General features: G+C 72.9%; 52 protein-coding genes (1 of these 52 running past the window's edge). 29 read left to right on the forward strand and 23 right to left on the reverse strand.

What is annotated here, in order from left to right:
- Positions 1-226: 226 nt before the first annotated feature.
- From ABJI51_RS03370 to ABJI51_RS03400, 7 genes are all read right to left on the reverse strand, one after another.
- Complete coding sequence (locus ABJI51_RS03370) at positions 227-997, reverse strand: serine/threonine-protein kinase (RefSeq protein ID WP_348947426.1); 771 nt, start codon at positions 995-997, stop codon at positions 227-229.
- 77 nt (positions 998-1,074) lie between these two features.
- Positions 1,075-1,383: a hypothetical protein gene (locus ABJI51_RS03375; RefSeq protein WP_348947427.1), complete on the reverse strand. Its 309-nt coding sequence runs from the start codon at positions 1,381-1,383 to the stop codon at positions 1,075-1,077.
- Between the two features lie 264 nt (positions 1,384-1,647).
- Positions 1,648-2,727: a LacI family DNA-binding transcriptional regulator gene (locus ABJI51_RS03380; RefSeq protein WP_348947428.1), complete on the reverse strand. Its 1,080-nt coding sequence runs from the start codon at positions 2,725-2,727 to the stop codon at positions 1,648-1,650.
- A gap of 137 nt (positions 2,728-2,864) precedes the next feature.
- Positions 2,865-4,223: a serine/threonine-protein kinase gene (locus tag ABJI51_RS03385; protein WP_348947429.1), complete on the reverse strand. Its 1,359-nt coding sequence runs from the start codon at positions 4,221-4,223 to the stop codon at positions 2,865-2,867.
- A gap of 175 nt (positions 4,224-4,398) precedes the next feature.
- Complete coding sequence (locus ABJI51_RS03390; protein WP_348947430.1) at positions 4,399-5,781, reverse strand: protein kinase domain-containing protein; 1,383 nt, start codon at positions 5,779-5,781, stop codon at positions 4,399-4,401.
- A gap of 178 nt (positions 5,782-5,959) precedes the next feature.
- A complete protein-coding gene (locus ABJI51_RS03395; RefSeq protein ID WP_348947431.1) occupies positions 5,960-7,747 on the reverse strand; it encodes a DUF1996 domain-containing protein in 1,788 nt (595 codons plus the stop codon).
- A 304-nt stretch (positions 7,748-8,051) separates the two neighbouring features.
- Positions 8,052-8,504 (reverse strand): MarR family winged helix-turn-helix transcriptional regulator, encoded by a 453-nt coding sequence (locus ABJI51_RS03400; protein ID WP_348947432.1) that lies wholly within the window; start codon positions 8,502-8,504, stop codon positions 8,052-8,054.
- Positions 8,505-8,610: 106 nt separating this feature from the next.
- On the opposite strand from ABJI51_RS03400, the gene ABJI51_RS03405 reads away from it, so the two are divergent.
- From ABJI51_RS03405 to ABJI51_RS03415, 3 genes are all read left to right on the forward strand, one after another.
- A complete protein-coding gene (locus tag ABJI51_RS03405) occupies positions 8,611-10,017 on the forward strand; it encodes a carboxylesterase/lipase family protein (RefSeq protein ID WP_348947433.1) in 1,407 nt (468 codons plus the stop codon).
- A 187-nt stretch (positions 10,018-10,204) separates the two neighbouring features.
- Positions 10,205-10,492, forward strand: a complete 288-nt coding sequence (locus ABJI51_RS03410; RefSeq protein ID WP_348947434.1) for a hypothetical protein — start codon at positions 10,205-10,207, stop codon at positions 10,490-10,492.
- A gap of 52 nt (positions 10,493-10,544) precedes the next feature.
- The gene (locus tag ABJI51_RS03415; protein WP_348947435.1) at positions 10,545-10,847 is read left to right on the forward strand and encodes a hypothetical protein; all 303 of its coding nucleotides are present in this window, start codon (positions 10,545-10,547) and stop codon (positions 10,845-10,847) included.
- A gap of 45 nt (positions 10,848-10,892) precedes the next feature.
- Here ABJI51_RS03415 and ABJI51_RS03420 read toward each other — a convergent pair whose 3' ends face one another.
- From ABJI51_RS03420 to ABJI51_RS03430, 3 genes are all read right to left on the reverse strand, one after another.
- On the reverse strand, positions 10,893-11,804 hold the full coding sequence (locus ABJI51_RS03420; protein WP_348947436.1) for a hypothetical protein: 912 nt from the start codon (positions 11,802-11,804) through the stop codon (positions 10,893-10,895).
- Positions 11,804-12,352, reverse strand: a complete 549-nt coding sequence (locus ABJI51_RS03425) for a hypothetical protein (protein ID WP_348947437.1) — start codon at positions 12,350-12,352, stop codon at positions 11,804-11,806. Before ABJI51_RS03425 ends, ABJI51_RS03420 begins: the two co-directional genes overlap by 1 nt.
- 80 nt (positions 12,353-12,432) lie before the next feature.
- Entirely contained in the window at positions 12,433-13,737 is a 1,305-nt protein-coding gene (locus tag ABJI51_RS03430) for a hypothetical protein (RefSeq protein WP_348947438.1), read from the reverse strand.
- 95 nt (positions 13,738-13,832) lie between these two features.
- Here ABJI51_RS03430 and ABJI51_RS03435 point away from each other — a divergent pair, with 95 nt between their 5' ends.
- The 4 genes from ABJI51_RS03435 to ABJI51_RS03450 all read left to right on the forward strand — a co-directional run bounded on the left by ABJI51_RS03435 (position 13,833) and on the right by ABJI51_RS03450 (position 17,198).
- Positions 13,833-14,453, forward strand: a complete 621-nt coding sequence (locus tag ABJI51_RS03435; protein WP_348947439.1) for a class I SAM-dependent methyltransferase — start codon at positions 13,833-13,835, stop codon at positions 14,451-14,453.
- Between the two features lie 13 nt (positions 14,454-14,466).
- Complete coding sequence (locus tag ABJI51_RS03440) at positions 14,467-14,892, forward strand: DUF7878 domain-containing protein (RefSeq protein WP_348947440.1); 426 nt, start codon at positions 14,467-14,469, stop codon at positions 14,890-14,892.
- 244 nt (positions 14,893-15,136) lie between these two features.
- Positions 15,137-15,829, forward strand: a complete 693-nt coding sequence (locus ABJI51_RS03445; RefSeq protein ID WP_348947441.1) for a glycoside hydrolase family 12 protein — start codon at positions 15,137-15,139, stop codon at positions 15,827-15,829.
- A gap of 133 nt (positions 15,830-15,962) precedes the next feature.
- Positions 15,963-17,198 carry a GDSL-type esterase/lipase family protein gene (locus ABJI51_RS03450; RefSeq protein WP_348947442.1) on the forward strand — a complete coding sequence of 412 codons (1,236 nt, stop codon included), beginning with the start codon at positions 15,963-15,965 and terminating at the stop codon, positions 17,196-17,198.
- Between the two features lie 236 nt (positions 17,199-17,434).
- On the opposite strand, the gene ABJI51_RS03455 is transcribed toward ABJI51_RS03450, so the two are convergent.
- Positions 17,435-17,860: an Hsp20/alpha crystallin family protein gene (locus tag ABJI51_RS03455; protein ID WP_348947443.1), complete on the reverse strand. Its 426-nt coding sequence runs from the start codon at positions 17,858-17,860 to the stop codon at positions 17,435-17,437.
- 231 nt (positions 17,861-18,091) lie between these two features.
- Here ABJI51_RS03455 and ABJI51_RS03460 point away from each other — a divergent pair, with 231 nt between their 5' ends.
- The 3 genes from ABJI51_RS03460 to ABJI51_RS03470 are packed head-to-tail and all read left to right on the forward strand — an operon-like array spanning position 18,092 to position 20,006.
- Positions 18,092-18,517 (forward strand): STAS domain-containing protein, encoded by a 426-nt coding sequence (locus tag ABJI51_RS03460; protein WP_348947444.1) that lies wholly within the window; start codon positions 18,092-18,094, stop codon positions 18,515-18,517.
- Positions 18,507-18,767 (forward strand): J domain-containing protein, encoded by a 261-nt coding sequence (locus ABJI51_RS03465; RefSeq protein WP_348947445.1) that lies wholly within the window; start codon positions 18,507-18,509, stop codon positions 18,765-18,767. Before ABJI51_RS03460 ends, ABJI51_RS03465 begins: the two co-directional genes overlap by 11 nt.
- Before the next feature lie 60 nt (positions 18,768-18,827).
- The gene (locus tag ABJI51_RS03470; RefSeq protein ID WP_348947446.1) at positions 18,828-20,006 is read left to right on the forward strand and encodes an MFS transporter; all 1,179 of its coding nucleotides are present in this window, start codon (positions 18,828-18,830) and stop codon (positions 20,004-20,006) included.
- Positions 20,007-20,012: 6 nt separating this feature from the next.
- Here the strand turns inward: ABJI51_RS03470 and ABJI51_RS03475 are convergent, their stop codons facing one another.
- On the reverse strand, positions 20,013-21,512 hold the full coding sequence (locus ABJI51_RS03475; RefSeq protein ID WP_348947447.1) for an MFS transporter: 1,500 nt from the start codon (positions 21,510-21,512) through the stop codon (positions 20,013-20,015).
- 125 nt (positions 21,513-21,637) lie between these two features.
- Positions 21,638-22,864: an MFS transporter gene (locus tag ABJI51_RS03480; RefSeq protein ID WP_348947448.1), complete on the reverse strand. Its 1,227-nt coding sequence runs from the start codon at positions 22,862-22,864 to the stop codon at positions 21,638-21,640.
- Between the two features lie 180 nt (positions 22,865-23,044).
- Here ABJI51_RS03480 and ABJI51_RS03485 point away from each other — a divergent pair, with 180 nt between their 5' ends.
- Genes ABJI51_RS03485 through ABJI51_RS03500 form a run of 4 tightly spaced genes read left to right on the forward strand, consistent with a single transcriptional unit; the run spans position 23,045 to position 31,045 of the window.
- The gene (locus ABJI51_RS03485) at positions 23,045-24,670 is read left to right on the forward strand and encodes a CoA transferase (RefSeq protein WP_348947449.1); all 1,626 of its coding nucleotides are present in this window, start codon (positions 23,045-23,047) and stop codon (positions 24,668-24,670) included.
- Positions 24,667-28,374, forward strand: a complete 3,708-nt coding sequence (locus ABJI51_RS03490) for a type I polyketide synthase (RefSeq protein ID WP_348947450.1) — start codon at positions 24,667-24,669, stop codon at positions 28,372-28,374. The genes ABJI51_RS03485 and ABJI51_RS03490 overlap by 4 nt, the downstream gene beginning before the upstream one ends.
- A complete protein-coding gene (locus ABJI51_RS03495; protein ID WP_348947451.1) occupies positions 28,371-29,933 on the forward strand; it encodes a (2,3-dihydroxybenzoyl)adenylate synthase in 1,563 nt (520 codons plus the stop codon). Before ABJI51_RS03490 ends, ABJI51_RS03495 begins: the two co-directional genes overlap by 4 nt.
- A complete protein-coding gene (locus ABJI51_RS03500) occupies positions 29,930-31,045 on the forward strand; it encodes a glycosyltransferase (protein ID WP_348947452.1) in 1,116 nt (371 codons plus the stop codon). The genes ABJI51_RS03495 and ABJI51_RS03500 overlap by 4 nt, the downstream gene beginning before the upstream one ends.
- A gap of 96 nt (positions 31,046-31,141) precedes the next feature.
- On the opposite strand, the gene ABJI51_RS03505 is transcribed toward ABJI51_RS03500, so the two are convergent.
- Entirely contained in the window at positions 31,142-31,645 is a 504-nt protein-coding gene (locus ABJI51_RS03505) for a hypothetical protein (protein WP_348947453.1), read from the reverse strand.
- A 169-nt stretch (positions 31,646-31,814) separates the two neighbouring features.
- Between ABJI51_RS03505 and ABJI51_RS03510 the strand changes: the two genes are divergently transcribed.
- Positions 31,815-32,300 (forward strand): SgcJ/EcaC family oxidoreductase, encoded by a 486-nt coding sequence (locus ABJI51_RS03510; RefSeq protein ID WP_348947454.1) that lies wholly within the window; start codon positions 31,815-31,817, stop codon positions 32,298-32,300.
- Here ABJI51_RS03510 and ABJI51_RS03515 read toward each other — a convergent pair.
- Genes ABJI51_RS03515 through ABJI51_RS03525 form a run of 3 tightly spaced genes read right to left on the reverse strand, consistent with a single transcriptional unit; the run spans position 32,277 to position 34,821 of the window.
- The gene (locus tag ABJI51_RS03515) at positions 32,277-33,662 is read right to left on the reverse strand and encodes a HAMP domain-containing sensor histidine kinase (protein ID WP_348947455.1); all 1,386 of its coding nucleotides are present in this window, start codon (positions 33,660-33,662) and stop codon (positions 32,277-32,279) included. The genes ABJI51_RS03510 and ABJI51_RS03515 overlap by 24 nt on opposite strands.
- Complete coding sequence (locus tag ABJI51_RS03520) at positions 33,659-34,327, reverse strand: response regulator transcription factor (protein WP_348947456.1); 669 nt, start codon at positions 34,325-34,327, stop codon at positions 33,659-33,661. The genes ABJI51_RS03515 and ABJI51_RS03520 overlap by 4 nt, the downstream gene beginning before the upstream one ends.
- A gap of 17 nt (positions 34,328-34,344) precedes the next feature.
- Positions 34,345-34,821, reverse strand: coding sequence for a DinB family protein (locus ABJI51_RS03525; RefSeq protein WP_348947457.1), 477 nt, complete (start codon positions 34,819-34,821; stop codon positions 34,345-34,347).
- Positions 34,822-34,914: 93 nt separating this feature from the next.
- Here ABJI51_RS03525 and ABJI51_RS03530 point away from each other — a divergent pair, with 93 nt between their 5' ends.
- Complete coding sequence (locus tag ABJI51_RS03530) at positions 34,915-35,487, forward strand: helix-turn-helix domain-containing protein (RefSeq protein ID WP_348947458.1); 573 nt, start codon at positions 34,915-34,917, stop codon at positions 35,485-35,487.
- Here the strand turns inward: ABJI51_RS03530 and ABJI51_RS03535 are convergent.
- Both ABJI51_RS03535 and ABJI51_RS03540 read right to left on the reverse strand, forming a co-directional pair.
- Positions 35,432-36,967: an MFS transporter gene (locus ABJI51_RS03535; protein ID WP_348947459.1), complete on the reverse strand. Its 1,536-nt coding sequence runs from the start codon at positions 36,965-36,967 to the stop codon at positions 35,432-35,434. The genes ABJI51_RS03530 and ABJI51_RS03535 overlap by 56 nt on opposite strands.
- Entirely contained in the window at positions 36,964-37,572 is a 609-nt protein-coding gene (locus ABJI51_RS03540) for a class I SAM-dependent methyltransferase (protein WP_348947460.1), read from the reverse strand. Before ABJI51_RS03540 ends, ABJI51_RS03535 begins: the two co-directional genes overlap by 4 nt.
- A gap of 78 nt (positions 37,573-37,650) precedes the next feature.
- Here ABJI51_RS03540 and ABJI51_RS03545 point away from each other — a divergent pair, with 78 nt between their 5' ends.
- The 4 genes from ABJI51_RS03545 to ABJI51_RS03560 are packed head-to-tail and all read left to right on the forward strand — an operon-like array spanning position 37,651 to position 40,150.
- A complete protein-coding gene (locus tag ABJI51_RS03545) occupies positions 37,651-38,235 on the forward strand; it encodes a helix-turn-helix domain-containing protein (protein ID WP_431605558.1) in 585 nt (194 codons plus the stop codon).
- 42 nt (positions 38,236-38,277) lie between these two features.
- Complete coding sequence (locus tag ABJI51_RS03550) at positions 38,278-38,673, forward strand: nuclear transport factor 2 family protein (protein WP_348947462.1); 396 nt, start codon at positions 38,278-38,280, stop codon at positions 38,671-38,673.
- Positions 38,670-39,212 (forward strand): TetR/AcrR family transcriptional regulator, encoded by a 543-nt coding sequence (locus ABJI51_RS03555; protein WP_348947463.1) that lies wholly within the window; start codon positions 38,670-38,672, stop codon positions 39,210-39,212. The genes ABJI51_RS03550 and ABJI51_RS03555 overlap by 4 nt, the downstream gene beginning before the upstream one ends.
- Before the next feature lie 17 nt (positions 39,213-39,229).
- On the forward strand, positions 39,230-40,150 hold the full coding sequence (locus ABJI51_RS03560) for an alpha/beta fold hydrolase (protein ID WP_348947464.1): 921 nt from the start codon (positions 39,230-39,232) through the stop codon (positions 40,148-40,150).
- Positions 40,151-40,168: 18 nt separating this feature from the next.
- Here the strand turns inward: ABJI51_RS03560 and ABJI51_RS03565 are convergent, their stop codons facing one another.
- Positions 40,169-44,314 carry a cation-translocating P-type ATPase gene (locus tag ABJI51_RS03565; RefSeq protein WP_348947465.1) on the reverse strand — a complete coding sequence of 1,382 codons (4,146 nt, stop codon included), beginning with the start codon at positions 44,312-44,314 and terminating at the stop codon, positions 40,169-40,171.
- A 134-nt stretch (positions 44,315-44,448) separates the two neighbouring features.
- Between ABJI51_RS03565 and ABJI51_RS03570 the strand changes: the two genes are divergently transcribed.
- The 3 genes from ABJI51_RS03570 to ABJI51_RS03580 are packed head-to-tail and all read left to right on the forward strand — an operon-like array spanning position 44,449 to position 47,091.
- Complete coding sequence (locus ABJI51_RS03570) at positions 44,449-45,771, forward strand: lamin tail domain-containing protein (RefSeq protein ID WP_348947466.1); 1,323 nt, start codon at positions 44,449-44,451, stop codon at positions 45,769-45,771.
- Positions 45,772-45,793: 22 nt separating this feature from the next.
- Positions 45,794-46,195 carry a YkvA family protein gene (locus tag ABJI51_RS03575; protein ID WP_348947467.1) on the forward strand — a complete coding sequence of 134 codons (402 nt, stop codon included), beginning with the start codon at positions 45,794-45,796 and terminating at the stop codon, positions 46,193-46,195.
- Between the two features lie 41 nt (positions 46,196-46,236).
- Complete coding sequence (locus ABJI51_RS03580) at positions 46,237-47,091, forward strand: TIGR03619 family F420-dependent LLM class oxidoreductase (protein ID WP_348947468.1); 855 nt, start codon at positions 46,237-46,239, stop codon at positions 47,089-47,091.
- On the opposite strand, the gene ABJI51_RS03585 is transcribed toward ABJI51_RS03580, so the two are convergent.
- Complete coding sequence (locus ABJI51_RS03585) at positions 47,088-47,450, reverse strand: MerR family transcriptional regulator (RefSeq protein ID WP_348947469.1); 363 nt, start codon at positions 47,448-47,450, stop codon at positions 47,088-47,090. The two genes, ABJI51_RS03580 and ABJI51_RS03585, sit on opposite strands and share 4 nt — an antisense overlap.
- A gap of 58 nt (positions 47,451-47,508) precedes the next feature.
- Between ABJI51_RS03585 and ABJI51_RS03590 the strand changes: the two genes are divergently transcribed.
- From ABJI51_RS03590 to ABJI51_RS03600, 3 genes are read left to right on the forward strand one after another with little or no spacing between them, the layout of a single operon-like run.
- Complete coding sequence (locus ABJI51_RS03590; protein ID WP_348947470.1) at positions 47,509-48,306, forward strand: aminotransferase class IV family protein; 798 nt, start codon at positions 47,509-47,511, stop codon at positions 48,304-48,306.
- A gap of 18 nt (positions 48,307-48,324) precedes the next feature.
- Positions 48,325-49,725, forward strand: a complete 1,401-nt coding sequence (locus ABJI51_RS03595; RefSeq protein WP_348947471.1) for a glycoside hydrolase family 43 protein — start codon at positions 48,325-48,327, stop codon at positions 49,723-49,725.
- 34 nt (positions 49,726-49,759) lie between these two features.
- A complete protein-coding gene (locus tag ABJI51_RS03600; protein ID WP_348947472.1) occupies positions 49,760-50,989 on the forward strand; it encodes an HNH endonuclease signature motif containing protein in 1,230 nt (409 codons plus the stop codon).
- A gap of 733 nt (positions 50,990-51,722) precedes the next feature.
- Here ABJI51_RS03600 and ABJI51_RS03605 read toward each other — a convergent pair.
- The gene (locus ABJI51_RS03605) at positions 51,723-53,342 is read right to left on the reverse strand and encodes a thiamine pyrophosphate-binding protein (protein ID WP_348947473.1); all 1,620 of its coding nucleotides are present in this window, start codon (positions 53,340-53,342) and stop codon (positions 51,723-51,725) included.
- Complete coding sequence (locus tag ABJI51_RS03610) at positions 53,339-54,112, reverse strand: cyclase family protein (protein WP_348947474.1); 774 nt, start codon at positions 54,110-54,112, stop codon at positions 53,339-53,341. The genes ABJI51_RS03605 and ABJI51_RS03610 overlap by 4 nt, the downstream gene beginning before the upstream one ends.
- Before the next feature lie 128 nt (positions 54,113-54,240).
- Here ABJI51_RS03610 and ABJI51_RS03615 point away from each other — a divergent pair, with 128 nt between their 5' ends.
- The 3 genes in view from ABJI51_RS03615 to ABJI51_RS03625 are tightly spaced (at most 9 nt apart) and all read left to right on the forward strand, a layout consistent with a single transcriptional unit that may run on beyond the window.
- Positions 54,241-54,636: a GntR family transcriptional regulator gene (locus ABJI51_RS03615; RefSeq protein ID WP_348947475.1), complete on the forward strand. Its 396-nt coding sequence runs from the start codon at positions 54,241-54,243 to the stop codon at positions 54,634-54,636.
- A gap of 9 nt (positions 54,637-54,645) precedes the next feature.
- Positions 54,646-55,530 carry an ABC transporter ATP-binding protein gene (locus tag ABJI51_RS03620; RefSeq protein WP_348947476.1) on the forward strand — a complete coding sequence of 295 codons (885 nt, stop codon included), beginning with the start codon at positions 54,646-54,648 and terminating at the stop codon, positions 55,528-55,530.
- Positions 55,527-56,139: the 5' portion of an ABC transporter permease gene (locus ABJI51_RS03625; protein ID WP_348947477.1), read on the forward strand. It continues 362 nt past the right edge of the window; 613 of the gene's 975 nt are visible here — the first part of the coding sequence; the start codon lies at positions 55,527-55,529; its stop codon lies beyond the right edge, outside the window. Before ABJI51_RS03620 ends, ABJI51_RS03625 begins: the two co-directional genes overlap by 4 nt.

Genomic DNA, 56,139 nt, shown 5'->3' on the forward strand with positions numbered 1-56,139 from the left:
GGGGGGGGTGGGGGTTGTTTATTCACAACGGGGTATACAACTTTGTCCCACCCCCCCCACAAGCCGCGGCAGACCACCCGACCCGAGACCCGCCGGTTCGCCCTCGGTGGATCCAGGTCTGGTGCAGCGAACGGACTTTTCGTCTCACCGGATGCGAGGAAAGTCCCTTGCAGACCGCCCCCTCGCCACCACCGGACGACTTCGATACGGACCCTGAGGCCCGGCGTCACCGCGGCCGTCGCCGCCGCGTGACGGCCGTGCCCAGCGCGACGGCCAGCACGGTGGCGGCCGCCAGAATCCTTGTGCGGCCACGGGTTTCCCGTCCGGAAGTCGCCGTCGCGGCGAACAGCCGTGCCGCTTCGGCCATCGTCGGCCGGGCGGCCGGTTCCGGCCGCAGCAGTGCCTGTACCACGTCGAGAACCGGCCCGGACGTCCGCGGCGGAACGGCGCTGCCCGGCGGCCGTCCTTCGAGCGCGCGATAAAGCGTTTCCCCGAGGGAAAAGACGTCCGCCGCGGCGGAGGCCGTCCCGCTGCCGAGCCCGAAGCCGTCGATCTTCGCCGTCCCGGCCTCGGTGACCAGCACCCGTTCCGGGCCGATCCCGCGGTGCAGGACACCGACGGCGTGCGCGGCGGCGACCGCCGAAGCGAGCTGGGCGCCGAGCGCCGCGACCCGCTCGGCCGGGAGGGTCCCCTCCCGGCCGAGCAGGTCCGCGAGCGTCCGGGCGGCCAGGAACTCCGTCACCACGTACGGCGTGCCGTCGTGCTCGAAGACGTCGTGCACGACGAGCGCATGCGGATGCCGGACGCGGATCGCGCCACGGGCGTCCCGGATCACCTTGGCCCGTGCGCGATCGGAGTGGGCGGGATCGAAGGGACACGACGGCGGCAGCCGCCGGACGGCGACGTCCCGGCCGAGCAGCTCGTCCCGCGCCCGCCAGACGGTGCCGCCGGGCCCGTGGCCGACGGTGCCGAGCACCCGGTACCGCTTCGCTGCCATGGTCCCCTCCGCCTTCGTCGTCCCCTACCCGGGAACACGGCTGCGGCGGGGAATCGGTTCGGTTGCCGTGCGGTGGCTCAGAACCGGGTCCGGACGTTCGCCAGGTCGATGACCGACATCTGGTCGCCCGCTTCGAGCAGGTAGGTGCCGTCGGCGTCGACGAACCCGCCCATGGCGGCGCTTTTGACCAGCGCGGCGTAGACGTGGTACCAGTGCCAGGCCGTCTTGGCGTCGGTCGCCCGCTGGGCGGCGGTGAGCAGGGCCAGCGCGGCGGCCTCCTCGCAGGACGTCGGCGTCTGCGCGGTGGTCACCTCCAGCACCGGCAGCAGTTCCCCACCGGCCGGCGCGTACTTTTCCGCGGCAGCCTCGATTGCGTTGACCATCATGTTTCTCACCTTGTTCATCCGGAAAAAGCCGCTACGCGCGGCAAGCCGAGAACAGTCTTCGGCTGAGCCGAGATTAACCCGCGCCGTCCGTGCCGCACATCCGCCGAGGTGAGGGTTCGGTATACGCCGATCCTGGAACCGGCACGAGGAAACCGCGGAGCCGCAGCCAGCCGCCGGTCCGCGCTCGTGAGTGAGAAACAGCGTTAGAACACTGTTTCTCACTCACGACAAGCCGCGGCAGACCACCCAACCCGGCTTGGAGCGTCAACCGGCCTGAGACGCTGGGGCCAGTCCGTTGGCCGGGGCCGGTCCGGTGCTTTCTCCCGGCGTGAGGCGGGGGATCACCACTTCCGGCTCGGCCGCCGCCGTGCCGTCGAGCTGGCGGACCGCCCGCTCGACCGCGCGGGCGCCCAGCCTGCGGGCCGGGACCAGCACCGCCGTCGGCCGGATCCGCTGGTGGTCCGCCACCGTCGACGAGCACACCGCCACGACCGAAATGTCCTCCGGTACCCGCATTCCGCGGTCGGCCACCGCCGCCAGGACGTGGGGGAGGGCGATCTCGTCGTGGACGACCAGCGCGGTCGGCCCGTCGTCGGCGAGGAGGTCGTCCAGGCAGCGGGCGGCCTCCTCCGGCGCGCAGGGCCGCGACACCGTCCGCACGCCGCGGCGGGTGGCCGTCGTGCCGAAGCCCGCCGTGAAGTCCTCCAGGTATCGCCGGCGGTGGCTCGGCAGCGCCGCCGCCGGTTCCAGGTGGGCGACCGACCGGTGGCCGAGGTCGGCGAGGTGGGTGGCACAGTCCTTTCCGGACGGCATGAAGTCGAGCGTCAGCGCGGCCAGCCCGTGACGGCGGCCCGGCGCGCCCACCAGGACCGCGGGACGCCCTGACGCGAGCAGGACGGGCACGCGCGGGTCGCCGTCGCCGGCGTCCAGCACGATCACCGCGTCGGCCAGCGCCGCCGACGTCACCCGGTGCAGGGCCGCCGTGCCGTCGTCGTCGGTGACCAGCAGCAGGTCGAAGCCCAGCCGCCGGGCCGCGCCCGCGGCCGCGGAGAAGAACTCCAGCTCCACGCCGACGTGCTGCTCGTCACGCAGGGGCATCGCGACCGCCAGCACGCCGGCCCTGGCCGGGGCCGGGGCGGGCGAACCGGTGCGGCGGCGGTAGCCGAGGGCGCGGATGGTCTCCTCGACCCGCCGCCGCGTCGCCGGGGAGATCGTCCGCTTGCCGGTGATCACATAGGACACCGTGCTCGCCGAGACCCCGGCCGCGTTCGCCACGTCGGTGATCGTCACCACGCCACGGCCTGCTGCGCCCGGCTCGTCCGCCACGTCGCGGGAATTCGTCATTGTCCGGCGCTTTCTCGGGCCATTGTCCGGTCCGTTGTCCGATGAGGCGTTAGCGTTAACACGAAAGAGTGAAGGCGACCCTAATGGCGCCCAACGGCACTGGTCAAGCCACCTCCGTCGGCTTCCGGGCACGGTCATTACCCGGGGCGACAGTCGGTCACCGGCATCCCGTGGTTGCCCCCGCGGGCCAGCGCCACGAAACCGAACGTCGTCGTCTCGCCCGGCCGCAGCACCCCGTTCCACTCGGCACTCGCGATCGCCGATGTGGGCCCGGTTCGCAGCAGCCTGCCGTTCCACAGGTCGTCGATGCTCGTCCCGGCCGGGGTCGGCCAGCTGACCGTCCACCCGGCGAGGTCGGACCGCCCGCTGTTGCGCACCGTCACCAGGCCCTGGAACCCGCCGTTCCACGACTTCACGACCTGGTAGCGCGCGGCGCACACCCCGGGCCCCGCCGTGGAGGTGGTCGTCGACGGCGCCGAGGCGAGCTGGGCCGGCGCGCTCGAGGGCTCCCGGTGCGGCGGCAGCGACGTCGCCGCGACGATCCCGGCCGCGGTGAGCACCAGCACGGCTCCGGCGAGCACCGCGCGGGTCCGCCGCGGTCTTGCCGGCGCGGGCTCGGCGACCGCGGGCACCGGCGGCGGGGACGGCGGCAGCGCGCCCCCGGTGGCCCGGCGGGTGAACAGCCGCGCCGCCTCGGCCATCGTCGGCCGGGCGGCCGGGTCGCGGGCGAGGAGCCGCAGCACGACGTCGGTGACCGGGCCGGTGGTGCGCGGCGGGACGATCTCGCCCTGTACGACGCGCTTGAGCAGGGCCAGCTGGTTGTCGTCGGTGCCGAACGGCGGCCGCCCTTCCAGCGCGGTGTAGAGCGTCGCGCCGAGCGAATAGACGTCGGCGGGGAAGCCGGCCTCCGCGCCGTCCGCGACCTCCGGGGCGAGGTAGGCCGGCGTGCCGACGACCAGCCCGCCGCCGGTGACAGTCCCTTCGCCATGAGCGTGGGCCACGCCGAAGTCGGTGATCTTCGCCGCCCCGTCGGCGTCGACGAGGACGTTGTTGGGGCTGATGTCGCGGTGCAGGATGCCCTCGGCGTGCGCCGCGGCCAGCGCCGAGGCGAGCTGGCCGCCCAGCTCGGCCACGTACTCCGGCACCAGCGGGCCCTCGTCGAGCAGGACCTCGGTCAGCGTCTGGGACGGCAGGTACTCCATCGCGATGTAGGACGCCGATTCGTGCTCGACGACGTCGTAGATCACCACGGCGTGCGGGTGGCGCAGGCGGGCGGCGACGCGGGCCTCCCGGACGGTCCGCTCCCGCGTGCGCTCCGCGGACCCGGCGGCGTCCGGGACCAGCTGCTTGATCGCGACCACGCGGTCGAGCCGGTCGTCCTGTGCCCGCCACACGGTCCCCATCGCGCCGTGACCCGCCCGGCCGAGCACGCGGTAGCGGCCGGCGATCACTGCCCCTTCGTACACGGGCGCGCTCCCCTCTGCAGATGCCGTCATCAGGGAACACGGCCGGTTCCGGCACACCGTTCGGTAATCGGCCCCGAATTCACTCACCCGGGTGGTATCGGAAATCGCCTTCGACGATTTCGTTCCGGATCACGGAAATCTATTCGGGGCGCTACGGAGAAAGAGTCGATCCGGTTGTGTCGAAACGGTAACGGTATTGCCGGGGTCAGTTCGGGTGGCAGCTGACGACCGGGACGGCGGGCCGTCCGGCGGTGAGGTCCTCGGTCAGCCCGAACGACGCCGAGGCGTCCGGTTCGAGCAGGGCGTTCCACCCCGCGTCGGTGACGGTCACCGTCGAGCCGCTGCGGCTGACGCTGCCGTTCCAGAGGTCCCGGATGACCGTCCCGCCGGGGAGCACCCAGGTCACCGTCCACCCCGCCAGCCGGGTCGGACGGTCGTTGTGGACGGTCACTTCGGCCTGGGCGCCGCCGGGCCAGGAGTTCGTCACCTGGTAGCGCGCGCTGCACCCGCCCTCCGGCGGCGGCTGCGCGGTGACGCGCGCGGGCCGCGGCGCCGGTTCCGGCGCCGGGGTGGACACGGGTGCGGGTGCCGTCGTGGTGGCGTGGACGGTGTGGTCGGCGGTCACCGTCGTCGGCGCGGGCCGGTCCACGGGCACCGCGGTGCTCGCCGGTTCGCCGGTGAGGGCGACGCCGGCCGCGACGCTCGCGGACGTCAGGCACACCGCGGCGCCGGTCACCGCGGCCCGGCGCAGCCAGGGACGCCGCGGCGCCGCGGACGGCGGCCTGCCCACCGCGTGCAGCAGCTCCACGACCTCCGGCATCGACGGGCGCGCGGCGGGATCGCGTTCGAGCATCCGCATCAGCACGCCGGTGAGCGGCCCGCCGTGCGGAGGGGGGACCAGCTGGTTCTCGGTGATCCGCCGCAGCAGCGTGATCGGGTCGTCGCTGGTGCCGAACGGCGGCGTGCCCTCCAGAGCGGTGTAGAGCGTGGCGCCGAGGGAGTAGACGTCCGACGGCAGCCCGGCTTCGCCGCCGCGGGCGACCTCCGGGGCCACGTACGGGAGCGTGCCGACGACGACGCCGTCTTCGGCGGCGAGGTGCTCGCCGAGCGCGCGCGAGACCCCGAAGTCGGTGATCCGGGCGGTGCCGTCGGCGGAGACGAGCACGTTGTTCGGCGTGACGTCGCGGTGCAGGATCCAGTCGCCGTGCGCGGCGGCCAGCGCCGCGCCGATCTGCCGCCCGATCCGGACGACGTCGCATCGCGGCAGCGGCCCGCGCTCGAGGAGCAGGTCGGTCAGCGACCGCGCGGGCACGTACTCCATGACCAGGTACATCGAACCGGCGTCTTCGAGCACGTCGTACACCGCGACGGCGTGCGGGTGCCGCAGCCGGGACGCCAGCCGCGCTTCCCGGATCGCGCGGTCGCAGGGCACCGCCGGGTCGAGCCCCGGCTCGTGCAGGAACTGCTTGACCGCCACCACGCGGTCCAGGCGCTCGTCCCTGGCCCGCCACACCACGCTCATCGCGCCGCGTCCGGCCCGGTCCAGGAGCCGGTACCGCCCGGACACGAGCTGCTCCTCGAAAGCCACCCCTACCCCTGTGCCGATCGGCGAAACTGGCGCAAACGAGGGACTTTCTAGCAGAAAACCGGCGGCCGCGGGGAGATTCGACGATTTCTCCGCGCACCGTCGCTCATTCACCGACTGTGCACTCGACCGGCAATGCCGGGAGAGCGGGGTCGCTCTCCCGGCACGGCCGTGGCGTTGCTCAGGCGTTGCACTTCTTGTTGCGGTTGATGCAGTTGACCACCTGGTTCATGATGCTCTGGGACATGACGTTGGCGAAGTCGTCGTGGTCCGACAGCGGGTTGTGCTTCTCGGACGGGAACGAGTCCACTTTGTACTGTTTCTTGACCTGGATGTCGTGCGGGATGTCGTAGACCAGGCTGATCCGCAGCTGTGGCACCGCCTTGAAGCCCGCCGCGCACCGGCCGTTCGCGTCGGGGAACACGATGTGCGTGCGGTGGTTGGCGCTGTCGGTGTTCTTCCCGTCCCAGCAGCTGGGGAAGGTGTGGATCCGCTCGACCTTGCTGCCTTCGGGGCAGATCGGGTACTTGTCGGTGAGCCGGTTCTCGAAGCCGGTGCAGGTCCACGCCGCGCGGGTGTTCTTGGTCCCGTTGATCGACGGCTTGGCGTCACCGGTGAGGGCACGCAGGAACTTCGGCATCGCGACGACCGGGCCCGCCGGGCTGCCGCGGAAGGTGATGTCGACCTTCGCCGGGCGCTGGATCACCCCGTCGTTGTCGGGCAGCTCGTTGTTCGCGTCCGGGCCGGGCAGCGGCGGCGCGGCGGTGGCCCCGCCGTTGTTCTGCCCGTTGCCGCCATTGCCCGCCTGCGCGCCGAGCGTGCACGCGGCGAGGGCGTCGAGGCCCTGCGGCTTGGCGGCGGTGCGGCCGATGGCGATGGCCATGCGGTCGATGGTGGCGACGCGCTTGTCCTTGAGCGGGCCGAGGATGGCGTTCTGCACGAAGTTCGGGCCGCCCTGGCCCTGGCTGGTGGCGAGCCGGTTGTTCGCCTCCTGGATCTGCGTGTTGAGCAGCTGGAGGTTGCGGTCCACTTCGGCCTTGGCCGAGGCCGGGACGGCGGGCAGCTTGCTCGCGACGTCCGGGCAGGTGATCTGCTGCGCCGCGCCTGCCGGGGCGCCGCCGCCGTTGCTCACGCCGCTGCCGCCGCTGCCTGCCTGCTCCTTGAGCGTGCAGCCCGCCGCGAGGGCGCCGAGGCCCTGTGGCTTGGCGGCGGTGCGGCCGATGGCGATCGCGATCCGGTCGATGGTGGCGACGCGCTTGTCCTTGAGCGGGCCGAGGATGGCGTTCTGCACGAAGTTGGGGCCGCCCTGGCCGCGGGTGGCGACCAGCCGCTTGTTGGCCTCGTCGATCTGCGTGTCGAGCAGGTCGAGATTGCGGTTGACCTCGGCCATCGCCGAGTCGGGGACGTCGGGCAGCTTGCTCGCGACGTCCGGGCAGGTGATCACCGGGGAGGCGCCGGCCTGCGCGGCCTGGTCGCGGTCGCCGTCGGGGGACTTGGCGGGCGGGTTCTTCTGCTCCTCGTCACCGGTGTCGATGCGCACCACGGGCCAGAAGTAGGCGGACTTGTCGCCGTTCTTGCAGGTCGTGCCCGCGGCTTCGAGGCTCTTGTTGTTCGAGTCCGCGTTGGACGAGAGGTTGCCGACGTAGTCGTGCAGGTGCTGGGCGCCGTTGCGGACCCCGGGCTGGGCGACGAAGTTGTCGGGGTTGAAGTGGCCGTTCTCGTTGCGGCCGCAGTCGACGGTGAAGGTGCCGGTGGACGCGCCGCGGGCGTTCGCGGGATCGGCGTTGTTCGGCTTGACCTTGAGGATGTCGATGTAGAGGCCCGGGTCGGCCTCGTCGGCACTGGCCCGGTCGGACGCGCCGAAGGTGGTCGCCACCGCGATCCCGCCCGCGGCGACGGCCAGTGCCATGACGCCGGTGACGATCTTGGTGCGTCGGGAGATGCGGTGCCTTCCCGTGTTTCCAGGCATGAAGTGACTCCGAAGGTTCAAGGGAAAGAGGACTCCAGGGCGCGGGTCATCCACTGACCCGACATCAGTGGAGGCGGCGTGCACTGGAGGAACTGCTCGGTGTTAGCGGTAACAATGCCCGATCGTCCCGCCGTCGGTCAATTCTTCCGGTGGATCAATGTGGCGCGGGCATGAAGTAATCAAAGCTTGTGGGAGCCGCGATGTCCAGTGTCCGGGACAGTGGCGAAATAGTTCGGAAATGTGGTGAACCGAAGTGAACCGGGATCCGTGTACCCCGGTGAAGCGCGATTTGTGCGCGGGTCGCTCAGCCGGTCGGAAGCCCGGCTCCGGCGTCCTCCACGGCCTGCCGGAGGACGGCGAGCGCGGACGCCAGCCGCTCGAGGGCGTCCGGGGTCAGCGGCGTGGCCAGCCAGGTGCGCAGGCCGTCCTGGAACGTGGCCTGTGCGGTGTCGAACAGGCGGCGGCCTTCGGCGGTGAGGCCGATCAGCGAGGAGCGGCGGTTCTCCGGGTTGGGGCGGCGGACGGCCCAGCCCGCGGCTTCGAGGCGGTCGACGGCCTTGCTGGTGGCGCCGACGGTGATGGCGATGTCCTGGGCGATGTCCTGCACGCGGCAGGCGTCGCGGCCGCCGATGACCCGGAGGAACTCCAGCTGGCCGAGCGTGATGCCGTGCTCGGCGCGCAACCGCTGGTCGAGGGCGTTGAACAGCCGCGTCTCGTACCGGACGAGGTCGGCGAACACCGGCGTGAGGTCGGTCACGGCTTGCTCCAGGCTCTTCCCGAGAAGGTTATTCCCAGGAATATAGTCGGCGGGTCAACGCGGCAACGCATCGTAACGACAGCGCCCGGCCCAGGAAGGCACTCCCATGACCGACCCCCTGCTCGTCGACACCACCTCCGGCACCGTGCGCGGCCGCGCGCTGCCCGGCGGGGGCCGGTGCTTCGCCGGCATCCCGTTCGCCGCGCCGCCGGTGGGTGAGCTGCGCTTCCGCCCGCCGCGCCCGCCCGAGCCGTGGCCCGGCGTCCGGGACGCGGGCCGCTTCCCGGCGGCGCCCGCCCAGGGCGTCTCGGCACTGATGGGGGCGGAGAACACCCGGTCGGACTTCCCCGGCTTCCCGACGGCGAGTCTCGGCGAGACGGCCGAGGACTGCCTGTACCTGAACGTCTGGACACCCGGCGACGGCCCGCGCCCGGTGATCGTGTGGATCTACGGCGGCGGCTTCGAGGCCGGCTCGGCGTCCCCGCCCTACACCGACGGTGCCGCCCTCGCGCGCGGGACCGGCGCGGTAGTCGTCGCGGCCAACTACCGCCTCGGTGCGCTCGGCTACCTGCACCTGGCCGGCTTCGGCGCGGACTGGGCCGGGTCGGCCAACCTGGGGCTCCAGGACCAGGCCGCCGCCCTGCGCTGGGTGCGCGACAACATCGCCGCGTTCGGCGGCGACCCGGGCAACGTCACGGTGGCGGGCCAGTCCGCGGGCGCGTTCTCGGTCGGCGCGCTCCTGGCGACCCCGGCGGCGGCCGGGACGTTCCACAAGGCAATCCTCCAGAGCGGCACCACGTCCCGCAGTTTCTCCACCGCGACCGCCACGGCGATGGCCGAAGACCTGCTCACCGCACTCGGCCTCGACGATCCCGACGGCCTGCGCACGGTCCCGGTGGACCGCATCCTGGCCGCCCAGGTCGACGTGGTCGACGGCGACATCGGCCGCCGCAACCTCCCGGGCGGCCGCGCGTGGGGCGCGGTCGTCGACGGCGAGGTGCTCCCGGCCGCGCCCGATTCGGTGGCGGTCCCGGAGATCCCGTTGCTCATCGGCGTCAACCGCGACGAGGTCCGGTTGTTCCAGGTACTCGGCGGCGACCGCTTCCGGCTCGCCGAAGACGAGCTGCGGGCGGAGATGGGCGCCGAACTGTTCGCGGCATACCGCGCCCGCGAGCACGACCCGGCGGCGGCGCGCGGCGCATTCCTGACCGACGTGCTCTACCGGATCCCGGCGGCCCGCCTGGCCCGCGAGCACGTCGAGGCGGGCGGCCGGGCGTACCACTACGTGTTCTGCGACGAGCCGTGCGGCCCCCAGCTCGGCGCGTTCCACGGCGCGGAGCTGCTGCACGTGTTCGACAAGCTGGCCCTCGTGGGCGCGGACACCCCGGAGCGGCTGGCGGTCCGCGACGCGCTGGTGGGGGCATGGTCGGCCTTCGCGGCCACGGGCGACCCGGGCTGGCCGGTGTACTCCGCGGAAGGCAGTTCGCGCGTGTTCGGCGGTTCGGCGGTGTAGGGCATTGCGCGGAACCGGCTTCGTCACCTCGCGGGCGGAAGATTGTGAACCGGCGGATTGCCTTGCCGGGCGAGGATTTTCATGATTGCCGGGCCGCTGTACGAATGCTGGGCGCGGCGCGTCCCATCCCGAGATCATGGCCCCAGCGGAGTCGATCAAGCCATGGTCCTTCGCAAGGAGATCCGAAATGACCGAAGTGCAGAGCGCGGGGCCGTCGGCCGCCCGGACGTGGGCGGCCCGGACGGTGGGTGCCGGGCTGATCGCCGCGACGGCAGCGATCGGCGGTGCGGCCGCGGCGGACGCGGCCGTGCTGCCCGATCCCGTCGCGCAGGTCGTCACGCACGGCAAGAACGCGGCGGCGGCGACGGCCGCGTGCACGGCGAAGACCCACGGCCAGGCTCCGGTCGTCTTCTACCTGCTCCACATCCCGTTCACGGACCTCTACCTGTGGTCCTGCCACCCCAACCCCCGCTGACGCCGGCTGCTCGAACAGCCGCTCGACTCGTTCACACGCAAGGAGATCCGAAATGACCGAAGCGCAGCGCAGGGGCCTGTCGGCCGCCCGGACGTGGGTGGCCCGGACGGTGGGTGCCGGGCTGATCGCCGCGACGGCAGCGATCGGGAGCGCCGCCACGGCCGACGCGGCCCCGGCGTCCGTGGTGCCCGACCCGATCGCGAGCGTCGTCACGCATGGCAACGACGCGAACGCGGCCATGGCCGCGTGCCAGGCGAAGACCCATGGCAAGACCCGGTTCGTCGTCCACCTGATCCGCATCCCGTTCACGGACCGGCACTGGTGGGCTTGCCACCCGGCTCTGACGCCGGCCTGATCTACGCACGACAGCAAGCCCCGGGAAGGGAACTCACCACGTGGCCTAGCAGGTCCGGTCGCGGACGGTGCCGTTCGGCGCGAACTCCAGCCGGATGTCGGCGGAGGTGGGCAGGAGAACCGCCACGCCGTCGCCGCGGTTCCATTCCCGGGGCAGCAGCATCGACGTGCCGTTGGACTGGAGGACGAGCACGAGACCGTCGTACCGGTAGCGGTACCGGGCGTCGGCGGCGCACGCGGTCATCCGCACGCCCCGGGCCCGCAGGCCGAGATCCTTGCTGCTGAACAGCGCGGTGTCGGCCATCGACGGCAGCGCGACCTCGTACTCGTAGGCCCGCAGCTCGCCGACCGCGGCGGAGTAGTCCGTCACCGACCAGAACGCGCCGACGGTGACGAGGACGAACGTGAACGTCCACTGCACCACGGCCGCGGCCGGGGAACTGCGGCGCCCGGTGCGGACGTGGTGCAGCCGGTCGGCCAGAGGGAACAGCACGAACCCCACGGCGATGCACAGCCCCGGCAGCCCGGGGAAGCGGTACAGCAGCGAGGGGACCAGGAGGCCGGTCAGGCCGAGGCCAACCAGGACGATGCCGGCCACCACCAGGACGGGCACGGCCCGGCGCAGCAGCGTCCGCCAGGTTCGCGGCGACAGCCGGGTCTCCAGCAGCCGGTAGGCCCACAAGGTGGCGAGCCCGGTCGCGGCGACCGCGGTGATCGGCACCGTCATCCCGTCACTGGCGCGGACGAGGTAGTCCGGCACCGACAGCCCGAGCACCGAGTAGTGCACCCCGAACCAGCGGCAGAACGCGTTCGCGTGCTGGGTGCCGAAGTAGAACAGCAGCGCGGTCAGCACGGTGGTCGGGGCCAGGATCGAGCTGAACACCTTCAACGCCCGCGACGGCGCGGAGGGCGCGGCCACCCCGGTCGCCCGTGGTCGTCCCGCGACGTGCCGGACCATCAGCCGGGACCGCACGGGTTGTTGACGACCCAGGTGATCGTCCCGCCTTCGTACAGCGGGTCCGGGACGATGTTGTGGTCCACCCAGCAGTCCTCGTCCGGATGCCCAAGACCGGGATCGATTTTGAACGCGTTGTGCAGGCAGACGTCCTTGTGCGGGCAGATCAGCGGGTAGAACTCGTCCACGTGGAAGTCGGTGAACGACGCCCCGGTCTGCTGTTCGATACTGCGCCGGTCGGCGGCGCTGAAAACCCAGCGATCCGGCGGTTTCGGCGGCGGTGGCACGGGCTTCGACGTCGGTTCCGGTGCCCGGGTGGTGCTGTTCTGCGTGACCGAGGATTTCGGTGTCGAATCCGGTGGCGAAGGAATCACGACGGGCGCGCTGGGTGTGGCGGTCATTGCCGTACTGGTGGGTGCCGGAGTGGTGGCGGGAAGTGCCGCGGACGTCGGGGAAACCGGCGCGGAGCTGGGCTCGGGCGCCCGGCCACACGCCACGACGGTCACCGACACGGCAACCAGTCCGGTCCACATCCGGAAGGGTCGGTCCATTCGAACCTCCTCTCCGGAAGGAGTCGCCGGGAGGCCGGGAAATACAACAAGATCGGCCGAGTCGATGAGGCTGCGCGACCTCAACCGAGGGGTTGCCACCCCGGTCCGCCCCGGGTTCCGACGCGGTGCAGGACCGTTCCGGTGGCGATGTCCACGATCTCGACCAGGTGCGCCGAGCGCTGGACCGCGACCCAGGGCAGCTCGTGGTGACGGACGACCGGACCGGCGGACTCCGCGACCGTGTGCCCGCCTTCCGGTGTCCGCGCCCGGATGGTGGCGCCTTCGCGGGTCAGCAGCGCCGGCCGGTCGCCGATCCGGTTCAGGCCCAGCACTTCCTCGGCCGGGGGGACCGTGATGAACGCGTCCGGGCTGGTCGCATGCCACGCTTTCCACGTGGATCCGCGGCGCCAGGTGCGCCGGTGCGGGGCGGCGTACCAGGAGCCGGCGCCGAGCAGGGAGTGGCCTGCGCCGTCGGTGTGGGTGTGGAAGTGCCAGCGACCCGCCTGGTGCACGACCGCGGTCGACCGCTCGAGCGTGATGTGGTCGCCGGCGGACCACTGCAGGTACCACCACACGCCCGCGCGGCGGAAGTAGACGCCGAATCGCCACATCTCGTCCATGTCGAGGTACAGCGGCGACAGGTCGTGCGCGGCCTCGTCGGCGACACTGAAGTCGATCGGCACGTGCAGCTTGCGCACGTCGAGGTCCTGGGTCCCCTCGATGTGCACGACCAGTTCCCGCTCGACCTCGATCATCGTGATCAGCGACTCGCAGAACGGGTCGGACACGTGGATCGCGGCAAGTACCGGGCCCGGCAGCCGGAACCTGGCCGGTGGCGTGCCGTACCGCCACAGCACCAGCTCGCACGGTCCCTCGCCGCGCGCGAGCAGCGAGGGGCCCGCGCTCGGGAAGACCGGGAACCGCAGCGGCGTGCCCCGCACCCCGGATTCCAGCAACCGCTGACAGTCCTGTTCGGACGGTGGGGAAACCTCGATCCGCGCGCCGTTCACCGTGACGCGCACGATCCCGTCGTCGCCGTCGGCCACGGTCACCGTGCGCTCGCGCGGCTGCTCCCCGCCGCCGTCGAACGTGGACCCGCGAGCAGGCTCGGTCCGCGAAATCAGCCACTCGGTGCCGGTGCCGCGCCCCTCGCAGGCGGTGACCGGCAGCGTCGCGACGCGCCCGGCCGTGCGCTCCAGCGCCACGATGACAGCCAGCCGCACCAGATCCACCCGCGCGGAAGAGTCCGGCAGGTCATCGAGCAGCACTTCGATCCGATGACGGCGTTCCTGCGGCGGCAGCAGCACGGCGACCGCGTCGACCAGCGCGTGGAACTCCGGCCCCGGATCGAGACCGGCAAGCACGGGCAAGCTCGTTCGCGTCATCGTTCCCCCAGGCGTCGTTGCCGGGATTCTCCCAGGCACGCAACCTTCCCCGGTGGTCGCCCGTCCTGGTGATCGGGTCGTCGAATGGGGGAGTCATGAAGGTCGATCGCAGCATGGGATGGGTCGCGCTCGGGGTGGCCGGGGCGGCCGCCGCCACGGTCTGGGGGACCGACAGTGCGCCGTATCCGGTCGCGCAGCGCTGGGTGCTGAACCTGCCGCTGCCCCTGCTCACACCGAAACGGCTGGAACGGATTCTCGCGCCCGGCGACGGGGAACGGATGCTGGAAATCGGTCCCGGCACGGGCCTGCAGTCCCTGCCCATCGCCCGGCGGCTGGGCCCCGGCGGACGGCTGGACATCGTCGACGTCCAGCAGCCGATGCTCGACCACGTCACCCGCCGGGCCGCCCGGCGCGGCATCGGGACGATCGTGCCGACCCTGGCGGACGCCCGCGAACTTCCGTTCCCCGACGCGAGTTTCGACGCGGCCTACCTGGTGACGGTGCTCGGCGAGATCCCCGGCGACCCGCGGCACGCACTGCGCGAGCTGCGCCGGGTGCTGAAGCCGGAAGGCCGGGTGGTGGTCGGGGAGTTCGCCGACCGCCACTACGTTCCGCTGCTGAAGCTCGCGTCCTGCGCGCACGACGCGGGCCTGCACCTCGTGCGGCATTCCGGTGTTCCGTTCGCCTACTATGCCGAGCTGCGCGTGTGCGGCTGATTATCCCCCCTGTGTGAACGAGGTACTCCAGATGCAGCTGTCGTATTCCGCGCTGACCGCGGCGGACTTGCTCGGCCGGTCGCGGACGGAGGTGTTCGTCAACGTGGAGGCCGACCTCGTGGTGCTGGACGGCGACCGGGAGGTGCTCCGGGAAGGCGCTTTTCCGGTGGTGGAACTCGCGTCGGCCCTGCGCCGCTGGAAGGCGCGGGGAGTGGCCGGACGCGGCGATTTCGAGTTCACCAGCCTGTCCCTGGAGAGCCGATGGCGGGTGCGGCTGGTCGAGGCCGACGGAGGGTGGCGGGTCGTCGACGACGACGGCTTCACCGGCGCGGTCCGTCCCGCCGGTGAGGTCGACGCGGCGATCGACGATTTCACGACCCGCCTGCGGGGTGACTGCACCCGGCTGCTGGGTTCCTGGATCGAGCAGTACTTGGACTGAGCGGCGTCGAAGCGCATCGAAGAACCGGAATCGTTCCGATGAGCCGTTTCGAAAGAATCGACAACGGGCCCGAGGTCGAAAATTTCGAATGGATCCGGCGGTGTGGGTGATTCGCTGACTACGTCTTGACCAGCGGGGATACGGCCTGCGATAGTCGTCCGCAGGTTCCTCAGTCGAAACGCTTCGAAAGGTCTGAATGCGTTTTCGGCGCCGGTTCCCGGTATTCCCGCGAAAGGATGCGATGATGCACAAAGCCGTGCGTTCCCTGCTGGTTTCGCTGACGGCCGCGGCGGTGATGGCGACGACCGCCACCGTCGCCGAGGCGGCCACCTGGTCCTCGTCGGACAAATGGGCGACGTGGTCGAACGGGGGTTACACCGTCCGTAACGACGTCTGGGGCAGCGGGGCGGGCCCGCAGACGATCTGGGCGAACTCCTACAGCAACTGGGGTGTGTGGGCCGACCACCCGAACACCGGCGGGATCAAGTCGTACCCGCACTCGGCGAAGAACGTCGGCCGGACGCTCAGCTCGCTGCGCCAGGTTTCCAGCAGCTTCAACGTGTCCCGGCCGGGCAGCGGCGCGTACGAGACCGCGTACGACATCTGGGCGAACAACAACGCCTACGAGATCATGCTGTGGGTCAACAAGCAGGGCGCGGTCGGCCCGCTGGGCACCAAGCAGACCACGGTGAGCGTCGGCGGCCACACCTGGGACGTCTACAAGGGATCGAACGGGTCGAACGCGGTGTTCTCGTTCCTGCGGACGTCGAACACCAACTCCGGCACGGTCGACATCCTCTCGATCATGAACTGGATCAAGGCCCGCGGCTGGTTCGGGGACGTGACGCTGGGCGAGGTCCAGTTCGGCTTCGAGATCACCTCGTCGTCGGGCGGCCTGAACTTCACTTCCAACAGCTATTCTGTGTCCGCTTCCTGAGCGGGCGGCGCCGTCGCGATCCCCGGTCGCGACGGAGCCCTCCGCCGTCGTGGATCGATTTCCCCCCCCCGGCGGGCGCGCGGGGGGCGTTCGCCCCAAACCCCGGGTCCGACGCCCCCGAGGAGGACGAGCGGTGCGCTTCCGCCGAACAGCCGGTGTCCTGGTCGCTTGCGGGCTGTTGCTCAGCCCGGCCACCGCGGACGCGACGACGTCCGGCGCCCTGCCCCACGCGGTCACGCTGACGGAGTCGGCCCTGCAGGGCGTGCACGGCACGGCGCCCGACGCCACGGTCCGCAACGTGCTCACCGTGACCGGCACCGGCACGGCGCTGCGGGTCCGCCTGAGCAATCCCTTCGGCGGCACGGCCATGACCGTGCGGTCGGTCTGGGTCGGGCTGCAGCCGTCGACGAACTCGCCGGCGCTGGTGCCGGGCTCGAACCGGCGTGCCACGTTCGGGTTCCAGCGCTCGGTCACGATCCCGCCGGGCGCGAGCGTGTGGAGCAACCCGCTGCCGCTGTCGGTGCGGCGCGGCGACCACGTCGCGGTGAGCGTGTACGCCCCGGGCGCGCCGGTCAACGACCACACGTTCCCGCCGCCGGAGACCGACACGCCGGGGTCGTTCGCCTCGGCCGGTCCGGGCGACACCGGCGCGGACGAGTCGGGCAGCGCGTTCGGCGCGTTCAAGCCGGGTGTGCTGTGGTGGGCGGACGCGATCAGCGCGGTCTCGCCTGCCCGCGGCACGATCGTGACACTGGGTGACTCGATCACCGACGGCTACAACGCGTTCGGGGGCGGCCCGCGCTGGACCGACGTCCTCGCGGCGCGGATCGAAACGCGGCCGCCGGGACGGCGCCTGACGGTGGCGAACGCGGGCATCAGCGGCAACACGGTGAGCGTCCAGCCGAACCCGTACGACCCGACGGGCCAGTGCTGCGGCCCGCCTGCCCCGCTCCGCCTCGACCGCGACGTGCTGTCCCTGCCGGGCGTGCGGTACGTGCTGCTGCTGGAGGGCACGAACGACCTCGGCGGCGGCGACAACGCCCCGCCTGCCCCGGCCGCCCAGGTGATCGCCGCGATGCGCACGATCGCGGGCCGCGTCCACGCGGCGGGCCACAAGATCGTGGGAGCCACGATCCTCCCGATGTGCAACGCGGCGGGCAGCGCGAAGGAACAGGCCCGCCTGGCGGTGAACGAGTGGATCCGCACGTCGGGAACGTTCGACGCAACCCTGGACTTCGACGCGGCCCTGCGCGACCCGGCCGACCCGACGGTGATCCGCGCCGGCTGGCGCAGCGACTGCTATCACCCGAACGCGCAGGGGGACCGGGTGCTGGGTGACTCGATCGACCTGCGGGTGTTCGGGCTCTGAAACAAGGAGTCCCGCTGTACTGAAGGGCACCTTCGTCTCATGTGACGCACTGAAGGGCACTTTCCTTGCATTTGACGTAAGGAAGGTGCCCTTCAGCACGCTTGAGCCGGACACCGGAGGAGGCGCGGCCGGGTGAGCTGAAAGGCGCTTTCGTCTCGCCTGGTGCAGCGAAAGGGACTTTCGTCGCGTCAGATGCCAGGAAAGTCCCTTTCGGCACGCGCCTCAGGGCGCCCGGCTCACGCGGTGATCGCCTGGCGGTCGCCCTGGCCTGCGGTGATCGCGATGCGGCGCGGCTTGGCCTGCTCGGTCACCGGGATGCGCAGCGTCAGCACGCCTGCCTCGTACGCGGCCTCGATGTGGTCGGTGTCGAGGTTGTCGCCGAGGAACAGGCGGCGGCTGAACGTCCCCGCCGGGCGCTCGCTGACCAGGACCTCGACCCCGTCGCCCGCGGGGGCGGTGCGCTGCGCCTGCACCGTCAGGACCTTGTCCTGCACGTCGACCTCGAGGGACTCGGGGCGCACGCCGGGCAGGTCGAGGTGCACTACGTAGTGGTCACCGTGGCGGTACGCGTCGAGCGGCATCGCCGCCGGCCGCGTCAGGCCCCCGAACAGCTGCTGGGTCAGGCGGTCCAGCGTCGAGAACGGATCCGTGCGGACGAGCATGGCGGTTGTCCTCCTTCCCATCGTGGTGTGCTGCCTTGACATCCGCTGAAACGGCCTGTGCCGCGACCCCGGTTCCCGCCGCCGGAAAAGTCGCTCGAATGGAGTATTGCCTAGGGAAACAAACCGTGCCGGAGGGCTGCGAGGGCGTACGGTGGGCAGCACGGTTCAGCCGAGAGCCGTCCGCCGTTTCCCTGCGCGGCCCTCGGCCGCCTTCGGTTCGAGGAGGCCCGTGTGCTCGACCAGCTCGTCGTTCCCCGCGTGGACGTTCCGCGTGCGCTGACCCTGCAGGTGACCGCGACGGCGGAGGCCACCGTCGTCACCGTGCGCGGCGACGTCGACCTGGCCGTGCTCGGCCGGCTTCGCAGGCGGCTGGGCGAGGAGCTCGACCTCGGGCCGCGGGCACTCGTGCTGGACCTCGCCGACGTCGGGTTCTGCGGGGCGGGCGGCCTCACCGAGCTGCTGGTCGCCGCGTCGGAGGCACACGTCAGCGGGGTGGCCTTCGCCATCGCCACCGAGCGGCGCGCGGTGCTGCGGCCGGTCCGGCTCCTGGGGCTGGAGCACGTGCTGCCGATCCACCGCAGCGTCGGGGCCGCCCTGGAGTGGCTCGCCGTGCTGCCGCGGCTGCGGGCGGGGGAGGGGCGGGGCCGTGACCGCTGACCCCTACGCCGTGCTCGGCGTGCCCGAGACCGCGACCGACCGTGAGATCACCGCCGCGTTCCGGCGGTTGGCGCGCGAGCTGCATCCGGACGCACCGGGCGGTGACCGCGACCGGTTCGCCGCGGTCGTGGCGGCCTACGAGCTGTTGCGGGAAAGGCGGCGGGCGACGCGCGGGGTGGCGGTGCCGGTGCGCCGACGGACGCCGGCAACAGAGCCGGATCTGCGTGCCGGGCCGGTAAGGCGGCACTGAACGACGTCCACAAAGGACGACATTGACTTCGAGCAAGGTCGAGGTTTTACCGTTCGTTCCATGAGCGAGACGACAGTCGCCGGGGTGCGCCGGCCGCCGAAGTCCCTGACGGCCACGCTGCTCGGCGTCAGCACCATGACCATCATGGCCAGTGCCACCATCACGCCGGCGCTGCCCGGGATGGAGCTGCACTTCGCCGGCGAGCCGCACGCGCAGCTGCTGGTCCGCCTGGTCCTCACCCTGCCGGGGCTGGCCATCATGGTCGCCGCGCCGCTGCTGGCCCGGCTCAGCGTCCGGACCGGCCGGGTCCCCGTGCTCGTCGCCTGCCTGCTGCTCTACACCGTCGGCGGCGGCTCCGGCCTCGTGCTCGACTCGCTGCCCGCGCTGCTCGCCGGGCGCGCCCTGCTCGGCGTCGGGATCGCCGGGCTCATGACGACGTCGACCGCGCTGCTCGCCGACCACCACCCGGTCGAGGACCACGGGCGGGTGCTGGGCCTGCAGGGCGCCGCGATGGGCTTCGGCGGCGTGGTCGCGCTGCTGCTCGGCGGGCTGCTGGCCGCCGTCGGCTGGCGGGGCCCGTTCGCCGTCTACCTGCTGGCGTTGCCGCTGCTGTTCCTGGTGCTGCGCTCTGTCCCGGAAGCACCCGAACAGCCGTCCGCCGCGCCAGGGGCGTCCGAGGCGACGCTGTGGCAGCCGCGGCTGCTCGGCCTGTATGCGGTGATGTTCCTCGGCGTTGTCGTGTTCTACACCGTGCCGACCCAGGCGCCGTTCTGGCTGGCGCAGGTCGGCGGCGCGGGCCCGGCCGTCGCCGGGGCGCTCATCGCCGCGGTCAACCTGGTGATGACCCTGGTGGGCCTGAACTTCCGGCGCCTGCGCGCCCGGTGGAGCTTCCCGGTGCTGGCGATCGGCATCTTCACTGCATTCGCCGCCGGGCTGGTCGTGCTCGGCGCCGCGGACGGCCTGGCCGTGGCCGCGCTCGGCATGGTGGTCGTCGGGGTCGGGATCGGGCTGCTGAACCCGACCGTCAACGGCTGGGTCGTCGCCACGGTCGCCCCCGGCGCGCGGACCAAGGCGCTCGGCCTGCTCACCTCGGCGCTGTTCCTCGGCCAGTTCACCTCGCCGCTGATCGCCCAGCCGCTCGTCGACGGCGCCGGGCTCGGCCGGACGTTCGTGTGGGCGGGCGTGCTCGCGGCCGTGATCGCGGCCGCCATGACCGCGACCCGGCTGCGGCGCCGCTGAGCCGCGTCAGGTGGAGAACGGCGAGGACGCGCCTTCGGCACGGGTGCGGCCCCGCCGTCCGCCCGCGCCCAGCGGCTGGGCGACGTCCTCCAGGGACTTGCCCTCCGCGTCGACCGCGAGGAACCCGGCGACCAGGCCGCCGGCGACCATCACCGCCGCGCCGAGCAGGTAGCCGACGAACAGCCGGACCGGGTGCTCGCCCGTGCCGATGAGTGCGCCGTAGATCACCGGGCCCAGCGCGCCGAAGCACTGCGCGATGGCGAAGAACACCGCGATGGCCTTCGCCCGGACTTCCAGCGGGAAGATTTCGCTGACCGTCAGATAACCCGCGCTCGCGCCGGCGGAGGCGAAGAAGAAGATCACGCACCACGCGATCGTCTGCGTGATCGCGTTGAGCGCACCGGCGTAGAACAGCACCGCGGTCACCGCGAGCAGGACGCCGGAGACGATGTAGGTGCCCGCGATCATCTTCTTGCGGCCGAGGGTGTCGAACAGGTGCCCGATGGTGAACGGGCCGACCAGGTTGCCGACCGCGAAAGCGATGAGGTAGATCGGCGTGGCCGCCGACGACACGCCGTAGAACTTGCCGAGCACGAGCGTGTAGGTGAAGAAGATCGCGTTGTAGAGGAACGACTGGCTGATCATCAGCGACGCGCCGAGCACCGCCCGCGACGGGTATTCGCGGAACAGCACCCGCGCCAGCGCGACGTACCCGATCTGCTCGGCGGGCGTCACGTGCATCGCCTTGCTCTCGTCGACCGGCGGCAGCTCGCGCCCGGCGTGCTCGACCTCCTGCTCGATCTGGGTGATCGACGCCTCGGCGGCCTCGGCCTTGCCGTGCATGATCTGCCACCGCGGGCTCTCCGGCAGGTGCCGCCGCACGAGCAGGATGACCAGGCCGAGCACCGGGCCGATCAGGAAGCCCAGCCGCCAGCCCAGCGACAGGTCCATCTTGTTGAGCAGGATGTACGTGCCGACCGTGCCGAGCACCGCCCCGGCCCAGTACGTGCCGTTGACGGCGATGTCGACGCGGCCGCGGTAGCGGGCCGGGATCAGCTCGTCGATCGCGGAGTTGATGGCGGCGTACTCGCCGCCGATGCCCATGCCGGCGACGAACCGCGTCACGTAGAGGAAGACGACCCAGCCCGCGCCGTTGCCGAGGGTCAGCGCGGTCAGGCCGCTGCCGACGAGGTAGACGGCCAGGGTGAGCATGAACAGGTTCCGGCGGCCCAGCTTGTCGGAGAGACTGCCGAAGAACAGCGCACCGACGACTTCCCCGGCGAGGTAGATGGTCGCGAGCAGCCCGACCGCCGTCGACGACATGTGCAGTGTCTCGGGGCTGGTCAGGGTGTCGGCGACGGCGCTGGCGACGGTGATTTCGAGACCGTCGAGAATCCAGGCGACGCCGAGGGCGACGACCATCCGGGTGTGGAACCGCGACCAGGGCAACCGGTCGATGCGAGCCGGGATCAGCGTCCGCACACCGGACGACGGTGCTGCCGCCATGACGACCTCCTCGAATGCCAACCGCCCAGGCTGGCTTCCCCCGCCGGTTCGCGGCGAAACACGGGCCAGGTGGTCTGCCGCGGCTGGTCGTGAGTGGCAATTAGGGTTCTAACCCGAATTACCACTCACGACATCCTGGCGACCGAACGGCTGCGCAGGACCGGCAGCAGGGCCAGGGGAGCGGCCGTCATGAGCAGGATCGCGCCGCTCAGGACGGCCGGGGTGCCCCAGGCCGCGGCCGCGGCGCCGGCAGCGAGGGCACCCAGGCCCGCCGGTGCGGTCACGGCGAACCGGAACGCCGCGTTCACCCGGCCCAGCAGCCGGTCGGGGCAGCGGTGCTGGCGGAGAGTGATCACCGTGATGGCCGAGACCTGCCCGCCCACCTCGGCCAGCAGGCCGCTGACCAGCAGCACCGGCACGGCAACCCGGGGATCCGCCGGGACGAGCGGCACGGCGGACGTGGCCGCGCCGAACAGGCCCAGCCCGCCCGCGATCACCGGCAGTGGCGGCAGGCGCCGGGACAGCCGTCCGGCCAGCAGCGCGCCGAGCACGGCACCCGGGCCGACGCCCGCCATTGCCACACCGACCAGCAGCGGGGACAGGCCCAGCCCCTGGCTCAGGTACGGCACGTGCAGGGCCAGCTCACCCGCCCACGCCGTGTTGCTCAGCGCCAGTGCCACCGCGGCCGCCCGCAGCGTGCGGTCCCCGGCGACGAACCGGAGCCCGGCCGCCATCTCCGTCCACAGTGGACCACGCGTGCGCCGCACCGGCGGCTCGGGACGGCGGATCCGGCTCAGCATCAGGGCGGAGAACACGTAGGAAGCCGCGTCCAGCAGCAGGGCCAGTGGTGGCGCAAGCAGGTTCAGGACGCCGCCGCCCGCCGTCGAACCGACCGCCTGCGCCCCGGACTTCCCGGCCTCCAAAGCGCCGTTGGCCGACGCCAGCCGATCCCGGCCGACCAGGGCGGGCACGTAGCTGAAGTAGGCGGTCTCGGCGAGCACCGTCAGCACGCCGATCAGCCCGAGCACCACGGCCAGCAGGCCGATCCCGAGCGTGCCGGTGTACCAGGCCGCCACCAGGAGCAGCAGCAGCGAGCACCGGGCCATGTCGCAGGCCAGCAGCGTCGGACGGCGCCGGTGGCGGTCGACCCAGACCCCGGCCAGAGGCGCACCGAGCAGCGGCAGCCAGCGCATGGCCTGCACCACGCCGACCGCGAACGGGCCCGCGTGCAACGCGGTCACGGCGATCAGCGGCACCACCACCGCGGAGACCTGGGAACCCCCGGCCGACACCGTCTGGGCCAGCCACAGGCGGCGGAGATCACCCGCTTTCCCCGGCGGTTCAGGCCTCACCCGCACCACGGTATCCGGCCGCTCGGGGGAAATCATCGCCGAAGATCGGGGAGCCGTTCTCCGCGGTATTCGGAAAAACCGCTGTTTCCGCACCGCTTCCACCAATCGGTCGAGGTGCGGCCGAATTTCCCGGACTAGCCTCCGTCGGCTGGGTGTCCACGGGTCGGCTGCGGAGGTCGGATGCGCTTTTTGCGCGCGCTGGAAGGGTTTTCGGTGTATTCGCCGCCTGGCAGGCCCGATCCCGGTCTGGACCGGACGGTCCGCCTCTGCGCCGAACACCTGCAGCTGTTAGGGGCCGCGGTGCCTGCCCCGGCGGCGTCGGGACGGATCGAAGGAGCCGGCACCGGGCTGTCGTTCGGCCTGACCGGGTGGGACGGGCTGGGCTCGGGGGAGGTCACCGAGGAGGCGGTGCAGGCCCGGTGCGGGCTGACGGCCGTGCACGGCCGGGCGGCGGGCGGCCCCCGCCCGCTGGGCGTCGACTACGTGTCGGTGCTGGCCGGAGTCCTGGCGGCACAAGGGATTCTGGCCGGAGTGCTGGGACGGCTGCGCGGAATTCCGGTGCAGCGGGTGGAACTGCCGCAGGCGCGGGCGGCCACGATCGTGATGGCCACCTACGTGGCGACTGCCACGGCCGACGAGGACGCCGACTGGTTCGCGACGGCGGAGCTGACCGGCCGCTACCGCCCGCCGTTCCGGTCCGCCGACGGGGTCCGGTTCGAGCTGGAGACCCTGGATCCGGATCGCTGGGCCCGGTTCTGGGCCGCCCTCGGCGCCCCGGACCGGGCGGTGTCCCGCAGCTGGCGTCCGTTCGCCGCGCGGTTCGGCCGGGCCATCGCACTGCTGGCACCGGAGTTGTTCGCCACCGCCGGAGCCCAGCCGTTCGCGCGGGTGGTCGCCGTGGCACGGGAAACGGGCGCCGCCGTGGTCCGGGTGCGCGCCCTCGCGGAACGGCGTGCCGACCCGGATCTGTGGCCGCGCAAGGGAACCCCGGCACCGTGGGAGCTGCTGGCCGGACCCGTCACGCCGGGTGCCGCTCGAGAGCCGTCACCCGTGCCGGACGGCGCGGTGCTGCCGCTGTCCGGACTCCGGGTGGTGGAATCCACGAGCCGGATGCAGGGACCGATGGCTTCCCGGTTGCTGGGCATGCTCGGCGCGGACGTGCTGCGGGTCGAGCCACCGGGCGGTGATCCCGGGCGCGGCACGCCGCCCATGGCCGGGGACTGCTCGGCGTGGTTCCGCGCCGTCAACCACGGCAAGCAGGCGGTGGAAATCGACTTCAAGACCCCGGCGGGCCGCCGCGAAGTGCTGGAGCTGGCCGCGCAGGCCGACGTCTTCCTGCACAACTGGGCGCCGGGCAAGGCCGGGCAGCTCGGGCTCACGCCGCCGGACCTGGCCGCGGTCAACCCGCGCCTGGTGTACGCCGAGGCGTCCGGCTGGGGCGACGCCCTGGGCCCGAACCCGCCGGTGGGCACGGATTTCCTGGTCCAGGCCCATTCCGGCGTCGCCGACCTGATCGACGGCCGGGGCTCGCTGGTGATCCTGCTCGACGTCCTCGGCGGCGCGGTGGCGGCCGAGGGCGTGCTGGCCGGGCTGCTGGGTGCCTGCCGTACCGGCGCCGGCGTCGTGATGCGTTCCTCGCTGCTGTCCGCCGCCACCACCCTGCTGCTCGACGAACTCCGTGGCGTCACCGGGAAAGCCCGGCGCGCCCCGGCCTGCCCGCCGGCCGTCCCGGCCGACCTCGCCACGACCGACGCGTTCGAACACCACGGCTGTGCCGTGGTCACCTCACCCTGGAGATTCTCGTGAAGACCGACATCGCCGTCGTCGGCATGGCCGCTCGCCTCGCGGGCGGAATCGGTTCGCTGCCGCAGTTCTGGCAGCTGCTCGCCGAGGGCGGCGAGCTGGTTTCGCCGCTGCCGGAGGACCGCTGGGCCGAGTACACCGGGATCCCGGGCAACGAGGCCGTGCTGCGCGGCACCGTCCGGCACGGGTCCTTCATGGACAGCATCACCGGGTTCGACGCCGGATTCTTCGGCATCTCGCCGCGCGAGGCCGAGCACATGGATCCGCAGCAGCGCATCCTGCTCGAAGTGACCTGGGAAGCGCTGGAGCACGCGGGCATCCCGCCGTCCTCGCTGGCCGGGACCGACACCGGTGTCTACATCGGCGCGGTGTCCAACGACTACGAGCGCCGCTCGCTGGAGGACCTGCCCGGCATCGAGGCGTGGAGCGGCATCGGGACCCAGATGTGCGGCCAGGCCAACCGGATCTCCCACGTCCTGGATCTGCGCGGCCCCAGCCTGGCGCTCGACACTGCCTGCTCGGCTTCGCTGGTGGCCACCCACCTGGCGGTCCGCGCGCTGGCCCAGGGAGAGGTGCCGGTGGCCATCGTCGGCGGCGTCAACGTGGTGGCCGGTCCGGGCCTGACGGTGATGCTCGACGCGGCGGGCGCGCTGGCCCCCGACGGCCGCTGCAAGTCCTTCGACGCGGCCGCCGACGGCTACGGCCGAGGCGAGGGCTGCGGGGTGATCGTCCTCAAGCGACTGTCGGACGCCCAGCGCGACGGCGACCGCGTGCTGGCGGTCATCGCCGGAACGGCGGTGCACCAGGACGGCCGGACGAACGGGATCATGGCGCCCAGCACCGCCGCCCAGGCACACCTGCTGCGGACAGCGTATGGTGCCGCGGGAATCGATCCGTCCACTGTGGACTACGTGGAGGCCCACGGCACCGGAACTCCGGCGGGCGACCCCGTGGAGGTCGCGGCACTGGCCGAGGTCCTGGGCGGACGGCGGCCGCTGCTGGTCGGCTCGGTCAAGCCCAACATCGGCCACCTGGAGGCGGGCGCCGGGGTGGTGTCGCTGATCAAGACGGTACTGGCGATGCGCCACGGCACCATCCCGGCCACGGTGCTGTGTACTGGCCCCAGCCCGGACATCCCGTGGGGTGACCGGGTTCGGCTGGTGACCGAGCCCACGCCGTGGCCGTCCACCGGCCGCCCGCGCCGGGCCGGGGTGTCCAGCTACGGCTATGGCGGCACCCTCGCCCACGTCATCTTGGAGCAGGCGCCGGAGGTTCGATGTACCGGGTCGGAGCGGATTCCCCGGGTGGAGGCGGATCCGGCATCCCACCTACCAGTTCCCCGAGTGTTCCCCCTTTCCGGCGCCACCGAACCTGCGCTCCGCGCCAACGCAGCGCGCCTCGCGGACGCGATAGCCACCGATCCGCTCTCCCTCCCCGACCTCGCCCACACCCTCACCACCCGCCGCACCCAGCTGCCGGTGCGGGCCGCGGTCGTGGCCCGGGATCGCGATCACCTCCTCCGGTGCCTGCGCGAGATCGCCGACGGCACCGGGCAGCCGGTCACCGCCCGGCCCGACGCCGCGGCGCCCGTGTGGGTGTTCTCCGGGCACGGTGCCCAGTGGGCGGGCATGGGCCGGGACCTGCTCGACGCCGAACCCGTGTTCGCCGCGGCACTGGACGCCATCGCCCCCGTCTTCCGGGCCGAGCTGGGGTTCACCCCGCGGGAGGCCCTCCAGTCCGACCCGATGACCGCCGTCGACGTTGTCCAGCCCATGATCTTCGCCGTCCAGCTGGGGCTGGCCGCCGTGTGGCGGCGGTACGGTGTCGAACCCGCCGCCGTCATCGGGCACTCCGTCGGGGAGATCGCCGCGGCCGTCGTCACCGGTGCCCTCACCCCCGCCGAGGGTGCCCGCCTGATCTGCCGCCGCTCGCGGCTGCTGCGCCGGGTTGCCGGGCAGGGTGCGATGGCCATGGTCAACCTGTCCTTCGCCGACGCCGAACGGCTTCTGGCCGACACCCCGGACCTGACCGCGGCGATCTCCGCCGCGCCCGGGTGGACCGTGGTGGCCGGTCCCGCCGCGGCCGTGCAGTGGTGGCAGCCCGAGGGTGTCGTGGTCCGGCGGGTCGCCTCCGACGTCGCCTTCCACTCCCCGGCCATGGATCCGCTGCTGGCCGAGCTGGCCGCCGTCGAGCTGGCGCCCGTCCCGCCCGCGATCCCGTTGTACACCACGGCATTGACCGATCCCCGCAGCGCGCCCGTCCTCGACGGCGCCTACTGGGCGGCCAACCTGCGCAACCCGGTTCGCTTCGCCGAGGCCGTCGAGGCCGCCGCCCAGGACGGGCACCGGGTGTTCGTGGAGGTTTCGGCGCACCCGGTGGTCGCGCACTCCGTCGCCGACACGCTCGCGGCCGCCGGGATCACCGACACCTGCGTCACCGGCACGCTGCGCCGGGGCACCCCGGACCACGAGCAGTTCCTCACCGCGCTGGCCACCCTGCACTGCCACGGCGTCCCGGTCGACCTCGCGGCGGCCAACCCCGGCGGCGAGCAGGCCGACCTGCCGCACTATGCCTGGCAGCACCGCGACTACTGGCGGGCGAGCAGCGTGACCGCCGGCATCGCCGCGCGCACCCACGACGTGTCCGGCCACACCCTGCTCGGCGAGCTGACGACGGTGGCCGGGGACGTCCCGATCCGGCTCTGGCAGACCCGCCTGGACTACGACAGCCGCCCCTATCCCGGCACCCACCCGGTCTTCGGCGTGGAGATCGTCCCCGCCGCCGTGCTGCTGACCACCTTCCTCGACGCCGCCGGCACCGCCGTCGCCGACGTCGTGCTGCGCTCGCCGATCTCGCTCGCCGCACGGCGCGAGGTGCAGGTCAGCGAGCGGACGGGGGAACTGCGCCTGGCGTCGCGGCCGGTCGGCTCGGCGCACGACGAATGGCAGACCCACACCACCGCCCGCACGGCCGCGCCCGAAGCACCGGAGGCATTGGACATTTCGGCGCTGCGTGCCGAGTGCGCCGAGCCGTTGCCCGCCGGGTTCGTGCACGACCTGCTGGCCGTGCTGGACGTCCCCGCCATGGGTTTCCCTTGGCGGGTCGGGGAACTGCACCGCAGGGCGGGCGTCGCCCTGCTGGCCATTGTGGACACCGGTAGCTGGGGCAGCGCACTGGACGCCGCGCTTTCCCTGCCCACGGCGGTGTTCCCCGGCGACCCCGCGCTGCGCATGCCCGCCGCGATCGGCAGCGTGCGGCTGTTCGCCGAGACCCCCGGCCGGGTGCTGATCGCCGTGCGCTTGACCGGCCCCGAGACGGTCGACGTCACCGTCGCCGACCTCGACGGCCGGGTCCTGGCCACGCTGTCCGCCGCCCGCTTCGCCCGCCCCGACGGCGGCCGTCCCGCGGCGGACCGGACGGCCGAACCGTCCTCCGTCAGTCCTGTGTGGACGGAGCTGGATCCGCGGCAGCTGCGCGAATACCTGGTCGGCGAGGTCCGCGCCCAGGTCGCCGCCGAGATCCGGCTGCCTGCCGACGAGCTGAACGTGCGCAGGCCGCTGGCCGAGCTGGGCGTGGACTCGGTGATGACGCTGGCCGTGCGGACCCGGCTGGAGAAGATCTTCGGGATCGCCCTGCCCGCCACCCTGCTGTGGAACCACCCCACCGTGGCCGCGGTCGCGGACTACCTGGCCGGTGAGCTGGCGTGAGCTGGCCCGCCGAGGTCGCCGCGCGGTACCGCGCCGAGGGCTACTGGCTGGACCGCACGCTGGACCACTGGGTCGCCGAACCCGCGTACCCCGGGAAGACCGCCCTCGTCTCCGGCGAGCACCGGATCAGCTACCGCGAGCTGGCCGGGCACGTGGCCGAGCTGGCGAGCGGGCTGCTGGCGGCCGGGCTGCGCCGGGGCGACCGCATCCTGGTGCAGCTGCCCAACCGCTGGGAGTTCGTGGCCGTGCTGCTGGCGTGCCTGCGCACTGGCATCGCGCCCGTGCTGGCCCTGCCCGCGCACCGCGACAACGAGCTGGCGTACCTGGCCCGGCACACCGGAGCCCGGATGATCGTGGTGCCCGGCACCTGGCGGGGCTTCGACCATGCGGCCATGGCCACCCGGATCGCCGGGGCGCTCGAGTGGCCGTGCCGGGTGGCGGTGTGCGAGGACGGGCCCCCGGACTGGCTGCGGGCGCCGGCCGGGCCCACCGAGCGGCCCGACCCGGACGACGTGGCGTTCTTCCTGCTTTCCGGGGGCACCACCGGCACGCCGAAGCTGATCGGCCGCACGCACAACGACTACGACTGCCACATCCGGCACACCGCGCCACTGGCCGGCATCGGCCCGGACACGGTGTACCTGGCCGTCCTGCCCGCCGCGCACAACTTCCCGCTGTGCCCGGGAATCCTGGGCACGCTCGCGGCAGGCGGCACGGTCGTGCTCGCGCCCTCGCCGGAACCGGCGGCCGCGTTCGCGCTCATGGCCCGCGAGCACGTCACGACGACGTCGGTGGTGCCGGCCGTGGCCCGGCGCTGGGTGGACGCGGCCACCGCGTCCGGGCCGCCCGCGCCCGCCCTGCGGCTGGTCCAGGTCGGCGGGTCGATGCTGGAGCCGGACCTGGCGCGGGCGCTGCCGGTGGCGCTGGGCTGCCGGCTCCAGCAGGTGCTGGGCATGGCCGAAGGCCTGATCTGCTACACCCGCCTCGACGACCCCGAGGAGCTGGTGACCGGCACCCAGGGCCGTCCGGTGTGTCCGGCCGACGAGGTCCGCGTCGTCGACGACGGCGACGTCGACGTGCCGGAAGGGGAGATCGGGGAACTGCTCACCCGCGGCCCGTACACGACACGCGGCTACTTCGGCGCCCCGGAGCACAACGCGCGGGCGTTCACCGCCGACGGCTGGTACCGCACCGGCGACCTGGTCCGCCGGCTGCCCAGCGGCCATCTCGTGGTGGCCGGGCGGCGCAAGGACCTGATCAACCGGGCGGGCGAAAAGGTGTCCGCGGAGGAGGTGGAACAGCTGGCGCTGGACCTGCTCGACCTCACCGCCGCCGCGGCCGTGCCCCTGCCCGACCCGGCGGTGGGGGAGCGGGTCTGCCTGGTGGTCGTGCCCCGCGGAGCGGCGCCGGCGCTGGCCGAGATCCGCGCGGCCTTCCTGGCGCACGGGGTCGCGCACTACAAGGTGCCCGAGCAGGTGGAGGTCCTCGACGCGCTGCCGCTGACGGCCGTGGGGAAGGTGGACAAGAAGCTGCTGCGGGCCGGGCTGGTCCCGTCGTGACCCGCCTGCTGTTCACCGCCGGGCCGGGTGCCGGGCACGTGCTGCCCCTGCTGCCGCTGGCCCGCGCGGCCGCCGCGGCCGGGCACGAGGTCGCGTTCGCCGTCGTGGGGTCCACTGTGGACATCGTGAGCGGGATCGAGGCGTACCGGATCGACCCCGGTGGCGTGGCGCAGCGGGCGTACCGGGACATGGTGCGGGCGGCCAACGTGCCCGGGCTGTCCCCCGGCCGGTTGCGCGAGCTGACCGGCGCGGGCTGGGCACGGGTGGCCGAGGCGGTGCTGCCGTCGCTCACCGCCCGGATCGAGCGCCTGCGGCCGGACGTCGTCGTGCACGAACCGATGCAGGTGGCCGGGCTGGTGGCTGCGCACCGGACGGGCACGCCCGCGCTGCTGCACGGAATCGGGCTGCCCGCCTCGGTATACCGGCCGGCGCTGGAGCGGGTGGCGCCGGGCTGCACCCCGCCGTCGGCCGTGCTCACCGTGTGTCCGGACAGCCTGATCCGGACGGTGCGTCCCACGGACTGGGCCATGCGCTACGAGCCGGGGACACTGCCGGGGCCGGTGCCGGACTGGCTGTCGCCGGGCGGCGAGAGGCCGCGGGTCTGCCTGACGTTCGGCACCCAGCTGACGGCCGAGCCACCGCCCGCGCTGCGCCGCGCGATCCGGGCACTGGGCGGCCTCGGCCTGGAAGTGGTGGTCAGCGCGGGCGGGGCGGAGGCGGACGCATTGGGGCCGGTGCCGCCTGGCGTGCGGGTCGTCCGGTGGATGCCGATGCCCGAGGTCCTGGCCACGTGCGCGGCGGTCGTGCACCACGGCGGGGCAGGGACCACGTTCACGGCGATCGCCGCGGGAGTGCCGCAGGTGGTGCTGCCGCAGGGAGCCGACCAGCACCGCAACGCGGCCGCGGTGGCCACGCACGGGCTGGGGGTGGCACTCGGGCCCGATGCTGGGGTGCCGGCGATCGCGGCGGCGGTGGGTCAGGTGGTCGGTGAGCGGCGGTATGGGGAGCGGGCTCGCCGGGTGGCAGCGGAGAACGCGGCACGGCCGGGTCCGGGGGAGGTGGTCGCGCGGATCGCCGGGCGGTTTCCGGCGCGGGCCTCGCTCGCGGGCTGAGGTTGCTGCTCGGGTCCGGCGGCGATCCCAGGTCGAAACCGTGAAGGCCTCCTCACCAGCTCGGCAAGGAGGCCTTCACGGCTTTCCGCGCAGGGGTCAGCGTGGAGTCTTTGCCGCCGCGAAGTACGCGTTCGACGGGCCCGTGAACGACAGCACCACACCCACCAGTGCCGCCAGCACCGCGATGTACTGGACCACCGTGCTCTGGCCGACCAGCACCGACAGCAGCTGCAGTGCGGTCAGCACCGTGAGCACGATGCGGGCCCAGTTGCGGCCCGCGCGGAGCTTGAACGCGAACAGCAGGTACAGCGCCGCGATGATCACCGCGATCACCACCGCGATCACCATCGTGACCGTCACCGCCTGGTCGATCTGCGCCTCGGTCAGTGCGCCGTTGCCGCGTCTGTTCGCTTCGCGCATGGCGTCGGCGATCGTGTCGCGGCTGCCGAAGATCAGCAGGCCGCCCACCAGGCTGATCACGGTCGCGGCGATGAACGCCCAGAAGGCGCCCTCGACCGTGCCGGGGCGGGCCGGGGCCACCGGGCCCGCCGAGGAAGCAGGCGAGTCGGGATAGTTCGGGTAGTTCGGTGATTCGCTCATGTTCACGAGATAGCACGCTTGCCGGTCATCCGCTGGGTGAACGGGCATTTTCCGGTTCGCGGGCATTCTTGGCCGGATCTTTCCCCGGCCCTGTCCCGCTGCTGGAAATCCCCTTCCGGGTGCCGATCCACAGTGGATTCGTAAGCGAATCCCCCGGCGAGGAGGCACAATGCGCAAGATTCGGATGGGCGCGATCGTGGCGGCGACGGTGGCGGCCGCGGCGGTGGTGGCCGGATGCAGCACCGGCTCCGCCGCCACCCCCGCCAACCGCGCCCCGGCCACGCAGCAGATCGCCGACCTGTTCCCGCAGTGGAACGCGGCACTGGCCACGGGCGACCCGCAGCGGGTGGCCGACCTCTACGCACCCGACGCGGTGCTGCTGCCCACGGTGTCCAACGAGGTCCGCCGCACCCGCGCGCAGATCGTCGACTACTTCACCAAGTTCCTGCAGAGCAAGCCGCAGGGCACGATCGAGGACGAGATCGTCGACGTCCTCGACGCCGACACCGCGATCAACACCGGCGTCTACCGGTTCACCCTGACCAAGGACGGCAAGCAGCAGCAGGTGCGGGCGCGCTACACCTACGTCTACGAGCTGCGGGATGGCAAGTGGCTCATCGTGAACCACCACTCATCGGCGATGCCCGAGGGGTAGCCCGATCCGGACGCACAGCCCCCCACCGGCGGCGCTGCCGAGGGACACCGTCCCGCCGTCGTCGGTGACCAGCTGCTTGACGATGGCCAGGCCGAGACCGGACCCCGACGGGCCGGTCCGGCCCTGGCCCCGCCAGAACCGGTCGAACGCCCGCTGCCGCTCGGCCTCGGACATCCCGGGGCCCTCGTCGGCGACCTCCAGCACGGCCTCGCCGTCCCGGCGGCCGCTCGACACGGTGACCGCGGCGCCGTCGGGCGACACCTCCAGGGCGTTGGACAGCACGTTGTCGAGTACCTGCTCGAGATTCCCGGGCGTGACCATCGCGAGCAGGTCCTCGTCGCCGTGGTCCTGGCGCAGCTGGACCCCGCGGTCGGCGGCCACCGCGCGCCAGGCGTCCAGCCGCCCGGCCACCACCTCGGCGACCCGCACCGGCTCGGGCGCGCCGATCGCCGCCTCGGCCTTGGCCAGGGTGAGCAGGCCGTTGACCAGCCTGCTCATCCGGACCACCTCGGCCGTGGCCTGGTCGACGTCCTCGTGCACGGCCGGGTCCTGCACGCCGTCGGCGATGTTGTCCAGCGACAGCCGCAACGCGGTGAGGGGCGTGCGCAGCTGGTGCGACGCGTCGGCGATGAACGACCGCTGGGCCCGCACGAGCGTGTCGATGGTTTCGGCGGCGTTGTTCAGCGTGCGGGCGAGGGTGCGGGTCTCGACCGGGCCGGACTCCTCGGCGCGGGCGGTCAGCTCGCCGTCGCGCAGCCGCGCGGCCATCCGGTGCAGCTCCCGGAACGGCCGGGTCAGCCGCCGCGCGAAGAACGCGCCGAGGAACGCCGCGACGACGAGCACCGTCACCGCGAGCACCGCACGGAAACCCCAGATCTGCAGCTGCCGCGCGGCGATCGGCGCCGACGGGTAGCTGACCCGGACCGCGCCGGTGACCCGGCCCGCCGCGTCACGGGCGGGCACGGCCAGCACCAGGCCGTCGGCGTCCAGCGCGGCCGCGTGCTCCCACTGCGCGGAGACCTGCCCGGCCAGCGCGCTGCGGAACGCCGGGTCGTCCGGCGCAGGCGGCGGGGGCAGCGGGGCCGGGGCGGTGCCGTCGGCGAGGACCGCGTCCAGCCGCCCCGGTGTCTCCTTGCCGTAGGCCTCGGCCAGCCGCGCCAGCGCCTGCCGCGACGGCAGATCCCCGGCGGCGAGCAGCAGCGCGGCAGTGTCGGCTTCGCGCCGCACCGACGTCTCGACGTCGCCGCGCAGCTGGCCGGTGAGCACGAACGCGACCGGCACGGTGAACGCGGCGATCGCGATGGCCACCAGCAGCACGTAGCTGACGACGAGACGGCGGTTGAGCGACTCCCGCCCGCTCACCCGCCGGTCACCAGCCGGAAGCCGACCCCGCGCACGGTTTCCACCACCGCGGCGTCGCCGAGCTTCCGGCGCAACGCTCCGATGTGGACGTCCAGCGTCTTCGTGGGGCCGAACCAGTTCGCGTCCCAGACGGCTTCCATGATCTGCTCGCGGGTGAGCGCCGCGCCCGGCGCGTCGGCGAGGAAGGCCAGCAGGTCGTACTCCTTCGGCGCGAGCTGCAGCTCGGTGCCGTCGACGTGGACCCGCCGCGCCCGCCGGTCGATGACCAGCCGCCCGCCGGCCAGTGCCTGCTCGTCGGGCCGGGGCTCGGCGGCCGGGCGGGCCCGGCGCGCCACCGCCCGCATCCGCGCGATCACCTCGCGGACGCCGAACGGCTTGGAAACGTAGTCGTCGGCGCCGATCTCCAGCCCGACCACCCGGTCGACCTCTTCGGCCCGCGCGCTGATCACGATGATCGGCACGTCACCCCGCGCCCGCAGCTCGCGGCAGACGTCGAGACCGTCCACATCGGGCAGTCCCAGGTCGAGCAGCACCATGTCCGCGGGCCCGGCGGCGAGCGCCTCCGCGCCCGTCCGCACCCACGTCACCTCGTAGCCGTACCGCACCAGACCGCGCCGCAGCGAGTCGGCGATCGGCTGGTCGTCCTCCACCAGCAGCACCCGCACGCCGAGATCATGCCAGGTCAGCGACCGGTGCTGCCGTCCAGTAGCTCGCGCAGGATGTCGGCGTGCCCGGCGTGCCGTCCGGTCTCCTCCACCATGTGCACCAGCGCCCACCGCATCGACGGCGCACCGCGGCCCGGCCGTGCCACCGGTGCGGTCAGGTCGGGGCAGGCGTCGATGACGGCGTTGGCCTCCGCGCAGGCGGCCCGGTAGCCGGCGAGGACGGCCGCGGCGGTCTCGTCCGGGCGCGGCCGGAACGTGCCCGGCCAGTCGGTGACCTTCTCGCCGAGGAAGGTGAACCGCTCGACGTACGTGAGGTGCCGGACCAGTCCCAGCAGCGAGGTCCCGGACGGCACGCCCGGGGTGCGGACCTGCGGTTCGGGCACGCCGGTGGCCTTGGCGGCCACGGCGGCCCGCAGGTGGTCGAGAAAGCCGCGCAGCACCTCCTTCTCGCCGGGGCCGGTCCGCGGGGGCGGGGTGTCCTTGCGCCGGGGCATCGGTGGCTCCTCCTCGGATGCGGTGACCGGACCACCCTGACCCGGGTCTCGCGGCCGGGGCACGTTTTCTTGCCGTTCCGGCAAGATGGCGGGGTGAGCGACGACTTCGCAGATGTGCTCGACGCCGTCGGCCCCCGGTTGCGGGCGCTGCGCAGGCACCGCGGCCTGACGCTGGCGCAGCTCGCGGCCGCGACCGGGATCTCGGAGAGCACCCTGTCGCGCTTGGAGAGCGGACGGCGGCGAGCCACCCTGGAACTGCTGCTGCCGCTCGCCCGCGTCCACGACGTCCCGCTCGACGACCTCGTCGGCGCGCCCCGCACCGGCGACCCGCGCATCCACCTCACGCCGGTCCACCGCCACGGCATGACGTTCGTGCCGCTGTCGGGCCGTCCGGGCGGCCTGCAGGCCTACAAGATGCTCGTCCCCGCCGGTCTCCGCGAGCCGGACCACCAGGTCCACGCGGGCTACGAATGGCTCCACGTGCTGCACGGCCGGCTCCGGCTCGTGCTCGGCGAGCACGACCTGGTGCTGCCCGCGGGGGAGTCGGCGGAGTTCGCGACGACGGTCCCGCACTGGCTCGGCAGCGCCGACGGGAAGCCGGTGGAGCTGCTCATCCTCTTCGGCCGCCAGGGCGAGCGGGCGCACCTGCGGGCTCGCGCGCGCTGAGGTCGCGGTCCCAGGCCAGGACGAAGACCAGCACTGCGGCCAGCACCCCGGCCCCGGCCCACATCGACTGCCGCCAGCCGTCCACAAAGGACTCCTGGGCGGCGCGGACCACGTCGGAGGACCGGGTTCCGGCCGCGACGGCGTTGGCCACGCCCCGGCGGACGGCGTCGGCGAGCCCGGCGGGCACCCCGTCGAGCCGGGCGTCGACGGCGCGGCGGTAGCCCGCGGCCAGGAGCGTGCCCAGCAGCGCCACGCCGAGGGCGGTGCCCAGTTCCCGGGTGACGTCGTTGAGTGCCGAGGCGACGCCCTGCCGTGCGCGCGGCAGGCTGCCGGTGATGGCCTCGGTGGCCGGCGTCATCGTCAGGCCCATGCCCAGCCCCATGGCGAGCATCCCGGGCAGGACCGACAGGTAGCCGCCGTCGACGGAGACGAGGCCCGCCAGCAGGAGCAGCCCGGCGGTGGCCACGGCGATCCCCGCCGCCGTCGCCGGGCGGCGGCCGACGCGGGCGGCCAGCCGCGGCGCGAGCCCGGAGGCGGCCATCATGAGCAGCGCCGTCGGCAGGAGCGCCAGGGTGGCGCCGAGCCCGGACCAGCCCAGCACGGCCTGGAAGTAGGGGTAGAGGACCACGAAGATCCCCGCCTGCACCCCGAAGACGGCCAGCAGCACCACCGAGCCCGTGGCCAGGCCGCGCCTGCGGAACAGGCGGACGTCGAGCAGCGGTCCCGGCCGCCGCCGTTCGTGCACGGCGAACCCGAGCAGGCCGAGGACGCCGGCGCCCAGGCCCAGCAGCGTCAGCGGCGCCGTCCACCCGTGTCCGGGGCCTTCGTGCAGGGCGAGGACGAGCCCGGCCACGGCGGCCGCGGACGTCACCGAGCCGAGGACGTCGAACCGGTGCCGGGCCTCCTCGCGGGAGTCGGGCACCGACCGCAGCGTCCCGGCGGCGGCCACGGCGACGAGTGCGACCGGCAGCGCGAACAGCCACCGCCAGCTCGCGACGTCGACCAGGACGGCCGACAGGACCATCCCGAGGATGCCGCCGCCCCCGGCGACCCCGGTCCACACGCCGATCGCCCGCGACCGCTCCTCGTCCGGGAACGACGAGGTGATGACGGCCAGGGTCACCGGCATGATCATGGCCGCGCCGACACCGGTCAGCACCCGCGCGGCCAGCAGGATTCCCGCGGACGGCGCGAAGGCGGCCACGACGTTGGCCGCGCCGAACAGGCCGAGCCCGGTGAGCAGGACGGGCTTGCGGCCCCACCGGTCACCGGCCGCGCCGAGCGGCAGCAGCAGGGCGGCCAGGGTGACCGGGTAGCTGTTGAGCACCGCCAGCACGGTGCTCTGTGCGACGCCGAACCCGACGGCGAGCTGCGGCTGGGCGACGTTCAACCCGGAGACCGAGGCGACGACGGCCATCAGGGCGAGGCACACCGCGGCCAGCACCGCCCGGCGACGGCGCGGATCGTCGATCGTGCTCACGCGTCACCTCGCCGGGTGGCGCGCACGACGACGTCGTGCAGGGTGGCGGTCCCGAAGGTGCGGACGGACGTCTCGGCGGTCCCGATCGTCCAGCGTGCGGCGTCCAGGCGGGCGGTGACACCGGCCGGCGTGGCCGACGCTTCACCGTGCTGGTGCGCCACGACGAGCAGCGTGCCGCCGGGTGCGACCCAGCGCGAGATGCGGTCGTAGAAGTCCAGCTGTGGCATTGCCGGGTGGGCGTAGTGCGTCACGACCAGGTCGAAGGAGCGGCCGGGGCTCCAGGTGGTCAGGTCGGCCTGCACCCACTCGACGTCCTGGGCGGCGGTATCGCGGGCGAGGGCCGCGGGGGAGGAGGTATCGCGGGTAAGGGCCGCGGCGGAGGCGGCCGTGCGGGCGAGGGCCGCGGCGGAGATGTCCACCGCGGTGACGGCCCAGCCGCGTGAGGCGAGCCAGCGGGCTTCGTGGCCTGCGCCGCAGCCGGCGTCCAGTGCGGTGCCCGGCGTGAGCGTGGCCGTTTCGCGGACCAGGTGCGGGTTGGGTTCCGCCGGGCCGGTGGAGGCGTGCCGCCAGTGGGCTTCCCAGTACGGGCGGTCGAAGTCGGTCATCGGAATCCTCTCGTCGTTCCGGCTGCCACCGTGCCCGCGGGTCCGGCGGATTGGCAAAGCTTCTTGCCGAATGGCAAAATGGCGGAAGTGGACGAGACGATCGACCGGGCACTCGACGCCGTCGGGCCGCGGCTGAAGCGCCTGCGGCAGCAACGGGAGACGACGCTGACGGCACTGGCGGAGCAGACGGGCATCTCGGCGAGCACGCTGTCCCGGCTGGAGGCGGGCCTGCGCCGCCCGACGCTCGAACAGCTCCTGCCGCTGGCCCGTGCGTACGGGGTGACGCTCGACGAACTGGTCGACGCGCCCCCGACCGGCGACCCGCGGGTGAACCTGCGCCCGATCGCGTGCGGCGACGGCTCGACGATCCTGCCGCTGACCCGCCGCCCGGGCGGCATCCAGGCGTACAAGTTCGTCCTGCCCGGCGGCGCGGGCGAGCCGGAGCCGCGCACTCACGAGGGACACGACTGGGTGTACGTCCTGAACGGGCGGCTGCGGCTGATCCTCGGCGAGCACGACCTGGTGCTGCAGCCCGGCGAGGCGGCGGAGTTCGACACCCGCACCCCGCACTGGTTCGGTGCGGCGGGCCCGGAGCCGGTGGAGTTCCTCAGCCTGGTCGGACGGCAGGGGGAGCGGGCGCACGTCCGGGCCGCGCCGCGGTGAGCGCCCTTGCCGCCGGTGCTTACTTACTTGTAAGTTAGCTTCATGGCGACGATGATCGAGGACTTCTGCGACCGCTGGGAAAAGGCGTGGAACGCGCGTGACGCCGACGCGGTGGCGGCACTGTGCGCCGAAGACCTCGTCTACGACGAACCGGCGCTCGCCGAAACCGCACACGGCTCGGACGCCCTCCGCCGGTTCGTCACGCACATGGCACGCGCCTACCCGGACTTCGCCTTCACGCGCGTCGGCTACTACGCCGAGATCGCGCGGCCTGCCGTCGTCGTCGCCTGGCACTTCACCGGGACCTTCGCCCGCACCGGGCAGCGCGTCGAGTTCCACGGCGACGACCGGCTCGAACTGGGCGAGGACGGCCTCGTCCACGCCTACCGCTGCCTCTACGACAACAAGCTCGTGCTCAGCCAGATCGGCCGGGGATGAGCGAGACCCGGCTGCCCGCCGCCGTCCGGCGGGCCGGGATTCTCGCGGCCGCCGAAGCCGAGTTCGCCGTCACCGGGCTCGCCGGGACGCGGCTGGAGGCCATTGCCGCGCGGGCCGGGATCTCGCATCCGCGGATCGTGCAGATGTTCGGGTCCAAGCAGAAGCTGTTCCTCGAGGTCGTGCACGCCGCGTTCGACCGGATCGAGGCCGCCTTCGAAGGCGCCGAGCCGACGCTCGGGGCGCTCGGGTCCGCCTATGTCGGCCTGCTGCAGCGCGAGCGGACCGTCGGGCTCGTCGTGCTGCAGGGGTACGCCGCCGCGGCCGACGACGGGGTGCGGGAGGCCGTGCGACGGCGGCATCTCGGCCTGCTGGACGCCATCGCCCGGCTGACCGGAGCGGACGACCGGCAGGTGCGGACCTTCCTCGCCACCGGGCTCGTCCAGACCGTCTCCGCGGCGCTCGAACTGCCCGGGCAGCGGGCCGACATCGCCTGGAGCGCCTGGGTTCTCGACCTCGCCGGTGCGGGACACCGGCACTGAAACAGAGGAGAAAAGCGGTGCCGACCGACCGGACCGTGGACGTCAACGGGATCACCCTGCACTACGTGGAGCAGGGGGAGGGGCCGCTCGTGCTGCTGCTGCACGGCTGGCCCGAGACGGCGCATTCGTGGCGCCACCAGCTGGGGCCGCTCGCGGACGCGGGATACCGCGTCGTGGCGCCGGACCAGCGGGGATTCGGCCGCAGCAGCTGTCCCGACGGGGTGGAGCACTACACGTTGCTGCACCTGGTCGGCGACGTCGTCGCGCTGATCGGCGCGCTGGGCGAGGAAAGCGCGATCGTGGTCGGGCACGACTGGGGTGCGCCGGTCGCCTGGCACACCGCGCTGCTGCGCCCGGACCTGGTGCGCGGGGTCGCCGGGATCAGCGTCCCGCCGTCGCTGCGGGCGCCCGCGCCGCCGCTGAGCCTGCTGCGGCAGCACTTCGGCGAGGGCTTCTACCAGCTCTACTTCCAGCGGCCGGGCGTGGCGGAGGCGGAGTTCGGGGCGGACCTGCCCACGACGTTCCGGAAGCTGCTCGGCGGTTCGGCGGGCGCCCCGGTCGTGCCCGAGGGCGGCGGTTTCCTCGACGTGTTCACCGATCCGCAGCCGTTGCCGGACTGGCTGGCGGCCGAAGACGTCGACGCGGCGGTGGAGTCGTTCAGGCGCTCGGGGTTCACCGGCGGGCTGAACTGGTACCGCAACATCGACCGCAACTGGGCGTTGCTGGCACCGTGGCAGCACACGCCGATCACGCGGCCGGCGTTCTACCTCTGCGGCGAAACGGACATCACCCGCGCGTTCACCGACCCCACGGCCATCACGAAGGCGGCGACGGACGTGCGCGGCATCGTCGACGTCCCGGGTGCCGGCCACTGGGTCCAGATGGAACGGCCCGCCGAGGTGAACGAGGCCCTGCTGGGCTTCTTCAAGCAGCTGTGAACGGCTCCTACCGGTAGTTCATGCCCGCAGGACCGGCAGGGACGAGGTCAGCGCCCCGGCCGTGACGCCCGCGCCGACACCGGCCCACGCCAGCGGGCCCAGCGGCGTGCAGCCGAAGAACTGGCTGATCCCCGGCGTCTGCACGATCGCCGCCAGCGCCAGTGCGGACCCCGCCGCCGTGGCGATCACCAGCGGGCTGCGGCGGCGGCCGCGCAGGGTCTGGGCCAGCTGGGTGCCGACCAGGCCGCACAGCGCCATCGTGCTCGTGCGGCGCACCGTGCCCGGGGTGAACCGGCCGAGCAGCCACGCCGTCGTCGCGCCGACGCCGGTCGTCACGCCGCGGCTGGTGATGTCGCGGGTCAGGCCCTCGCCGAGGCCGCCGGGCCCGTCGTCGTCCGGGCGGGTGACCGCCACCGCCATCGCCGGGAACAGGTCGGTCAGCAGGTTGACCAGCAGCAGCTGCCGCGTGCCCAGCGGCGAGTCGCCCGAGACCAGCGTGCCCAGCACCGAGAAGCCGATCTCGCCCGCGTTGCCGCCGACCAGGATCGTCACCGCGTCCGACACGCTGCGCCACAACGCACGGCCCTCGGCCACGGCTTCCAGAAGCACCGTCAGGTCCTCGTCGGTCAGCGCGACGTCGGCCGCGGTGCGCGCCGCCGTCGACGACCGGGCGCGCACGCCGATGCCGACGTCCGCGGCGCGGATGGCGGCCGCGTCGTTCGCGCCGTCGCCGACCATCGCCGTCACCCGGCCCGCCTCCCGCAGCGCCTCGACGACCTGCAGCTTCTGCTCCGGCGCGACGCGGGCGATCACCCCCGCGCCCGCCAGCAGCTCGGCCCGCCCGGCGCGGTCCAGCCCGGCCAGCTCGTCGCCGGTGACGACCGGGGCGTCGGCGGGCCACCCGAGCGACGTCGCGATGGCCCGCGCGGTGTTCGGGTGGTCGCCGGTGAGCATCACCGGCGCGATCCCGGCCGCACGCAGGCCGCCGATCAGCGGCTCGGCGGTCGGCCGCAGGGTGTCGGCCAGGCCGACGAACCCGAGGAACTCCAGGTCGGCCAGCACGTCGGAGTCGTCGCCGTCGAGGGCGGCACCGGCTTTCCGGGACGCCACCGCGAGCACACGCAACCCCTTGTCCGCCAACGCTTCCGCGGAGGGAACGTCCACATCGGAGCAAGCGGGAAGGACGATCTCCGGTGCGCCCTTGACCAGCAGGACCGGCTCGCCGTCGCCGACCCGCCCGACGGTCGCCGAGTAGCCCCGGTTCGCCTCGAACGGCTGGCCGGCCAGCTCGGTCCAGTCCTCGTCCGGGCCCGCGGCCGCCAGCACGGCGTGGTCGGTGGCGTGCGCCCGCACGTGGGGGTCGTCGAGCGTGCCGGGACACGCCCGGGCGGCGGCCCGCAGCACCGCGTCGCCCGGCTCCGGCTTGCGGGCCCGGCCGTCGGGGCCGGTCGTGGTCACCACGCGCAGCCGGTTCTCGGTCAGCGTCCCGGTCTTGTCGAAGCACACGACGTCCAAGCGCCCCAACGCTTCCAGCGCCCGCGGGGCCCGCACGAGGATGCCGCGGGCCGACAGCCGCCGGGCCGCCGCGCGCTGGGCCACGGTCGCCACGAGCGGCAGTCCCTCGGGCACCGCGGCGACGGCGATCGCGACCCCGCCGGCCAGCGCGCGGCGCATCGGCCGCCCGCGGATCGCCGACAGCCCGGTGACGAGCGCGCCGCCGAGCAGCGTCAGCGGCAGCGCCCGGCGGGTGAGGTCCTGCAGCCGGGCCTGGATCCCGGCGGCGGCCGACGTCCGCGTGGCCAGCTCGACCGCGCGGCCTGCCACGGTCTCCGAGCCGACGGCGACGACCACCGCCGTGCCTTCGCCGCTGACCACCGTCGTCCCCGCGAAGACCAGGCAGCTGCGCTCGGCCATCGGCGCGCCCGGCACCGGGTCGAGCTGCTTGGCGACCGGCAGCGACTCGCCGGTCAGCGCGGATTCGTCGACTTCGAGGTCGCTGCCGGTCAGCAGCCGGGCGTCGGCCGGGACGACGTCGCCCACGCGCAGCTCGATGCGGTCGCCGGGCCGCAGCACCCGGGCGTCGACGACCTTGCCGCCCGCGCGGCGGGCCCGCTGCCGCTCGCCTTCGCGCAGCTTGGCCAGCGCCCGGCGGCCGCGGAACTGCTGCGCCCCGCCGACCACCGCGTTCAGCCCCATCGCCGCGGCCACCAGCAGCGCGTCCACCGGCGACCCGACCACCGCCGACGCCGCCGCACCGAGGGCCAGCACCGGGGTCAGCGGGTCGTTCAGCTCGGCGACGACGTCGGCGGCCAGCCCGGCCCCGAACCGCACCGGCGCGGCCGCCGGATGCCGCGCCACCGCCCGCACCCGCTCCTTGGCCAGCTCCCAATGCGTTGGCTCTTCGCGCAGTTCGTCCAGCCGCCGGACGACGTCGTCGGCGGGCAGCTCGTGCCAGGCGATCCGCACCCGGCCGGACGGCGGCGGCGTCGCGGCGACGCGCAGCGCGGCGAACCAGCCCATGGCGAGCCCGCTGATTCCGCCGAGCAGCACGGGGTCCAGCCGCGACCGGCGGCGGCCGGACATCAGCAGCAGCCCGCCGATCAGGCCGCCCGCGGTCGCCACGCGGGTGGCGCGCTTGCTGGTCGCGCGTGCGGCGCCCGCGGCCCGCAGCACCCGCCACACGCCGGTCAGCCCGGGGCGCACGACCAGGTCCGCGCCCCACAGCACCGGGGCGTTGCGGTCGGCGAGCGCGACGCACAGGTCTCCGGACAACAGGCCGGCCACTTCGTCGCAGTTCGGGCTGCACTGCGCGGGCGGCCGCCCGACGGTGAGCACCACGTGGTCCTCGTCCTGCAGCCGCGTCACCAGCCCCGCAAACGTCTCGTCCTCGCCGACGACGTCGTCGGCGAGCGCGGCGAACTCGCCGAGCCGGTCGCGGACGTCCGGTCCGAAAAGGACCACCCGCGCCTCGGCGCGCCGCGCGGCGTCCAGCACGGCTTCGGCGTGCGGGTCCAGCCCGTCCTTGCCGTGCAGCGCATCGGCGTGCAGCACCACAGTGTCCACTGTGTCCAGTGCCTTGAGCCGGTCCGGATCGCGGACGAGCACCCCTTCACGGGCGAACGCGGTGCCCATCGCGCTGTGGAAGGCCGTGTCGGCGTAGCGGGCAGGCAGCGGAGACGTCGTCAGGAACGCTTCGGCGGCTTCGCCGGCGTTGCGGCGCACGAGCAGGTCGGCCAGCGCGGCGAGCAGGCCACCGCTGACCGCGGTGTGCGCGTAGTCCTCCGAGGGCACCCGGACCCGCCGCTGCGGCGGTGTCACGCCGAGGCTGGGCCGCTCGGGCGAGCAGAGGTCGTCGTGGACGGCGTCGAACGCGGCCAGCCGGGCAATCGCCTCGGCCAGCTGCCCGGTGCGCAGGGCGGCGTCGAGCACCAGCTCCTGCGGGTCCTGGCTCAACCCGCGCACGGCGGCGGAGACTGCCGCGCGCGCCAGCTCGGCGGTGTACCAGCCGAACTGCTCGTCCAGCGCGGACCGGACGGCCGGGTGCTCGCGGGCCGCCGAGACCGCGGCCTTCACCCCCGCATGCAGGCGGCCGGAGCGGGTCCCGAGCGAGACGGCCAGCCCGGCGACGTCCATCGCCAGTGCCAGCGCCGCCGCCCGCACGCCGTAGGTGTCGCCGGGGTGCGCGGGGGCGCAGTCGCCCGGCTCGGCCGGGACCAGCCCGTGCCGTCCGCAGTGCTCGCCGATCCAGCCGACGACGGCGTCACACGTGTCCTCTTCGGCCAGGTAGATGACCACGCTGCCGAGCCCGCCGTCCCAGTAGGCCCCGGCGACGCTCTCGTGCCCGGCCACCTCGGCGGCGAACGCGGCCGGGTCCGGGCGGGCACCGTCGTCGCCGGGCCGCAGCGGCACGTGCAGGCGCCGCCCGGCGCGCCACACGGCGGAGCGGGCCCCGGCGGCGTTGCGCACGACCCGCGCGGCGCGGACCGTCGTGCGGCCGGTCGTGGCGGTCACCTCGGCCACGGTCCCGGCCGCGCCCTCGGTCAGCTCCCCGACGAGCGGGCCGATCGCCGAAACCGCCTTCTTCGCTTCCCGCGTCACCAGAAGCGGACCGGCCAGGGCGAGCGCCGCCCCGGCCTTCGTCACCGCCATCAGAGTTCCGAGCACGCCGAACCTTCCCGCTGACCGACACCTCACTGACGGCTTCCCGCACCGGCGGTGATCAAAACTTTCCGACAGTGTTCAAGGAAAACCCGTCTGCCGGAGTGCGGACGGTCGTGTCGCGCCGGGATCCTGGCAGCGTGCTCGCCTTCCGCGTCTTCTGCGTCGTCCTGGGTGTCCTGCTCACCGCCGGTCCCGCCGCGGCCGCCCCGGCGGACGTCCGCATCAACGAGGTCGTGACCACCGGATCGGTGAACGACTCGATCGAACTGGTCAACACCGGCACCGCGGCCGTCGACCTCTCGGGCTGGGTGCTGAAGGACTCGTCGGACAGCTCGAAGTTCAGGATCCCGGCCGGGACGACCCTGGCCGCCGGTGGGTTCCGCGCGTTCGACGTCCACGCCGCGTTCGGCCTCGGCTCGTCGGACGCGGCGCGGCTGTACCGGCCGGACGGCTCACTGGCCGACAGCTTCCGCTGGAGCACGCACTCGGCGCCGTCGTGGTCGCGCTGCCCGGACGGGACCGGGGCGTTCGCGGCGGCCGCGGTGACCCTCGGCGGCCCGAACGCCTGCGCCGCCGCCTGGCCCGGCGGCAGCGCGGTGACCACGGCGGACGCGGCGAACGTCTTCGGCGAGGACCTCAGCGGCCTGTCCCCGGACGGCGGCGCGCTGTGGGCGGTGCAGAACTCCGGGCGGCTGTGGCGCCTGCTGCCGGGCGGGCCCGGCTGGACACCGGACACGTCGGCAGGCTGGGCGTCGGGCAAGGCACTGCGGTTCCCCGGTGGCTCCGGCAGCCCGGACAGCGAAGGCGTGACGGCCGCCGCCGGTGCCGTGTTCGTCGCCAGTGAGCGGGACGCCGCCGCGTCCGGCACCAGCCGCCTGTCCGTGCTGCGCTACGACGTCGGCGGCACCGGCACCACCCTGACCGCCACCCGCGAGTGGAACCTGACCGCCGACCTGCCCCCGGTCGGCGCCAACCTCGGCTTCGAGGGTCTCACGTGGATTCCCGACACGGCCCTGACCGGCCTGCTCGACGAGTCCACGGGCGCCCCGTACGACCCCGCCCGCTACGGCCCGCACAGCGGGGGAGTGTTCTTCGCCGGCGTCGAGGGCACCGGCATGATCCACGGGTACGTCCTGCAGGACTCGGGGGCGTTCACCCGCGTGACGTCGTTCGCGAGCGGGCTGGGCACGGTGATGGAGCTGCAGTGGGAACCGCAGGCCGCGCGGCTGTGGGTGGTCTGCGACGACACGTGCCACGGCGAGCACCGCACGATGCGGCTCGGCGCGTCCGGCCGCTTCGCGACCACGGCGGTCTACGCCCGGCCGTCCGGCATGCCCGACTTCAACAACGAGGGCTTCGCGATCTCGGACGGCTGCGTGAACGGCGTCAAGCCGGTCTACTGGGCCGACGACGGCAACGACGACGGGCACGCGCTGCGCCAGGGCACGCTCGCCTGCTGACCCCCCCGGTAGCCTCGGCGTCATGAACGGCTGGGACGTCCTGATCGGCATCGCCGCCGCGCTGCTGCTCGCCTGGCTCGTCCTGATCGTGGCCCTGCTGGCCGCCCGGCCCCGCGGCGGCCTGCTGCGGGAGGCGCTGCGGCTGCTGCCGGACGTCCTGCGGCTGCTGCGCCGGCTGGCCGCGGACAAGACGTTGCCGCGCGGCGTCCGGGTCCGGCTCGGCCTGCTGCTGGCCTACCTCGCGCTGCCGATCGACCTGGTCCCCGACTTCATCCCGGTACTCGGCTACGCCGACGACGCGATCATCGTGACGGCGGTCCTGCGCGGAGTGGTGCGCCGCGCAGGCATCGACGCGGTCCGCGCCCACTGGCCGGGCACCGACGACGGGTTCGCCGCCCTGTGCCGGGTGACCCGGATCGGCTGAGCTTGCCCTGCCGTGGGCGTCAACGTTTAGCGTCGGCCACCGTGAAGTTCGGAATCAGTTACAGCACACCCGCTTTCGGCACCGGCCCCGAGACGCTCGCCGGGTTCGCCCGTGACGCGGAGGAATGCGGGTTCGAGTCGGTGTACCTGCCGGAGCACGTGGCGCTGTACCCCGGTGCGAAGATCGGGGCGATGGAGCTGCCGCCGTCGCTGCCGTACGCGGACCCGCTGGAGTGCCTCGCGTTCATCGCCGCCACGACGCGGCGCATCCTGCTCGGCACCGGCGTCCTGCTGCTGCCGTACCACCACCCGGTGGTACTGGCCAAGAGGCTGGCCACGATCGACGTCCTTTCCGGCGGCCGCATGCGCCTCCTGACGGTCGGCGTCGGCGCGCTACCGGGCGAAGCGGCGGCTGTCGGCGTCGACTTCGCGACCCGCGGCCGCCGAGCGGGCGAAGCGATCGACGTCCTGCGGCTGCTGTGGGCGAGCGGCGAGGACGGCGTCACTTTCGAGGGCGAGTTCTTCCGTCTCGACGGAGTTTGCAGCTTCCCGAAACCGGTGGGGGTCCGGGAACTGCCGATCCACATCGGAGGGTCGAGCGCGGCGGCGGCCCGGCGGGCCGGGCGCCGCGGGGACGGCTGGTTCCCGGGTGGCATGCTCACCCCGGACGAGCGTCGTTCCCAGCTCGACCTGGTCCGCTCGACGGCGGCCGCGGAGGGGCGCGACCCGGATGGCTTGCAGTACACGCGCTGGGGTTCGCTGGATCTGTCCAAAGAGGACGTCGAGACGCTGGCGGCACAGGGCGTGACCCGGATCGTGGTCAGCCCGTCGACGGCCGAACCGGGACGGCGGCGGGCGGAACTGGAGGCGTTCGCCACGCGGTTTGCGTTGGGCTAGCCAGGCTGCCCGCTCCGCGGTTCGGTCGCGGCGAGCAGGTCCGACAGCGCGGCCCGCGAGTTCTGCAGGGTCGAGATCTTCCCGTCGATGCCTTCGAGGTGGTCCCGCAGCATCGGCGCGGCGCAGTGTTCCAGCGCCGGGCCCGGCGCCTCGACGCACGGCAGCAGCTCGCGGATCGCGCTGGTCGACAGCCCGGCGGCGAGCAGCGCCCGGATGTGCTCGACGACGTCCGGCGCGTCCTCGGCGTACCGGCGGTGGCCGCGCCCGGCGCGTTCCGACGTGAGCAGCCCCTGTTCTTCGTAGTAGCGCAGCAGGCGCGGGCTGACGCCGGTCCGGCGGGCCAGCTCCCCGATCTTCATGTGATCTCCGTCATCCGCCCTTGAATCTCACACCGGTGTCAGATTCTACCGTGCCGGTATGACATTCTTCGTGGTGCAACGGAACGGCCGCCCGGCGACGGCCGAAGACCTGGCCCCGCTGGCGTTCTCCGGCTACGCGCATTTCACGGCCATGCAGGTGCGCGACGGCCGGGTGCGGGGACTCGACCTCCACCTGCGGCGCCTGCGGACGGCGTCGCTGGAGCTGTTCGGCCGGGCCCTGCCCGACGACCGCGTCCGGGACCTGCTGCGCACGGCAGTGCAGGCGGGCCCCTCCGACGTCTCCCTGACGGCGACGGTCTATTCCCCGGCCGGGGAGTTCACGGCGGACGAGGCGGAACTCGACGTGCTGGTCCGCACCGGACCGCCCGCCGACGGCCCGCGGGGGCCGCTGGCGCTGTCGGTGGTCGAGCACGAGCGCACGCTCCCGCAGTTCAAGCACGTCGGCGAAGTGGCCAAGACGTACTTCCTCCGCAAGGCCAAGGCCGAAGGGGCGGACGACGCCGCGTTCGTCGACCGCCGCGGCCGCCTGAGCGAGGCCACCATCTGGAACCTGGCGTTCTGGGACGGTTCCGCGGTGGTGTGGCCGGAAGCCGAGGTGCTGGGCGGGATCACGATGGGAATCGTGCGCCGTCAGCTGGACCGCCTAGGCGTACCCCAGCGCGTCGAGGCGGTCACACCGGCGGATCTGCCGTCGCTGGCCGGGGGAGTGGTGATGAACTCGTGGACGCCCGGGGTGGCGGTCCGCCGGATCGGGCCGGTGCCGCTGCCCGCGGCGCCGGCGTTCCTGGAGGCGCTGCACGGGGCGTATCGGGAAGAATCGCCGGTGTCGCTGTGACGTCGTGAGGAGACGCCGATGACGGTCCCGATCATCCCGGGCTTCCACCCCGATCCGTCGATCTGCCGCGTCGGCGGGACGTACTACCTGGCGAACTCGAGTTTCGAGTACGTGCCGGGCGTCCCGATCCACCGCAGCACGGACCTGGTGAACTGGGAGCTGATCGGCCACGCCCTGCCCCGGCTCGGCGGACTGCGCCCGAGCCGGGGCGTCTTCGCCCCCACGCTGCGCCACCACGACGGCTTGTTCCACGTGGTGACCACGAACGTCTCGGACGACCGCGGCCACCTGATCGTGACGGCGGAGGACCCGTCGGGCCCGTGGTCGGACCCGGTGCACGTCCCGGGAACGGGCGGCATCGACCCGGACCTGTGCTGGGACGACGACGGCGTCTGCCACCTGACCTGGGCGACGTTCTCCCCGACGTCCCCGCCCATCGTGAGCGCACCGATCGACCCGCTTTCGGGTGTCCTGCTCGACGACCCTCGTCCACTGTGGACCGGATCCGGGCTGGCCTACCCCGAGGGACCGCATTTGTACCGCATCGACGGCTGGTGGTACCTACTGCTGGCCGAGGGCGGCACCGAGCGGGGGCACGCGGTCACTGTCGCGCGGGCCCGGACGCTGGACGGTCCTTTCGAGCCTGCGCCCGGGAATCCCGTCCTGACGCACCGGAGTACGACCCATCCGGTGCAGAACACCGGGCACGCCGACCTCGTTTCCTGTGCCGACGGCAGCTGGGCCATGGTGTATCTGGGAGTTCGGCCCCGGGGTGTCACTCCGTCTTTCCACGTCAACGGCCGGGAGACTTTCCTGGCCGGAGTCGACTGGGTTGACGGGTGGCCTGTCGTCGACGAGTCCCGTTTTGCTGTTCCACCCCGGGATCGCAGTTTTGTCGAGGTCTTCCCGGATTCTTCGCTGGATCCTCGGTGGGTTTCGCCCGGCGCTCCGCCTTCGTCGTTCTGCCGGTGGGATTCTCCTGGGTCTCTGGTGCTCGGACCCGGGATGCTGGTGACCCGGGCTCTCGACGAGCTGTGGACTGCTTCCGTCCGGCTCGACGTTTCTTCCGGCGTCGGCCGGTTTCTGGTCCGGCTTGATGACCGGCATTGGTATGGGTTGACTGCTTCTTCGGATTCTGTCACCTGTACTCTTGCTGTGGGTCCTTCGGTCAGCGATGTCGCTGTTGTTCCTTCCGGTAGTGATGTTTCTCTTCGGATTCGCGCTCTTGCCGGGGGTGACGGGCCTGATCTTCTCGAGTTGTCTCTGGGGTCTTCTCGTGTTCTTGGTGTCTTTGACGGCCGGTATCTCTCCACTGAGGTTGCCGGTGGGTTCACTGGGCGGATGATTGGTGTCGAGGTTCTTTCGGGTTCTGTGGTGCTTCGGGAGTTTCGGTATCGTTCGGTTCACCTGGTCGAGTGATGACATGCGTTCGAAGGTCGGGCACTCTGGGGTTATGGCCGACAACGCTGTGTGGAACGCCGAACCGGAGGCCCTCGCCGACCGGCTCGGTGAGCTGTTCGCGGAGATCCGGTCCAGGGAAGCGGAAATCGGCGCCATCCTGGTCGGGATCGAGCAGCGCGGCGTGATGGAGATGTTCGGATACCGTTCCGTGGCGCGGTTTCTGGAGCATCTCGCCGATCTGCCCCGGCATGCCGCGGAAGTCTTGGTCAAGCGGGCCCGGCAGCTCCAGCCTGGCCTTGCCCTTGACGGCACTCCCATACCTCCCTTGGCTCCCGAGGTCGCTTCGGTGGCCCGCGAAGGACGCTTAAGCGATCCGATGATCGACACGATCGTCACCGTGTTGCGGGACGTTCCGCCCGAGCATCGTGATCGGGTCGAGCAGGACCTGCTGGGGTTTGCTGCCGATGCCGGGCACAAGCAGGTCGCGACCCTTGGCGCGCGAATCCTGGCCCATCTCCATCCTGACGGCCAGCCTCCTCAGGACACCGAACCCGCCCGGCCGGACCGCGAACTGTCCTTGCGACGCAAAAGATCCGGAGTTTGGGAGTTGCACGGCCGGTTCGATGACGAGACCGGCACCCGGGCCAGCGCGGTCCTGGATGCCCTGGCCCAGCGGCGCTCCACCGACGAAGGCCCGGATCTGCGTTCCCCGCTGGAACGCTACGGCGACGCCTTCTCCGATGCGATGGACCTCGCCGCCAACTCCCCGGAGCTGCCGATGCAGGCCGGGGAACGCGCCCACGTGATGGTCGCGATCTCCCTGGAAGACTTGAAGACCGGCATCGGCAAGGCTCTCCTCGGTGATACCGGAACCATCTCCGCCGCCGAAGCGCGGCTGCACGCCTGCGATTGCATGGTCATCCCCGCGGTCCTGGGCAGCCACAGCGAACCCCTCGACGTCGGCCGCCTCCGACGCCTGGTCCCACCCGGCATCCGCCGAGCCCTGTACCTGCGCGACCGCGGCTGCGCCTTCCCCGGCTGCCATCGGCCACCCCGACACTGCCAGGGCCACCACATCCGGCACTGGTCCGAAGGCGGACCCACCGAACTAGGCAACCTGGTCCTGATGTGCGCCCACCACCACCGGCTGCTACACCGCTCCGGATGGGAAGTCCGCATCGCCGCCGACGGGTTACCGGAATTCCTGCCACCGACCTGGTTGGACAGGCGCCGAAAACCCCGGCGCAACAACCTCCACGAACCGCTGCCATTCGCAGCGTGACGGGACAGGCCCGCAGCCACAAGGCTACGGGCCTACACCCGCGGGCGAGATAACCAGGGCTGGAACCCGGTTCGTGACCTTCCCTCGCCATCCAGGCAGAGTCGGCGCCCCCAGCATCACTCCCGCCGCTCGCAGGGTACGCACTCGGCGAGCCGGTCCCCGTCGGGCAGGTGGTCGAACCGGTCAGTGCTGGAACGCTTCCGCGAGCCACCATGAACCACCGTCGTCGGGGCGCAAAGTCGGCGCTCCCAGCATCGCCCAGGGCCGTTCGCCGGGTGCGCATTCGGCGAGCCGGTCCCGTCGGGCGGGCGGTTGAACCGGTCAGTGTCGGAACGCTTCCGCGGGCCACCGCGAACCACCGTCGTCGGGGCGCAAAGTCGGCGCCCCCAGCGTCACCCAGGCCGCTCGCCGGGTGCGCATTCGGCGAGCCGGTGCCCGTCGGGCGGGCGGTTGAACCGGTCAGTGTCGGAACGCTTCCGCGGGCCACCATGAACCACCGTCGTCGGGGCGCAAAGTCGGCGCCCCCAGCATCACCCAGGCCGCTCGCCGGGTGCACATTCGGCGAGCGGGTCCCCGTCGGGCGGGCGGTTGAACCAGTCAGTGTCGGAACGCTTCCGCGAGCCATCACGAACCACCGTCGTCGGGGCGCAAAGTCGGCGCCCCCAGCATCACCCAGGCCGGTCGCCGGGCACGTACTCGGCGAGCCGGCCCCCCGGGCGGGCGGTCGAACCAGTCAGTGCCGAAATGCCTCCGCGAGCCACCACGAACCACCGTCATCGGCGATCTTCGCGTCGATGACCAACGGGGCCTTCCGAGGACCCGCCAGCCACTCCCGGACCGCGAACAGGTCCTCCGGCGACCGGACCGTCACCCCCGCGCAGCCGAAACCGCGGGCGATCGCCGCGCAGGCGGACTCCGGGAAGCGGACCGTTGTCATGTCCGCCCCGCCGAAATGGTGGACCTCCGCTCCGTACGCCGCGTCGTTGTACACGATCACCACCAGGGGCAGCTTCAGGCGGACCGCTGTGTCCAGTTCGGACAGTGCCATGTGGAAGCCGCCGTCACCCGTGCCCAGTACCGGGAGGCGGTCCGGGCGGGCCAGTGCCGCTCCGATGGCCGTGCCCAGGCCCAGGCCGATGCTCTGGAACGCCTGCGTGAAGCAGAATCCCTGCTCGTCCGGGACCGACAGGTACGCGCTCGGGTAACCCATGAAATTGCCGGAATCGACCGCGACGATCCGGGACGACGGCAGCAGCTCGTCCAGGAGCCTGCTCAGCGTCCGCGGGTCGATGCGGCCGCCGCGGGACAGGTCCTCGTGCTCCACGTCGTTCCAGCGGCCCCTTGCGATCCGGGCTGCCACCTCCTCCGTGCGGTAACCCTGCCGTTGCCGGATCAGGGGCAGCACGTCCGACGCCGTGCAGGACACGTCTCCGGTGATGCCGAGGTCGATCGGGCGGTGTGCGCCCAGTGCCGCCTGCTCGATGTCGACCTGGACGAGCTTTGCGTGCGGGCTCAGCAGCTTGCCGTGCCGGGTGGTCCACATGTTCAGCGCGCAGCCCCAGCCCACCACCAGGTCGGCGCCCACGATCAGCTCGGCCGCCACCGGGGACGCGAACCCGCCCGCGATGCCCAGCGCGAACTCGTCGCCGTGGAACAGCCCGTGTGCCACCGCCGACGTCGCCGGCAGCGCGCCGCACCGCGCCGCCAGCTCCCGCAGCACCTCGCCGCTTCCGCGCGCGCCGCGGCCCGCGATGAACACCGGCCGCTCCGCCGCCGCCAGCAGCTCGGCCAGCTCGGCCACCGCCGCCGCGTCCGGGCGTACCGGTGCCGGGCCCGGGACCGGCGGCAGCGGGGGTGGCTCCGGGGCCTGCTCGGCCTGGACGTCCAGGGGCAGGTTCAGCACCACCGTCCGGCGTTGCTGCCGGGCGGTCCGGAACGCCCGCAGCGTGTCGGCGAACGCGCTCGCGGCCGAGTGCACGCGCTCCGGCACCGCGCCGACCGCCGCCGCCAGGCCGTCCTGGTCGATGCGGAAGTTGGACAGCACCGACGCGCCCGCGGAGTCGGCCGTCAGCACCAGCATCGGCGTGCGGCTCTTCGCCGCCTCGGTGATGCCGGTGACCGCGTTGGTCAGCCCGCAACCCTGGTGCAGCGACAGCACCGACACCTTGCCGCTGATCCGCGCGTAGGCGTCGGCCATGCTCGCCGCACCACCCTCGTGGCGGGCGGCGACGAACCGGACGCCGCCCGCGCGCAGCGCGTTCGTCACCTCGAAGTTGCCGCTGCCCACCACGCCGAACGCCGTGCCCGCGCCGAGGCCCGCCAGCGTCCGGCCGACCAGCTCGGCGACGTTCACCGCTCCACCAGGGCCAGCACGCGCGCCGGGCTGCCGGACCCGCCGACGATCGGCAGCGGCGACACCACCAGCAGCGTCCCGGTCGGCGGCAGCGACGCGAGGTTCTGCAGCTGGGTCAGCCCGTGCTTGCCCGCACCCAGCAGCAGCTCGTGGCAGGGGAACATCGGCTCCAGGCCGGGTGCCTGTCCCGCGTCGGTGCCGACCGTTTCGACGCCGAGCCCGGTGATCGGGGTTTCCTCGGCGAGCCACCGCGCGCACTCGGGGGAGACGCCCGGGGTGTGCGACCCGGTCTCGTCGGCGTTGAGGAACGCCTCCGCGTCACCGCTGCGCGCGTCCCAGCCGGTGCGGTAGAGCAGCCAGCCGCCGTCGGGCAGCGGGCCGTGCTCGGCCGTCCACCCGCGGACGTCGTCGATGGAGAGCAGGAAGTCCGGGTCCGCCGCGGCCCGCGCGGAGAAGTCCAGCACGACCGCGGGGGCGACCAGCGTCTTCAGCGGCACCTGCGAGACGTCGTGACCGTCCTTTCCGGACACCCAGTGCACGGGGACGTCGAGGTGGGTGCCGGTGTGCTCGCCGGTGTGGATGTCGTTCCAGTACCACCGCGGGCCACGCTCGTCGTAGCGGCTGATCTCCTCCAGCCGGAACGGGATGGTGTTGGCGAACGGCTCGGGCAGCCGCAGGATCGGCGTGCTCGCGCTCAGCGGCGCGGTGAGGTCGACGATCTCGACCGTCCCGCCCGCGATCGCCTTGCCCAGATCGTCCAGCAACGCCATGACTGCCTCCCGGTCCCGGTGTCCGTCCGGGCCCGACCCTATGCCTGGATCGCTTGACAGACGAACGCTCCGCAGTGTTGTCTTAATGTCGTTGTCTTAATGTCGTAGGACAATAGAGAGGCGGGCAGGTGATCGAGTTCGTCCTGGACGGGCGGTCCAAGGTCGCCACCTACGTCCAGCTCGTCGTCCAGGTGAAGCAGGCGCTGCGCGTCGGCCTGCTGCGCCCGGGCGACCAGCTGCCGAAGGTGCGCGAAGTGGCGCAGGCACTGGCGATCAACCCGAACACCGTGCTCAAGGCCTACCGCGAGCTGGTGCTGGAGGGCCTCGCGGAAGGCAGGCCGGGGGTCGGCACCTTCGTCACCGGCAGCCTCGCCGGGCCGTCGCTCGGCAGCCAGGCGCAGCTGCGCGACGAGCTGGTGGCCTGGCTGGAGCGCGCCGAAGCCGCCGGGATGTCGGCCGACGACATCGCGGCGCTGTTCGAGACCACGTTGCGCGGCACCGCGGTGCCGCACGATCTTTCGTAGGGAGTTCCGGTGGGAGAACCGGCAATCGAGGCCCGTGCGCTGGGCAAGCGGTACGGGCGCACCTGGGCGTTGCAGGACTGCTCGCTGGCGGTGCCCGCCGGGCGGGTCGCCGCGCTGGTGGGGCCGAACGGCGCGGGCAAGTCCACGTTGCTGCACCTGGCCGTCGGGCTGCTGCGGCCGGACGCGGGGGAGGTGCGCGTCTTCGGCAGGGACCCGCGGTCCGTGCTGCCCGACATCGGGTTCGTCGCGCAGGACGCCCCGCTGTACCGCGACTTCACCGCGGCCGAGCTGATCACCATGGGCGGCAGGCTGAACCGCCGCTGGGACGCCGCGCTGGCCCGCGACCGGCTCGCCGGGCTCGGCATCCCGCCGGGCAAGCCGGTGGGCAAGCTGTCGGGCGGGCAGCGGGCGCAGGTCGCGCTGGCCCTCGCACTGGCCAAGCGGCCGCGGCTGCTGCTGCTCGACGAGCCGATCGCGAGCCTCGACCCGCTCGCCCGGCGCGAGTTCATGCAGGCACTGATGGGCGCGGTGGCCGAAAGCGAGACCACCGTGCTGCTGTCCTCGCACCTGCTCGCCGACCTCGAACGCAGCTGTGACTTCCTGGTCGTCCTGCAGACCTCGCGCGTGCAGCTGACCGGCGCGGTCGACGACCTCCTCGCCACGCACTGCACGCTCGTCGGGCCCCGCGCGGGCAGCGACGCGATCGCGGGCGTCGGCAAGGTGGTCCGCGCCAGCCACACCGGACGCCAGTCGACCCTGCTGGTCCGGCGCGGCGACGGGCCGATCGATCCACTGTGGACGGAGCATGAGGTGACACTGGAGGACGTCGTGCTGGCCTACCTCGCCGAGGCCGAGACCCGGGTGGCCGCGGCCGCATGGGAGGTGCCGGCATGATCTGGCTGACCTGGCGCCAGTACCGCAGGCAGGCGCTGTTCACCCTCGGAGCCCTCGGCGTGCTCGCCGCGATCATGGTGCCCACCGGCCTGGCGATGCACGCGAAGGCCGACAGCCTCGGCCTGCCCGCCTGCCGGGCCGCGCTCGGCGCCGCGTCGACGATCGCGCAGACCGAGGCGGTGGCGCGCTGCGGCACCCTCGGCCACCAGTTCCAGCAGCAGTTCGGCAGCCTGACGCTGGTGGCCGTCCTGTTCGTCGTCCTGCCGGTGCTGGTCGGCGTGTTCTTCGGCGCGCCGCTGGTCGCCAGGGAGATCGAGCAGGGCACCCACCGCCTGGTCTGGACCCAGGGCGTCAGCAGGCGGCACTGGGCGCTGGTGAAGTTCGGCCTGCTGGGCGGGATCACCACGGTCCTGGCCGTCGGGTACGCCCTCGGCGTGTCGTGGTGGTTCGAGCCGCTGGTCTCCGCGAGCACCGGCCGGCTGGCGTACGTCTCCTTCGACGTCCAGGGGATCGTCCCGGTGGTGTACACGCTCTTCGCGCTCGCGCTCGGCGTCTTCGCCGGTGCCTGGTTCCGGAAAGTGCTGCCCGCCATGGGGATCGCGCTGGCCG

This window comes from Amycolatopsis melonis (assembly GCF_040064235.1).
Lineage (GTDB): Bacteria > Actinomycetota > Actinomycetes > Mycobacteriales > Pseudonocardiaceae > Amycolatopsis > Amycolatopsis melonis.

Bases quoted from the DNA above. Each gene is read 5' to 3' on its own strand.
- ABJI51_RS03370 (WP_348947426.1), bottom strand. From the start codon at position 997: ATGGCAGCGAAGCGGTACCGGGTGCTCGGCACCGTCGGCCACGGGCCC.
- ABJI51_RS03375 (WP_348947427.1), bottom strand. From the start codon at position 1,383: ATGATGGTCAACGCAATCGAGGCTGCCGCGGAAAAGTACGCGCCGGCC.
- ABJI51_RS03380 (WP_348947428.1), bottom strand. From the start codon at position 2,727: ATGACGAATTCCCGCGACGTGGCGGACGAGCCGGGCGCAGCAGGCCGT.
- ABJI51_RS03385 (WP_348947429.1), bottom strand. From the start codon at position 4,223: ATGACGGCATCTGCAGAGGGGAGCGCGCCCGTGTACGAAGGGGCAGTG.
- ABJI51_RS03395 (WP_348947431.1), bottom strand. From the start codon at position 7,747: ATGCCTGGAAACACGGGAAGGCACCGCATCTCCCGACGCACCAAGATC.
- ABJI51_RS03405 (WP_348947433.1), top strand. From the start codon at position 8,611: ATGACCGACCCCCTGCTCGTCGACACCACCTCCGGCACCGTGCGCGGC.
- ABJI51_RS03410 (WP_348947434.1), top strand. From the start codon at position 10,205: ATGACCGAAGTGCAGAGCGCGGGGCCGTCGGCCGCCCGGACGTGGGCG.
- ABJI51_RS03415 (WP_348947435.1), top strand. From the start codon at position 10,545: ATGACCGAAGCGCAGCGCAGGGGCCTGTCGGCCGCCCGGACGTGGGTG.
- ABJI51_RS03420 (WP_348947436.1), bottom strand. From the start codon at position 11,804: ATGGTCCGGCACGTCGCGGGACGACCACGGGCGACCGGGGTGGCCGCG.
- ABJI51_RS03425 (WP_348947437.1), bottom strand. From the start codon at position 12,352: ATGGACCGACCCTTCCGGATGTGGACCGGACTGGTTGCCGTGTCGGTG.
- ABJI51_RS03430 (WP_348947438.1), bottom strand. From the start codon at position 13,737: ATGACGCGAACGAGCTTGCCCGTGCTTGCCGGTCTCGATCCGGGGCCG.
- ABJI51_RS03435 (WP_348947439.1), top strand. From the start codon at position 13,833: ATGAAGGTCGATCGCAGCATGGGATGGGTCGCGCTCGGGGTGGCCGGG.
- ABJI51_RS03445 (WP_348947441.1), top strand. From the start codon at position 15,137: ATGCACAAAGCCGTGCGTTCCCTGCTGGTTTCGCTGACGGCCGCGGCG.
- ABJI51_RS03455 (WP_348947443.1), bottom strand. From the start codon at position 17,860: ATGCTCGTCCGCACGGATCCGTTCTCGACGCTGGACCGCCTGACCCAG.
- ABJI51_RS03470 (WP_348947446.1), top strand. From the start codon at position 18,828: ATGAGCGAGACGACAGTCGCCGGGGTGCGCCGGCCGCCGAAGTCCCTG.
- ABJI51_RS03475 (WP_348947447.1), bottom strand. From the start codon at position 21,512: ATGGCGGCAGCACCGTCGTCCGGTGTGCGGACGCTGATCCCGGCTCGC.
- ABJI51_RS03485 (WP_348947449.1), top strand. From the start codon at position 23,045: ATGCGCTTTTTGCGCGCGCTGGAAGGGTTTTCGGTGTATTCGCCGCCT.
- ABJI51_RS03505 (WP_348947453.1), bottom strand. From the start codon at position 31,645: ATGAGCGAATCACCGAACTACCCGAACTATCCCGACTCGCCTGCTTCC.
- ABJI51_RS03510 (WP_348947454.1), top strand. From the start codon at position 31,815: ATGCGCAAGATTCGGATGGGCGCGATCGTGGCGGCGACGGTGGCGGCC.
- ABJI51_RS03525 (WP_348947457.1), bottom strand. From the start codon at position 34,821: ATGCCCCGGCGCAAGGACACCCCGCCCCCGCGGACCGGCCCCGGCGAG.
- ABJI51_RS03540 (WP_348947460.1), bottom strand. From the start codon at position 37,572: ATGACCGACTTCGACCGCCCGTACTGGGAAGCCCACTGGCGGCACGCC.
- ABJI51_RS03545 (WP_431605558.1), top strand. From the start codon at position 37,651: ATGGCGGAAGTGGACGAGACGATCGACCGGGCACTCGACGCCGTCGGG.
- ABJI51_RS03550 (WP_348947462.1), top strand. From the start codon at position 38,278: ATGGCGACGATGATCGAGGACTTCTGCGACCGCTGGGAAAAGGCGTGG.
- ABJI51_RS03555 (WP_348947463.1), top strand. From the start codon at position 38,670: ATGAGCGAGACCCGGCTGCCCGCCGCCGTCCGGCGGGCCGGGATTCTC.
- ABJI51_RS03575 (WP_348947467.1), top strand. From the start codon at position 45,794: ATGAACGGCTGGGACGTCCTGATCGGCATCGCCGCCGCGCTGCTGCTC.
- ABJI51_RS03585 (WP_348947469.1), bottom strand. From the start codon at position 47,450: ATGAAGATCGGGGAGCTGGCCCGCCGGACCGGCGTCAGCCCGCGCCTG.
- ABJI51_RS03590 (WP_348947470.1), top strand. From the start codon at position 47,509: ATGACATTCTTCGTGGTGCAACGGAACGGCCGCCCGGCGACGGCCGAA.
- ABJI51_RS03595 (WP_348947471.1), top strand. From the start codon at position 48,325: ATGACGGTCCCGATCATCCCGGGCTTCCACCCCGATCCGTCGATCTGC.
- ABJI51_RS03600 (WP_348947472.1), top strand. From the start codon at position 49,760: ATGGCCGACAACGCTGTGTGGAACGCCGAACCGGAGGCCCTCGCCGAC.
- ABJI51_RS03610 (WP_348947474.1), bottom strand. From the start codon at position 54,112: ATGGCGTTGCTGGACGATCTGGGCAAGGCGATCGCGGGCGGGACGGTC.